The organism is Variovorax sp. W2I14 (genome assembly GCF_050435205.1).
Lineage (GTDB): Bacteria > Pseudomonadota > Gammaproteobacteria > Burkholderiales > Burkholderiaceae_C > Variovorax > Variovorax paradoxus_C.
In genome coordinates this window covers 3039729-3091074 of sequence record NZ_JBNDJX010000001.1, presented here as the reverse complement: position 1 = coordinate 3091074, position 51346 = coordinate 3039729, and the positions used below count along the sequence as shown (strand labels likewise).

General features: G+C 51.5%; 76 protein-coding genes (2 of these 76 only partly in view). 17 read left to right on the top strand and 59 right to left on the bottom strand.

Annotation, left to right across the window (positions count from 1 at the left end):
- The 3 genes from QF040_RS14645 to QF040_RS14635 all read right to left on the bottom strand — a co-directional run.
- Positions 1 to 1725, bottom strand: partial view of a DUF4116 domain-containing protein gene (locus QF040_RS14645; RefSeq protein WP_429611644.1) — the 5' portion only. The gene continues 687 nt to the left of window position 1, outside the view; 1725 of the gene's 2412 nt are visible here — the first part of the coding sequence; it begins with the start codon at positions 1723 to 1725; the stop codon falls past the left edge of the window.
- A 105-nt stretch (positions 1726 to 1830) separates the two neighbouring features.
- Positions 1831 to 2415, bottom strand: coding sequence for a hypothetical protein (locus QF040_RS14640; protein ID WP_429611643.1), 585 nt, complete (start codon positions 2413 to 2415; stop codon positions 1831 to 1833).
- A gap of 34 nt (positions 2416 to 2449) precedes the next feature.
- Positions 2450 to 2770 carry a hypothetical protein gene (locus tag QF040_RS14635; RefSeq protein ID WP_429611642.1) on the bottom strand — a complete coding sequence of 107 codons (321 nt, stop codon included), beginning with the start codon at positions 2768 to 2770 and terminating at the stop codon, positions 2450 to 2452.
- A 652-nt stretch (positions 2771 to 3422) separates the two neighbouring features.
- On the opposite strand from QF040_RS14635, the gene QF040_RS14630 reads away from it, so the two are divergent.
- On the top strand, positions 3423 to 4118 hold the full coding sequence (locus tag QF040_RS14630; protein WP_429611641.1) for a hypothetical protein: 696 nt from the start codon (positions 3423 to 3425) through the stop codon (positions 4116 to 4118).
- Positions 4119 to 4166: 48 nt separating this feature from the next.
- Here the strand turns inward: QF040_RS14630 and QF040_RS14625 are convergent, their stop codons facing one another.
- The 27 genes from QF040_RS14625 to QF040_RS14495 all read right to left on the bottom strand — a co-directional run bounded on the left by QF040_RS14625 (position 4167) and on the right by QF040_RS14495 (position 18812).
- Positions 4167 to 4958, bottom strand: a complete 792-nt coding sequence (locus QF040_RS14625) for a hypothetical protein (RefSeq protein WP_429611640.1) — start codon at positions 4956 to 4958, stop codon at positions 4167 to 4169.
- 2 nt (positions 4959 to 4960) lie between these two features.
- The gene (locus QF040_RS14620; protein ID WP_429611639.1) at positions 4961 to 5191 is read right to left on the bottom strand and encodes a hypothetical protein; all 231 of its coding nucleotides are present in this window, start codon (positions 5189 to 5191) and stop codon (positions 4961 to 4963) included.
- On the bottom strand, positions 5191 to 5361 hold the full coding sequence (locus tag QF040_RS14615) for a hypothetical protein (RefSeq protein WP_429611638.1): 171 nt from the start codon (positions 5359 to 5361) through the stop codon (positions 5191 to 5193). The genes QF040_RS14620 and QF040_RS14615 overlap by 1 nt, the downstream gene beginning before the upstream one ends.
- Positions 5362 to 5912: 551 nt before the next feature.
- Complete coding sequence (locus tag QF040_RS14610; protein ID WP_429611637.1) at positions 5913 to 6113, bottom strand: hypothetical protein; 201 nt, start codon at positions 6111 to 6113, stop codon at positions 5913 to 5915.
- Positions 6110 to 6451, bottom strand: a complete 342-nt coding sequence (locus QF040_RS14605) for a hypothetical protein (RefSeq protein ID WP_429611636.1) — start codon at positions 6449 to 6451, stop codon at positions 6110 to 6112. The genes QF040_RS14610 and QF040_RS14605 overlap by 4 nt, the downstream gene beginning before the upstream one ends.
- Positions 6452 to 6929: 478 nt before the next feature.
- Positions 6930 to 7136: a hypothetical protein gene (locus QF040_RS14600; RefSeq protein WP_429611635.1), complete on the bottom strand. Its 207-nt coding sequence runs from the start codon at positions 7134 to 7136 to the stop codon at positions 6930 to 6932.
- A 51-nt stretch (positions 7137 to 7187) separates the two neighbouring features.
- Entirely contained in the window at positions 7188 to 7640 is a 453-nt protein-coding gene (locus QF040_RS14595) for a hypothetical protein (RefSeq protein ID WP_429611634.1), read from the bottom strand.
- Between the two features lie 50 nt (positions 7641 to 7690).
- Complete coding sequence (locus tag QF040_RS14590) at positions 7691 to 8014, bottom strand: hypothetical protein (protein ID WP_429611633.1); 324 nt, start codon at positions 8012 to 8014, stop codon at positions 7691 to 7693.
- Positions 8015 to 8194: 180 nt separating this feature from the next.
- Positions 8195 to 8692 (bottom strand): hypothetical protein, encoded by a 498-nt coding sequence (locus QF040_RS14585; RefSeq protein WP_429611632.1) that lies wholly within the window; start codon positions 8690 to 8692, stop codon positions 8195 to 8197.
- 23 nt (positions 8693 to 8715) lie between these two features.
- Positions 8716 to 8922, bottom strand: a complete 207-nt coding sequence (locus QF040_RS14580; protein WP_429611631.1) for a hypothetical protein — start codon at positions 8920 to 8922, stop codon at positions 8716 to 8718.
- Positions 8919 to 9179, bottom strand: a complete 261-nt coding sequence (locus QF040_RS14575) for a hypothetical protein (RefSeq protein ID WP_429611630.1) — start codon at positions 9177 to 9179, stop codon at positions 8919 to 8921. Before QF040_RS14575 ends, QF040_RS14580 begins: the two co-directional genes overlap by 4 nt.
- On the bottom strand, positions 9169 to 9447 hold the full coding sequence (locus tag QF040_RS14570; protein WP_429611629.1) for a hypothetical protein: 279 nt from the start codon (positions 9445 to 9447) through the stop codon (positions 9169 to 9171). The genes QF040_RS14575 and QF040_RS14570 overlap by 11 nt, the downstream gene beginning before the upstream one ends.
- Positions 9448 to 9461: 14 nt before the next feature.
- A complete protein-coding gene (locus tag QF040_RS14565; protein WP_429611628.1) occupies positions 9462 to 9758 on the bottom strand; it encodes a hypothetical protein in 297 nt (98 codons plus the stop codon).
- A gap of 369 nt (positions 9759 to 10127) precedes the next feature.
- A complete protein-coding gene (locus QF040_RS14560) occupies positions 10128 to 10712 on the bottom strand; it encodes a hypothetical protein (protein WP_429611627.1) in 585 nt (194 codons plus the stop codon).
- 69 nt (positions 10713 to 10781) lie between these two features.
- Positions 10782 to 11510 carry a hypothetical protein gene (locus QF040_RS14555; protein ID WP_429611626.1) on the bottom strand — a complete coding sequence of 243 codons (729 nt, stop codon included), beginning with the start codon at positions 11508 to 11510 and terminating at the stop codon, positions 10782 to 10784.
- Between the two features lie 21 nt (positions 11511 to 11531).
- Positions 11532 to 12068: a hypothetical protein gene (locus QF040_RS14550; protein WP_429611625.1), complete on the bottom strand. Its 537-nt coding sequence runs from the start codon at positions 12066 to 12068 to the stop codon at positions 11532 to 11534.
- Positions 12069 to 12154: 86 nt separating this feature from the next.
- Entirely contained in the window at positions 12155 to 12802 is a 648-nt protein-coding gene (locus QF040_RS14545) for a hypothetical protein (RefSeq protein WP_429611624.1), read from the bottom strand.
- A complete protein-coding gene (locus tag QF040_RS14540) occupies positions 12799 to 13059 on the bottom strand; it encodes a hypothetical protein (RefSeq protein WP_429611623.1) in 261 nt (86 codons plus the stop codon). Before QF040_RS14540 ends, QF040_RS14545 begins: the two co-directional genes overlap by 4 nt.
- A gap of 171 nt (positions 13060 to 13230) precedes the next feature.
- Positions 13231 to 13899 carry a hypothetical protein gene (locus QF040_RS14535; RefSeq protein ID WP_429611622.1) on the bottom strand — a complete coding sequence of 223 codons (669 nt, stop codon included), beginning with the start codon at positions 13897 to 13899 and terminating at the stop codon, positions 13231 to 13233.
- Positions 13896 to 14726, bottom strand: a complete 831-nt coding sequence (locus tag QF040_RS14530) for a hypothetical protein (protein WP_429611621.1) — start codon at positions 14724 to 14726, stop codon at positions 13896 to 13898. Before QF040_RS14530 ends, QF040_RS14535 begins: the two co-directional genes overlap by 4 nt.
- 166 nt (positions 14727 to 14892) lie before the next feature.
- The gene (locus QF040_RS14525) at positions 14893 to 15786 is read right to left on the bottom strand and encodes a hypothetical protein (RefSeq protein ID WP_429611620.1); all 894 of its coding nucleotides are present in this window, start codon (positions 15784 to 15786) and stop codon (positions 14893 to 14895) included.
- Between the two features lie 35 nt (positions 15787 to 15821).
- Positions 15822 to 16559 carry a hypothetical protein gene (locus tag QF040_RS14520; protein ID WP_429611619.1) on the bottom strand — a complete coding sequence of 246 codons (738 nt, stop codon included), beginning with the start codon at positions 16557 to 16559 and terminating at the stop codon, positions 15822 to 15824.
- Between the two features lie 135 nt (positions 16560 to 16694).
- Positions 16695 to 16931, bottom strand: a complete 237-nt coding sequence (locus QF040_RS14515; protein WP_429611618.1) for a hypothetical protein — start codon at positions 16929 to 16931, stop codon at positions 16695 to 16697.
- Between the two features lie 19 nt (positions 16932 to 16950).
- Positions 16951 to 17151, bottom strand: a complete 201-nt coding sequence (locus QF040_RS14510) for a hypothetical protein (RefSeq protein ID WP_429611617.1) — start codon at positions 17149 to 17151, stop codon at positions 16951 to 16953.
- Positions 17148 to 17573, bottom strand: a complete 426-nt coding sequence (locus QF040_RS14505; RefSeq protein WP_429611616.1) for a hypothetical protein — start codon at positions 17571 to 17573, stop codon at positions 17148 to 17150. The genes QF040_RS14510 and QF040_RS14505 overlap by 4 nt, the downstream gene beginning before the upstream one ends.
- Before the next feature lie 178 nt (positions 17574 to 17751).
- Positions 17752 to 18297, bottom strand: coding sequence for a hypothetical protein (locus QF040_RS14500; protein WP_429611615.1), 546 nt, complete (start codon positions 18295 to 18297; stop codon positions 17752 to 17754).
- Positions 18294 to 18812, bottom strand: a complete 519-nt coding sequence (locus QF040_RS14495; protein WP_429611614.1) for a hypothetical protein — start codon at positions 18810 to 18812, stop codon at positions 18294 to 18296. The genes QF040_RS14500 and QF040_RS14495 overlap by 4 nt, the downstream gene beginning before the upstream one ends.
- A gap of 333 nt (positions 18813 to 19145) precedes the next feature.
- Between QF040_RS14495 and QF040_RS14490 the strand changes: the two genes are divergently transcribed.
- The 5 genes from QF040_RS14490 (at position 19146) to QF040_RS14470 (ending at position 21677) form a co-directional block, all read left to right on the top strand.
- On the top strand, positions 19146 to 19817 hold the full coding sequence (locus QF040_RS14490) for a hypothetical protein (protein WP_429611613.1): 672 nt from the start codon (positions 19146 to 19148) through the stop codon (positions 19815 to 19817).
- Between the two features lie 46 nt (positions 19818 to 19863).
- On the top strand, positions 19864 to 20571 hold the full coding sequence (locus QF040_RS14485; RefSeq protein WP_429611612.1) for a hypothetical protein: 708 nt from the start codon (positions 19864 to 19866) through the stop codon (positions 20569 to 20571).
- Complete coding sequence (locus tag QF040_RS14480; RefSeq protein ID WP_429611611.1) at positions 20568 to 21167, top strand: hypothetical protein; 600 nt, start codon at positions 20568 to 20570, stop codon at positions 21165 to 21167. Before QF040_RS14485 ends, QF040_RS14480 begins: the two co-directional genes overlap by 4 nt.
- A gap of 94 nt (positions 21168 to 21261) precedes the next feature.
- Positions 21262 to 21435 (top strand): hypothetical protein, encoded by a 174-nt coding sequence (locus QF040_RS14475; RefSeq protein ID WP_429611610.1) that lies wholly within the window; start codon positions 21262 to 21264, stop codon positions 21433 to 21435.
- Positions 21432 to 21677 (top strand): hypothetical protein, encoded by a 246-nt coding sequence (locus QF040_RS14470; protein ID WP_429611609.1) that lies wholly within the window; start codon positions 21432 to 21434, stop codon positions 21675 to 21677. Before QF040_RS14475 ends, QF040_RS14470 begins: the two co-directional genes overlap by 4 nt.
- 54 nt (positions 21678 to 21731) lie before the next feature.
- Here the strand turns inward: QF040_RS14470 and QF040_RS14465 are convergent, their stop codons facing one another.
- From QF040_RS14465 to QF040_RS14455, 3 genes are all read right to left on the bottom strand, one after another.
- Positions 21732 to 21980, bottom strand: a complete 249-nt coding sequence (locus tag QF040_RS14465; RefSeq protein WP_429611608.1) for a hypothetical protein — start codon at positions 21978 to 21980, stop codon at positions 21732 to 21734.
- Between the two features lie 95 nt (positions 21981 to 22075).
- Positions 22076 to 22804 (bottom strand): hypothetical protein, encoded by a 729-nt coding sequence (locus QF040_RS14460; RefSeq protein WP_429611607.1) that lies wholly within the window; start codon positions 22802 to 22804, stop codon positions 22076 to 22078.
- Between the two features lie 59 nt (positions 22805 to 22863).
- Positions 22864 to 23406 carry an ankyrin repeat domain-containing protein gene (locus QF040_RS14455; RefSeq protein ID WP_429611606.1) on the bottom strand — a complete coding sequence of 181 codons (543 nt, stop codon included), beginning with the start codon at positions 23404 to 23406 and terminating at the stop codon, positions 22864 to 22866.
- Between QF040_RS14455 and QF040_RS14450 the strand changes: the two genes are divergently transcribed.
- Entirely contained in the window at positions 23396 to 24052 is a 657-nt protein-coding gene (locus QF040_RS14450; protein ID WP_429614738.1) for a hypothetical protein, read from the top strand. The genes QF040_RS14455 and QF040_RS14450 overlap by 11 nt on opposite strands.
- A gap of 6 nt (positions 24053 to 24058) precedes the next feature.
- Here QF040_RS14450 and QF040_RS14445 read toward each other — a convergent pair whose 3' ends face one another.
- The 21 genes from QF040_RS14445 to QF040_RS14345 form a co-directional block, all read right to left on the bottom strand.
- A complete protein-coding gene (locus tag QF040_RS14445) occupies positions 24059 to 25093 on the bottom strand; it encodes a DNA helicase UvrD (protein ID WP_429611605.1) in 1035 nt (344 codons plus the stop codon).
- On the bottom strand, positions 25078 to 26646 hold the full coding sequence (locus QF040_RS14440; protein ID WP_429611604.1) for an ATP-dependent nuclease: 1569 nt from the start codon (positions 26644 to 26646) through the stop codon (positions 25078 to 25080). Before QF040_RS14440 ends, QF040_RS14445 begins: the two co-directional genes overlap by 16 nt.
- Positions 26647 to 26677: 31 nt before the next feature.
- Positions 26678 to 27535 carry a GTPase family protein gene (locus QF040_RS14435; RefSeq protein WP_429611603.1) on the bottom strand — a complete coding sequence of 286 codons (858 nt, stop codon included), beginning with the start codon at positions 27533 to 27535 and terminating at the stop codon, positions 26678 to 26680.
- Positions 27536 to 28952: 1417 nt separating this feature from the next.
- A complete protein-coding gene (locus QF040_RS14430; protein WP_429611602.1) occupies positions 28953 to 29741 on the bottom strand; it encodes an N-6 DNA methylase in 789 nt (262 codons plus the stop codon).
- A gap of 15 nt (positions 29742 to 29756) precedes the next feature.
- The gene (locus tag QF040_RS14425; protein WP_429611601.1) at positions 29757 to 30236 is read right to left on the bottom strand and encodes a hypothetical protein; all 480 of its coding nucleotides are present in this window, start codon (positions 30234 to 30236) and stop codon (positions 29757 to 29759) included.
- Positions 30237 to 30248: 12 nt separating this feature from the next.
- The gene (locus QF040_RS14420; protein WP_429611600.1) at positions 30249 to 30704 is read right to left on the bottom strand and encodes a hypothetical protein; all 456 of its coding nucleotides are present in this window, start codon (positions 30702 to 30704) and stop codon (positions 30249 to 30251) included.
- Positions 30705 to 30713: 9 nt separating this feature from the next.
- Positions 30714 to 31370, bottom strand: coding sequence for a DUF4116 domain-containing protein (locus tag QF040_RS14415; protein WP_429611599.1), 657 nt, complete (start codon positions 31368 to 31370; stop codon positions 30714 to 30716).
- 411 nt (positions 31371 to 31781) lie between these two features.
- Complete coding sequence (locus tag QF040_RS14410; protein WP_429611598.1) at positions 31782 to 33206, bottom strand: DNA primase family protein; 1425 nt, start codon at positions 33204 to 33206, stop codon at positions 31782 to 31784.
- A gap of 106 nt (positions 33207 to 33312) precedes the next feature.
- Positions 33313 to 33528 carry a hypothetical protein gene (locus tag QF040_RS14405; RefSeq protein ID WP_429611597.1) on the bottom strand — a complete coding sequence of 72 codons (216 nt, stop codon included), beginning with the start codon at positions 33526 to 33528 and terminating at the stop codon, positions 33313 to 33315.
- Between the two features lie 186 nt (positions 33529 to 33714).
- Entirely contained in the window at positions 33715 to 34242 is a 528-nt protein-coding gene (locus tag QF040_RS14400) for a hypothetical protein (protein ID WP_429611596.1), read from the bottom strand.
- 16 nt (positions 34243 to 34258) lie between these two features.
- Complete coding sequence (locus tag QF040_RS14395) at positions 34259 to 34822, bottom strand: hypothetical protein (protein ID WP_429611595.1); 564 nt, start codon at positions 34820 to 34822, stop codon at positions 34259 to 34261.
- Positions 34823 to 35155: 333 nt separating this feature from the next.
- Positions 35156 to 36061 (bottom strand): hypothetical protein, encoded by a 906-nt coding sequence (locus QF040_RS14390; RefSeq protein ID WP_429611594.1) that lies wholly within the window; start codon positions 36059 to 36061, stop codon positions 35156 to 35158.
- A 12-nt stretch (positions 36062 to 36073) separates the two neighbouring features.
- Positions 36074 to 36766 (bottom strand): SOS response-associated peptidase, encoded by a 693-nt coding sequence (locus QF040_RS14385; protein ID WP_429611593.1) that lies wholly within the window; start codon positions 36764 to 36766, stop codon positions 36074 to 36076.
- A 138-nt stretch (positions 36767 to 36904) separates the two neighbouring features.
- The gene (locus QF040_RS14380; RefSeq protein WP_429611592.1) at positions 36905 to 37366 is read right to left on the bottom strand and encodes a hypothetical protein; all 462 of its coding nucleotides are present in this window, start codon (positions 37364 to 37366) and stop codon (positions 36905 to 36907) included.
- 407 nt (positions 37367 to 37773) lie between these two features.
- The gene (locus QF040_RS14375) at positions 37774 to 38532 is read right to left on the bottom strand and encodes a hypothetical protein (RefSeq protein ID WP_429611591.1); all 759 of its coding nucleotides are present in this window, start codon (positions 38530 to 38532) and stop codon (positions 37774 to 37776) included.
- Positions 38529 to 39251, bottom strand: a complete 723-nt coding sequence (locus tag QF040_RS14370) for a VRR-NUC domain-containing protein (protein ID WP_429611590.1) — start codon at positions 39249 to 39251, stop codon at positions 38529 to 38531. Before QF040_RS14370 ends, QF040_RS14375 begins: the two co-directional genes overlap by 4 nt.
- Positions 39252 to 39260: 9 nt before the next feature.
- Positions 39261 to 39680 (bottom strand): hypothetical protein, encoded by a 420-nt coding sequence (locus QF040_RS14365; protein ID WP_429611589.1) that lies wholly within the window; start codon positions 39678 to 39680, stop codon positions 39261 to 39263.
- A 122-nt stretch (positions 39681 to 39802) separates the two neighbouring features.
- Entirely contained in the window at positions 39803 to 40474 is a 672-nt protein-coding gene (locus tag QF040_RS14360; protein WP_429611588.1) for a hypothetical protein, read from the bottom strand.
- A gap of 48 nt (positions 40475 to 40522) precedes the next feature.
- The gene (locus QF040_RS14355; protein WP_429611587.1) at positions 40523 to 41623 is read right to left on the bottom strand and encodes a hypothetical protein; all 1101 of its coding nucleotides are present in this window, start codon (positions 41621 to 41623) and stop codon (positions 40523 to 40525) included.
- Positions 41624 to 41639: 16 nt separating this feature from the next.
- Positions 41640 to 42680, bottom strand: coding sequence for a response regulator transcription factor (locus QF040_RS14350; protein ID WP_429611586.1), 1041 nt, complete (start codon positions 42678 to 42680; stop codon positions 41640 to 41642).
- Between the two features lie 123 nt (positions 42681 to 42803).
- Positions 42804 to 43229, bottom strand: a complete 426-nt coding sequence (locus QF040_RS14345; RefSeq protein WP_429611585.1) for a hypothetical protein — start codon at positions 43227 to 43229, stop codon at positions 42804 to 42806.
- A gap of 92 nt (positions 43230 to 43321) precedes the next feature.
- Here QF040_RS14345 and QF040_RS14340 point away from each other — a divergent pair, with 92 nt between their 5' ends.
- The 3 genes from QF040_RS14340 (at position 43322) to QF040_RS14330 (ending at position 44597) form a co-directional block, all read left to right on the top strand.
- Positions 43322 to 43579 carry a helix-turn-helix domain-containing protein gene (locus QF040_RS14340; RefSeq protein WP_429611584.1) on the top strand — a complete coding sequence of 86 codons (258 nt, stop codon included), beginning with the start codon at positions 43322 to 43324 and terminating at the stop codon, positions 43577 to 43579.
- Between the two features lie 593 nt (positions 43580 to 44172).
- On the top strand, positions 44173 to 44349 hold the full coding sequence (locus QF040_RS14335; protein WP_429611583.1) for a DUF3606 domain-containing protein: 177 nt from the start codon (positions 44173 to 44175) through the stop codon (positions 44347 to 44349).
- A 2-nt stretch (positions 44350 to 44351) separates the two neighbouring features.
- Positions 44352 to 44597 (top strand): hypothetical protein, encoded by a 246-nt coding sequence (locus QF040_RS14330; protein WP_429611582.1) that lies wholly within the window; start codon positions 44352 to 44354, stop codon positions 44595 to 44597.
- Positions 44598 to 44605: 8 nt separating this feature from the next.
- On the opposite strand, the gene QF040_RS14325 is transcribed toward QF040_RS14330, so the two are convergent.
- Genes QF040_RS14325 through QF040_RS14310 form a run of 4 tightly spaced genes read right to left on the bottom strand, consistent with a single transcriptional unit; the run spans position 44606 to position 46516 of the window.
- On the bottom strand, positions 44606 to 45034 hold the full coding sequence (locus QF040_RS14325; RefSeq protein WP_429611581.1) for a hypothetical protein: 429 nt from the start codon (positions 45032 to 45034) through the stop codon (positions 44606 to 44608).
- Entirely contained in the window at positions 45027 to 45737 is a 711-nt protein-coding gene (locus QF040_RS14320) for a hypothetical protein (protein ID WP_429611580.1), read from the bottom strand. Before QF040_RS14320 ends, QF040_RS14325 begins: the two co-directional genes overlap by 8 nt.
- A gap of 18 nt (positions 45738 to 45755) precedes the next feature.
- Positions 45756 to 46235 (bottom strand): hypothetical protein, encoded by a 480-nt coding sequence (locus QF040_RS14315; protein ID WP_429611579.1) that lies wholly within the window; start codon positions 46233 to 46235, stop codon positions 45756 to 45758.
- Positions 46236 to 46237: 2 nt separating this feature from the next.
- Positions 46238 to 46516, bottom strand: coding sequence for an excalibur calcium-binding domain-containing protein (locus QF040_RS14310; RefSeq protein ID WP_429611578.1), 279 nt, complete (start codon positions 46514 to 46516; stop codon positions 46238 to 46240).
- A gap of 75 nt (positions 46517 to 46591) precedes the next feature.
- On the opposite strand from QF040_RS14310, the gene QF040_RS14305 reads away from it, so the two are divergent.
- From QF040_RS14305 to QF040_RS14275, 7 genes are read left to right on the top strand one after another with little or no spacing between them, the layout of a single operon-like run.
- Positions 46592 to 47284 carry a hypothetical protein gene (locus QF040_RS14305; protein ID WP_429611577.1) on the top strand — a complete coding sequence of 231 codons (693 nt, stop codon included), beginning with the start codon at positions 46592 to 46594 and terminating at the stop codon, positions 47282 to 47284.
- Positions 47277 to 47825: a hypothetical protein gene (locus QF040_RS14300; RefSeq protein WP_429611576.1), complete on the top strand. Its 549-nt coding sequence runs from the start codon at positions 47277 to 47279 to the stop codon at positions 47823 to 47825. Before QF040_RS14305 ends, QF040_RS14300 begins: the two co-directional genes overlap by 8 nt.
- Positions 47826 to 47827: 2 nt before the next feature.
- Entirely contained in the window at positions 47828 to 48637 is an 810-nt protein-coding gene (locus tag QF040_RS14295) for a GIY-YIG nuclease family protein (protein WP_429611575.1), read from the top strand.
- Positions 48638 to 48648: 11 nt separating this feature from the next.
- Positions 48649 to 49329 (top strand): hypothetical protein, encoded by a 681-nt coding sequence (locus QF040_RS14290; RefSeq protein ID WP_429611574.1) that lies wholly within the window; start codon positions 48649 to 48651, stop codon positions 49327 to 49329.
- A gap of 55 nt (positions 49330 to 49384) precedes the next feature.
- The gene (locus QF040_RS14285; RefSeq protein WP_429611573.1) at positions 49385 to 49915 is read left to right on the top strand and encodes a hypothetical protein; all 531 of its coding nucleotides are present in this window, start codon (positions 49385 to 49387) and stop codon (positions 49913 to 49915) included.
- Positions 49916 to 49968: 53 nt separating this feature from the next.
- On the top strand, positions 49969 to 50598 hold the full coding sequence (locus QF040_RS14280; RefSeq protein WP_429611572.1) for a hypothetical protein: 630 nt from the start codon (positions 49969 to 49971) through the stop codon (positions 50596 to 50598).
- Positions 50599 to 50657: 59 nt separating this feature from the next.
- Entirely contained in the window at positions 50658 to 50990 is a 333-nt protein-coding gene (locus QF040_RS14275) for a hypothetical protein (RefSeq protein WP_429611571.1), read from the top strand.
- 4 nt (positions 50991 to 50994) lie between these two features.
- Here QF040_RS14275 and QF040_RS14270 read toward each other — a convergent pair whose 3' ends face one another.
- On the bottom strand, positions 50995 to 51346 hold the 3' end of the coding sequence (locus tag QF040_RS14270; RefSeq protein ID WP_429611570.1) for a hypothetical protein. The gene runs 503 nt beyond the window's last position; only the last 352 of its 855 coding nucleotides appear in the window; the start codon falls outside the window, past its right edge; the stop codon is at positions 50995 to 50997.

The window sequence follows — 51346 nt, the reverse complement described above, 5'->3', positions numbered from 1 at the left end:
GTGCTGCTCCTGAGCTTGAGCAAGCGCCTCCTCTTTCTGATTGCGTTCAAGCTCGACCTTGTAGCCGTTGAAGCTTTCAAGAAGAAGGTCGCCCATAACTTCATCGAACCTGGCTGGGTGTGCATCCTCATTTAAAATACGGTCCCACTCCTCTTTAGCTTCTTTCGAAAAACGGCCTGTGAGAATCTCAAACATTTCATCCGTTGTTTCTATCAACGCCCTGGGATCACCCTCTGCTGCTATTGTCAGAATTTCTATGTCTTGTCTTAATTCATCAGGCAAGCACTGTATAGCCTTGGGTTCTTGTTGAACGGCGTGAATGGCAAGGTATCGATTGTTTCTCAACTCTTCACTTGCATACTCGATTGAATATCCGTCGAATTCGCATGCCGCATAGACAAGTGATGGGTCATTCTTCAGTCGCTCTGAGCAATGTTTCAGTGCGTTCGACTTGGGTTGCGATACTGCGAGGCGTGCCAAGGCGTAATCGTCTTGATTTGCTTTGCTTGTGTACTGCAGTTGATTGCCGTTCAAGCGGATGACATTTTCTACAAATTCGCTGTTTGCTTGTAGATGCTCAGGGAGCTTGTCCAGTGTAATTGAGTTGGTCTTCGTGAGATTGAGAGCGACTTGACGGTCTTTAATCAATGTCTCACGCGAAACGTCGACTTGGTATTTCTCCGTCATGTCCAAGATAAACTTCTTGTCTTTACGGAGTTCTCGACTCGCAAAGCGCAAGGCGTTGTTATCCCACTTCAGAAGAGCTTCTATTACTTCTTTGTTGTCCCTGATGCTTTGTGGGGTGTCTTTGACGGAGAGTCCGTAGAAGCTCTCTTGCTGAGCAACGAGAAAGTTCCTTGGATTTTCTTTGATGTTCTTTTCGGCGAAAGAGTAGTTCTCTGCAAAGAGTTGCTCGGCGTCTTTGCGCCTAGGGTGCCCTATTTCTATATCCCAGTATCCCTTCAGTGATTTCTCAAAGCTCTCTTGATCAGAACGTACTGCTTTGCTTGCGACTTGGAAGAAATAGGGTGATTCCTCAAGGCAATCTTTCATAACGGCGTCGTTGTCACGAATGTGCTGAGGAAGATTGCCAAGATTGAAGCCGGACATATCTAACGCTAGAAGGAAGTCTTTATTGGTGAGAACGTCATCGCTGAGGGCTTCGACAGCTCTTGTCTGAGCACGCTCTTTGAAAATCTCGTCTAGTTTTTCCTCGGCTATGAATTGTTTTGGTAGGTCCTTGTTTATGAACTCCAGGGCTTCTTCTGGTCCCATTCTGCGAATGACCTCTATAGCGTGGCGTTTGTCTCTTTCGCTGAATTCTTGTTCATCGTCCAAGTCTGTTAAAGGCAACTGAAGGCGTTCCTGGTCATGGCGAAGCGCAGCGTTGAGGAATCCGTAGCCGTGGGCTACACCCGCTTGGTATTCGGTGCTACGTCTGACTTCCAGCGGCACTACTCGGTTAGCAACCTCATCGCCAAAGCTCATATTGAGGCGGCTAGCAAACTCAGCGTCGTTGAGCAGGTGGCTTGGCAGGTCAGTACCAAATTCTTCCCTTGAGCGTTCAATAAAAGGCTGTTTGGAGAGCCAGTTGATTGCATTTTCTCGCTGTGCCTCAATGCTAAGCTTGCGTGCACTGTAGCTGCCAGGGTCTTTGGGTACTAATGTCTGAATGCCTTCGCTGACTCGTTTCCATAATGAGCGTTTGTCTTTGGTATCTGCCATATATCCTCCTTGTAGTTATCTATTCAAATTAGCAGAACTCTCTCTGAAGTCAAGTGCAGGCGATAAAAAAGCCACCGTGGTGAATGGTGGCTGGTTTATTGAGAATTACTTCTTCGCCTCATGAATTGCTTCTGTTATGTGTATCAGAAGTGCGGGAATACTGTTGACGGCATCCTTGAGTTCTTCGAGTTCTTTCTTCAAGGTCACGTAGCTGGTGCGTATCTCTCGAAGTTCCGGATAGGCCCGGACACAAGCTTTAACCTGGGCAGATACGTTGGGTTCGCCTGTCAGGTTGAGGGGGTACTCCAGGTCTTGTGCTTCGTCCTCGGTGATACGAATGGTGAGCACTCCAGAGAGTTTTGTGGTTCGAACCTTGCGCACCTTCACCAAGTCGGAGAGGCGTTTACCTTGCTTGGCAAGCAGGAGCTCCAGCTCAGCTTTTCGTGCGGCAATCTCTTCCCTGGCAATTTCTCGCTCGTGAGCTGCTATGGCGGTTTTGAGGCTCCGCAGGCCGAACCAATAGTGCTCGCCACTGTTCCTGAGCTCCAATCTCTCTGCGGCGGTCTTGAAGGCCTCGGGGCTGACTTGGAGCTCGTGTGAGAGCTCGGCCAGGCCAACCTTCCTATCAAGTCGTCCAAGTGGTCTGACGCGCGACAGAACGGCGGTTGCTCTTTCGATCTGATTCGTCATTGCGGACTCCCAGAGGCAACGTCGAGTTCGTACTTCATAGAGCAAGACCTGTTGAATACCTAGTGAGATTGACCCGTTGGCCTTTGCGAACCTTCTTGAGCCAACTTCGGACCATCGCGCGCAGTCCTTTCATGGGATCTTCGGTGTGAGACTTTCTCACCAATAGATATGCGCCCACTAGTGCTCGCAGAACCTTGTAGGCATTCAATCCTTGTTTGGCGGCTGCTCTATGAAGGTGTGCGGAAAGCCCTTCTTCAATCGGCAAGACAACCACTCGTGAAACTTCGTTAGTAGACAGAAGTTCGTTTCTTAATTCTGCGTTGACTGTAAAAGCGATGTAGTTCGTGTTGCTCATGTTGTCCTCCAATTTAAATATCAATGTTACATAACCAACATATCAAATTAAAGTTGATTGTCAATATGTAATACAAGATTCTTTCCAAATATTTTGAAATGGATTGGTTTCCCCATTGGGAAGTTTGTGGAAATTAGTTTGAAAAGCACAATCTGGACCTCTGGTCCGTAGGGTGCTTAGGTATTTTTAGAGCCTTGAAGAGGCACCGCATGGAACGGGATATGCACTGTTCTGCACTACATCTATTCCTTTTATGTGCTGCTTCTTCTTCGAGCGATAGCTCTTATCCAGCACTTCTATATCAAATATCCACTACTTATATTGACAATCGGCAGTGGTTCTGCTAATTTCTTTGAAAGAATAATAAGGAGGTGAGATAAATGGATATTTTTAAAAGAATAGAGGGGCTGACAAGCTCTCGTATCGTTCAGGAGAAGGAAAGCTTGCGAAGTCATACTCTGACTTCATTAGTGAAACGCTTTCTACCTACTTGGGACAAGGAACTCAGCTCGTGCCTTCGTTTGCAAGGGAAGTCTCTTGACAGGGCCGTTCACGAGATACTCATTGAGGCTGGGTATCCGGCTTCTCTTGATACCGTTCGCAAGACCATTCAGCGCGTACGTGTGGGAGTCTCAAAATGATTAGCGCTGGCATGGACGCCATTGCGCAATTGACGGCCAAACGTCTACAGCAAGAGACAGAGCAACGCGATATGGGCGCCTTGAAGCTGCGCGCCATGGTGGACAGAAACTACGAGCAGTGGCAAAAGCTCTTCGATATCCTTCAAGAACGAGGCATCTACCGGTATCCATACCTGGCAGCGATGCTCAAAGAGGTGGGGGTGCAAACAAATCCAGACGCTCTCGCAAAGGCTTTCAAGTACGTGCGAGACAAGCGGGCAGAACAGGCCGGAAAAATCGTTACTCCAGCTGGTCAGACGGCAACCGAGACTGCCGATCGCCAGCGTTACTCTTTCGCCAGTAGGGCGCCCGTACAGTCGTCTGCGGAGGCTCGTCCAGAGTCTGCCAAGACAGTTTCCCCTCCACCTATCAAGGCTGCATCACGTGCCGTGCTGGGCGAGATCTCCTGGTCTAGCAACCCCTATGTGTTCTGTGGGGTCGAGCTCGATAGGAGCAAGAGCCTGGTGGCTATGGTCGAACCCGTAAGGGGGGTGTTTGACGAGGTGTTGATTCGTGGAAAGAGGCAAGACGCGCTTGCGTGCCTGGACTTCCTCCAAGCCATCCATAGCGAAGCCTTCCACAGCCAGGGGGAGGGTGAGTCGTTGGTTCCCCAGGACTGGCTTCCTTATTTCCGGCGCCTGGTTGAAGGCTTCAAGCGAAGATTGTGAGCCACGTAAAAAAAGACCCTTCGGGGTCTTTCTTGTTGGCAGAGCATTTCAGAAGATAGTCTTCAGGAAGTTCACCACTGAGGCGCTGCTCATACGCAGTCTCATGCGGCAAGCTAATTTCAGCTCGGGGTGGATATCCAAGTCTTTGGATAGTGTGCCTATGCCATATTTTTCAGATAGCTCTTTGACTTCAGGGTCAAAGTAAGGAATGGTCCATTCTGAGAACGTCTTCCCCTCAAAGATTTTGCTTCGCTGTTCCTGGTACTCATTCATAACACGGTCAAACTCACTCGTGTTCGATTTCTGAGGGTTGAACGCAACGATGTAGTGCGGCTTGCTTCCAAAGATTGCTGCGGCTTGGATGATTGAGCTGAGTGAGTCGATCTGGTGGTCCATGGGCAGAATCAGATAGTTGTCATAGCCATGCTGAGCGAATATCTCAAAGTAAACACTTGGGTCGTCAAAAACTTGCCCAATCACATTCAGCGAGTTGGCGGGAAAGTCGTTGATTAGAACGCTGGCGTCCTTGTACGTTTCAACCATATTCACCAAGTCGTCCAAACCCTGACGTGTGGTCAGGTCGATACGCGCAATGGTTTTGAACGGGTCGCCTTCGCCTCCTAGGCGTTTGACAGCGTTCCAATTTTCCGTGTCCCCAGTGAAGACCCCCACTTGCATGTCTTTGCGTTGGTCAAGCTGCTCCAAGATAACGGGGTTTCTCAGAGCTGAAGCAACAGCGATGGTTGCTTCGCTTTTTCCTAACCCCCCTTTGTTCGACACGATATTAAGGTTTTTGCGTCTGTTGATACCGTCTACCCGTTGTTGTAGTTCCTTTTTCATTGTTATCCTCCTTGGTTTAGTTGTTGTTGGTTGTTTTCCTCATTGAAGAGTGGTCTGAATACGTCGAACATTTCCCACAAAGGGAAAATTGCTTCTGTGTTCGTGAAGAGGTGTAGATACCGCTCCGGGTCATAGCTGTAGATGTAGTACTTGAGCGTCTCAAAATCGTCTGCCTCCGCACAGCGTGCCCAGAGCTCTTTCAGTTGCTGACGCTCTTTGCTGGTTGGCTGCATCAAGAGTTGCCTTCAAAAGGGTAGTCAGCGATGGAGTCGTCCACAGGCTTCTTGCTCTTCGACTTCTTGAGAACAAACTGAGCAACGAAGGGTTTGGGACTTCTCTCTTTTCCGTCATTCCCGATAATGCGGTTGTGAATGCTCTCTTTTTCTATTTGTACTGTTTTCATATGGTTGACCGTCTGAGCGGTCTTTCCTCCTTTTCTAGTTATTGTTCGATTACAACCCTGTACTTGTTTTGGTCATAGTAGTTGATGGTTCCGCCGCCGGTCGAGCGCACATTGCGTATGTCGCTGGGCTTCGACCCACGTGGGAAAACCATGACACGTTGGCAGTTGGCGTCAAACCACTCTTGCTGTTCACCCCACATAGCCGGCCTGCCCGATGCAGTTGGAATATGTGAGAAATCTGAGCTCTTCCCCATTGACAACCAATGCGTGGGATTGGCCGACTAAGCAGAACGCCGAGGCGATTGCTGCCAGTATCTTTGTTTTTATTGTTTTCATACTTTCTCCTTTTTTTAGTTATCTATCCAAAGTAGCAGAACTCTTCGTGTTGTCAAGAGAATGCTCGAAGAATTGCGCTCCAGTGGGTGTAGGCCACGACTGCGCCAAAGCTCACTACAACAAGAATGACAGCAGCGCACATAGCGATAGCCATCCCATACTGTGTTCGTGTGCTTTCCTCCAACTTCGGACCGAAGTCCAGGGTTCGTGGTTTGTTATTTTGGTTGTCCATAGTTCTCCTTTAATTGTTGTTGTGTGTTTTGACATTGCTGAAGCTGAGCGGTTGCCGTGTCAGCCTCTTTCCATTTCTCAATCCCCATGTCAGTGAGGGAGCTTATATGTGCGAATGCTCCAGCGAGGACTAAGAGCACGAGCCATAGAGGGATAGAAACTGTGGTGGTGAGGAAGGCTTTCATAGGAGGCCTTCCTTTGCCGTCCAGGAGTCCCAGAACTTCGTGTCATCGATGAAACCGTCCTCATAAGCACGCAAAGCGGACTCCGCATCGATGTCGTTCTTCAGGCCTTCTCGGTGAGCAGCTCGGCACCTGGCACAGTAGATTTCGATCTTGATTGCGTTCGCAATGGCTGTGTGTACGTCTAGTCGTTTCCAGACATACACCAAGAGCCTGCGGCCATCTGAGTAGCTCGCCTTCAGGGTGAACTTCTTCCAGGACCGTGGGTAGTGCTCGGGTCGAATCTCGTCAATGGTGAAGCCGTAGCGAGCCTCAATTTGGCGGTAGGTCGAGGGCTTCATACGCTCACCTCAACCTGGTGGCGGTGTTCGGCGTCCAGGGTGTCCACCAAGAGGCCTGGAGCGGGCAGGTAGTCAGCCAGGCTGGGCAGGCTGTGGACCGTAGGTACTGCGCACGTGTGAGCTGGAAGCTCAGAGATCTGGGTTTGGTCTTCGGCTTTCGTATCCCTGTTTGGCAGGGTATGCGCAGCCGCGCCATAGGCCGCTGCGAGAGCGAGTAGGGCGATACCGATTGTTGTTGTTCTATTTTTCATACTGTCTGACCGATTGCTTGCGGTCATTTCCTCCTTTTCTGTTTGTTATCTAAGCCAGTTCGAGCAGAAGTTGCTGCTGAGTGTTCGTTGGCAAGTTGCCTCCTTGGTCGCAGAGCTCACATCTCTGATTTCGCTGCGATAGGTGTTGTAGTCGCCATGAACCTTGTCGATTTGATTGAAGGCGGCAGTGGTAAATCCGATGACGAATGCTAAGTAGTACAGGGAGCTCATAACTTGCCCCCATTCCGGTGTGCATCTAATGCTTGGTGAAATAGGTGCCGCGTCTGTGGAGATACTGTGTTGCGCTCCTCAAGCTCCAGGGCTTTCATGAATCTCTCTCGCTGTTCTTTGCTCGGCTGTTGCTTGTCGTTGAGACTCTCCTCTGGATTTATAGAAGCTAAGAGCTTCAAAATTGTTTTAAGAAGTTGTTTCATTGTTGTCCTCCTTGTGGTTGTATAAGTGTTTCTTCTTTGTGGTGTTGTTGGTCAGTTCATTTTTGAGTAGTAGCGAGCAATCTCCATGTGCATACGCTGGCTGAGTGAGACGATTGCCTTGGAGAGCTCGGTATCCGCGCTGGAATGCTTGAGGGCTTCAGAGAGCCAGCACTCGGCGTCGATCAAGGTGTCTAGCAAGCCCTTGGCCTTGTTGTCTGCACGGAGCTGCGCGAGGGAGTCGGTGAGCTCACTGTTGCGCATGGCCCAGAGGTCGCGCTCGTAGTCATCGTCTGAGTCCCGGTACTGGTGTGCTCCGTGAAAGGTCTGAGCTGAGCTCAAGAGCTCGATGAGGTTCTGGCGCTCGTGGGTCGTATAGGCGCTCTTGCGGTGAGCGGGGAACACGTCCACCTTGCGCACGACCTCTGTAGGAATTCCGTTGGCTGTGCCGAATGCCAAAAGTTTGGCGATAAGGTTGGTTTGCTCTGTTCTGATTGTTGTTGTCATTTTGTTGCCTCCTGATTGTTGTTTTGGTTTGTTGTTGTCTTATATTGCCTTCAGATTTTCAAAGGTTTAGTTGCTACTTCCGCTGTGGACACTTGTCCTTGAAGGGCGTCTCGTTCAAGACAGGCCTTTATAGCTTCAGCAACAGTTTCAACCATTGAGAGTCTTGCCAGAGCTCTATCCAAATGGGTGTTCACTCTTTTGCTTGATAGAGCTTCGGTTAAAGTGCTTGCTGTTCTATGGCCGCTTGTGAATGTCACCCAATCACCTGTGCGTTTGCCGTTCTGGGTTAGATAAATTCTTGCCATAGCCGAGTCCTGCGATTTGATCTCAATATCAAAACCTGCTTTAAGAATTTTTGCGTAGTTGTTGTTCATCGTTGATTCCCTTTAATGTGTTGTTGTAATATTCATTAAATCAGATAAAAAGAATAAAGCAAGTTTCTGAATCAAATAATTGGAATTAAGTTTGGGTTCGGTTGAGATTTGGAATGAATGGCTTGAGGCGAACCCAATAAAAAAGCCAGCGGGTTAGGGTGGCTTGGTGTTCTAGAGAAATCAGATTTTGTGGGTTCGTCTTGGCTTTGGCTCCTGAGGTTTGGCCACAACGAAGAGTGATTGTTCAAGTGCTTTCCTTTCTTCTTGGGCTACTGCGAATGCTTTGAGCTTCGAGCCAATTTCGGCGTACAGCTCCTCATTTGATGGAAATCCAAGCGAAACAAACGCTGACTCCAAGATTGCCAAACCTCCTTCGTAAGGGGCGCTGCCGCAGTACTGCTTGATTTCCTCAGAGGCTTGCAGAAAAGTGCTGTTCTTGCGATTGAACGCCTTCAGCATAAATCGACCATTGCCCCTTAGCTCAAGGCTCAGATTGCCGGTCAACTGTGGGTAGGCCTTCACTATCAGAAGTGAAAGGTCAAAATCCTTGGAAACCTCTGGGTGCTTGGAAAGCTTTTGAAACTCCCGAAACTCCTCATATGGGTCGAACGGGTTTACGAATGGCGCCCGTCCCGCTGACAAGAATTCGCTGATTTTCAGGTATTCCTTCTCGTTCATAAAGTTCTCCTTTGTTATTGTTTTTACTTGCACTGAAGTGGTTTGCCCTGCTTGTCCACTGCCACAGTCATACCCTTCGTGTTGGAGAGGTAGAGAACGCCCTCGAAACAGAAGATGTTCACTGACTCAGGTTTGGGGAAATCGACAGCAGTGGGGGCGCTGTAGGTCTTGGCGAAGCAAGAGATCGAAGTGAGTAGGGCGAATGCCGCGACGATTGATTTTGTTTTCATTGAGTCTCCTTTGGGTTAGTTGTTGTATTTGAGAGGTGAGGATTCAAACCATTGGCCATGGCTTCCTCCAGTACGTCTGGGTAGCAGTCAGGTTGCCCGCCATCCTCTCTATCCCAGGTGTGGCAGGGGTGAGGTATGCCCTCGAAGAAGTGAGTCTTCCTGAGGTTCTTGCGACCCTCAAAGTCGATTGACACAGTGGTGGGAGTGAGGTTGCCCCGTGAGTCGCGTATCAGGAGGATGACGGTTTCAATGCTCATAGCGTTCCTCTGGTCTATCTAGGATTATTTGAAGGCCCTCTATGTCTATATATGCGTACTGGCAAAACACAATCGTCTTGGTCGCGCCAAGTAGGTTTCGCGACTTGACGAACTCACGATACTTATCGAAGGTCAGTTCATCAATTTGGAAAACTGCCTTCTTGGCCGCTGGCGTTTCCACCAGGCAGACTAGTTCGCCTTGCTGAATGGCGGTGACAGTGTTCTTCTTCGATTTTGTGTAGCGCTGAATGATTTCATGTTGGTTCATGATGTGCGCCTTATTCAAACTAAGTCCTGAGCTTGCTCAAGTAATTTGAATTCGATTGTTTCGTCTAAGCGAGCCAGCACTCGTTCGATGGCTGCGTAGATTGGCTCGTTGGCTTTCACTTGGACGTTCATCCAGCGGTTGTAGCCCGCTTGGTTGGGCTCTAAATAAATGTCGAATGACATTTTGAGGTAGTCGCCGCTGAAATTCTGAATGCTGGGGGTGTCAATCTCAATGTTGTATTTTGTGTTGAGTTGAGAGATATTTGATTTGTTCATAATTTGCTCCAATGTTTGTGTTGTTGTAATATTCATTAAAGCAGATTAAAAGCAAAAAGCAAGTTTATGACTGGGCAAAGTTAATGTTCGGTTGAGATTTGGAATGAATGGATTTATTTGACATTGATGCATTTTTTGATTAAATTGGTGCTGGATGATTTGTTCTGAGAAATTCTCATTTACTGCATTTTTCGGTGTATAGGGTTGGCAGGGTTCCCGGGTTCTGTTGTGTTAAGAGGGGGAGTCCTGTTAAAGCTCTAAGTGCGTCTTGTGCGGTCGAGTAGGTCGCATGGGAATAATTTTTGATCGTTCACGGGTGCACAGCCCAAAGAGAAAAGCCCTCGTAATGAGGGCTTCTTTCTTTGGCAAATGGATTTGCTGGTTGTTGGTGTTCTAAGAGCTTGCTCAAAGGAGCGCTGAAGGCGCGGTTGTGCGTTTGGGGCGGCCACGGGCTGCTGCTGTGCATGGGAGCTGGTGCTTGGCGACGTAGACGCAGGTAGTGGGATAGGAGAGCCCATACATCTGAGCGATTTCGCGCCTGGTTAGCGGTGAGAGGTCGTACCCGTTCTCACGCACGTCCTTGAGGAGCTGCAGCTCTTGCTCACGGCTCTTGCGTACCCGAGGGGTGGGCTTGGCCTGGCGAGGTGTACAGAACCTGGCCGCTCTCTTGATGGAGATCTGGTGGTCGTACAGAAACTTGGCGAACGACACTGGGTTGGCCCAGTTGGCGCCAAAGCGGCTGTACAGCTCCTGGAGAGTCAGGTTTGCCCCCTCAGTGCGTATGCGCTCCTCAATGAGGCTGAGCGACTCGCTGTAGAGCCTGGTGGGCATCCCTGCGTCGGTGAGTAGGTGCCAAGTGCCTGATATGGACCGGCCTATGCGCTCTGCCACGAGCTTGAGGGTTGACTTGCCCTCTCGTTGGCGAACCGTCTCAATGATTTTGTAGAGCTCTGAGCTCGTATGCGTGTTGTGGTTGTTATCTGTGTGCATCTTTCCTCCTGGTTTTTAGTTTTTGTTCTATCGGTTTTCCTCTTACGCGCCTCGTGTTTCGCCTTGGTTTTACGTAGGTAATCCTCCGAAGATTGTGGTATCTCTATTTCGTTGGATTGTTCGTGTTGGTCTTGCAATTTCAACTAACTTGTATACCTTCAAAGTGAAATCCTCCTTGCTTAACGACTCCTCGATTCTCGAATTGACTTGGGTGTATCCGGAAATAATATCGAAGGATTTAGTGGTTTCGTTGAACAATACAAATTGGTCTTCTAGTTGATTGGCAGCAGGCTCAACATTCGCTGCCGGTGCGAGTTGCTCTTTCTTAACCTCTGGCGTGGATTGAGGCCTGGGCCTGGTATCGGTTATTCCCCTGTTGAACAACCCTGGTTTATTGGGTAGCTCAAGAATCGCACCAGCGGCTTTGAGCTTGTTGATCGCTTGCTGAAATACTGAAGCTTTGAAGTTGCGAACATTGACCATCATGTCTTGTAAAGCGTCTTCAATCTCCTCAGTGTGGTGGAAGTAATGTTCGTTGATGTAGCTCGCATAGCTGTCCACGTCATTGCCCACCGTATCCTGATTTGATTGGGCCGGCTCAACGGCTATTTTCTTGCTGCGTGAGGTTGGCTTCACGAAGGCGCGAACCAGCTCGTAGTTGTACAGCGTTGGGAGGCTTATGCCTGTCAGATCGCTGATTGCTTTCACACTCAATCGCTGATCATTATCTTTGAGTGTCGCAATGGCAATTCTTACTTGCTCCAGATTTTTTGTTGTTTGTTCAATTTTTGTATTCATATCGTCTCCTTGTTGTTGTTGTTAGATTTTCTGTCTTGCTCTTATTGCTTGGGAGCTTGACCGTGAAATTATTGAATTTAGCTTTTTGCGTTCTCTTATGACACGCTCTAGATTCAAACGCTCAAAGAATGCTTGCGAATACAGTAAGCCATCCGTATAGTCGTTTATCTCTGGAGGCAAACAAAAAATTTCGTTGTCTGTTTCTGCGCACCATTCATTCAAAAAACAAAACTTCTCGATGCCCCATTGATTTAGCATGTCTTGCAGCCGTTCCTGCGTCGTTCTAGTCTGTGGTAAACGTTGCAAATCACTTGGTATCCTATGCTTACGCGAACGCACGGCATAAACCTTCAAGTCAGACATAAATCTAGAAAAATCTTCTAAACTGGAGATTGCGGTAAAATTGGCGCTGGCAGAGAAGCCTTCATAAACAAAGTCGCAAATCGCTTGATTTTCTTTTTCTGAAGCTAATCCTCTGGTCCAGCGTTCAAATTCTTTGATATCTAACCCCAGCTTCTCGAAATAAAACTTTGTTATTTCGTTCCAGTGAAAGTTCATTGCCAACTACCTGCGTTGAACTCATTCTTGGCTTCTACCAAGACTATTGATTTGTTTGTCTTCATCTCGTCTCCTTATTGTTGTTGTTAGATTTTCTGTCTAGCTCTCTTCATTGGTGCGGCTTCAGGTATCTCATTCAGCAGGCGTTTTTGTTCGTCAAGAATCATTCCCTCATCGCGCTGCCTCATGATCCGTAGCAGGCGAGGGCATTCTTTGTACTGCTCTGGGAAAACTAGAATTTCAGAGCAGGCGCACCTAACGAAGTTTCGAAAACTCTGAAAGTCTGCTGGATATCGTCTTTGCCCCTCGATTTGGAGGAATGCGATGACCGTCTGAGCTACGACTATGTCAAAGTGGAAGTAGATCGATGGAGTCGCGAGCAATTCTTCCAGTAGTTGCTCTGAGCTTAATGATTCAAATGGTGGTCTGTTTTGAACACTGGCCCTAAGGTCTGAGACATCGCTAAAGTCGTATGACAAAGGGTTTGTCACCAGTTTAGAAAACATCATTTGAATATCGCGCAACTCTTTCTCTTGGTCTGTTAGTGAAATGTTTGGGTCGAACCAATAATTCATGCGCTGACCAAGCTCGGCTGTTAGGGGGCGGGAGGCCTTTTTGAATACCAGCCTCTCAAAGACTTTGAATGGTATGTAGGTGATGAAATAACCAAGTGCTATTAACGTAATGAGCTGCCCAATAAAGGGCAAGGCCACCAAAAAGGATGTGAAGTTCATTTCTCACCCCAACTAGGTGCGGCTTTAATTTTGTTAATTTGGTCCATTGCGCATTCAAGGTTGAAAAGAATTCTTGGAGCTCTTGTGGAGTCGTGGTTAAGCGCCCTCTGAAGTTCAACAAAGGAAGAGTCGCCGATACGTTGAATTTGGGAGAGGTCTTCGTCAGATAGAGATTCGGCTCTTGATATGATTTCATCGAGCATTCCAAGGAAGACCCGTGCTTCGCTTAGAACTTTTAGTGATTGTTGTTTGTCCATTCGGTGCTCCAATGTTTGTGTTGTTGTATAAAACAGTAAAGCAGATTAAAAGCAAAAAGCAAGTTTTTGAGAGTAGAAAGTAATCGAGTGGTTGAACTAGGGAATGATTGGCAAACTAATAGACGTAAAAAAAGCACCTCAATGGGTGCTCTCTTTATGTATGAGGTTGGACTAAATCTTGAACTTGGCTTCTTCCGGCTTAACATGTTCAAAAGCGGGTAGACTCTCAGAAAGATATTTTGATTCTTGCCAGGCGGATAAATATTCAATGTCGCAGCACGATTTCAAAGCCTGCCTGAAATCTTTTGGATATACGAACAACACCTGGCCGTCAGAACTTTCTAAAGTTCCATATTTCAACCTGGTAAGCAGTGGAAGATGGTCGCCATAAGTGTTTATCTTTACAAACTCAAGCTGACCTATGGTTTCAGTGGGTTGGAAATCCGCTAAGTAATCGTTTACTAGTTTCGCTTCCGATTCAATCCACATATTCGGCGCAGTAGTGTGGGCGATAAATTCGCCTAGTGCTTCAAGTTCCGAGAATTGTTCGCTGAGCGTATACGTGCGCCATGCTAAAGATCTACCAAGTGGATAGTCTTGAGGGAGAGGTGCTTCATGGAAGTGAATACAATCGGTTCCTAAAACGTGAATTACCATATCCACAAAACTATTCTCTACAACAATGTACTTGTAGCTCCCGCATGTGCTTGTCTTGATTATCTCTCTGGCAAAGCTCAAGTGAGACAACGGAAGGTGATAGTCGGGCTGCTTACATAGTTGAGCCTGGACATCACTCAACTGTTTGTAGATTTCCATGTCGCTGAACTGGGGCGTGCTCATATCTTGAACCTCGCTTTAGCGGGTTTGACTTCTTCCACCGTCAGGCTCACCAAACTTCTCTCCAGCTCAATTAGTTGCTCATCAGTTGTGGGGAGGGATATGAGAGCGGTGCTGTAGAGCCAGTCCTCTGCGGCCTCCGGCGTCTTCACGTGGGCGCTCGCCACATGAGCTGCTGTCAGGGGGTGGGCCAGGAAGGCGAAGTTGACCTGGTGGGTCGCTATGACCTTGGCCTGTACGTCCTTCAACCACTCCAGGCTGACCACGAGACGTTGAAGAGCTTCAGCGCTCCTATCGGTGAGGGTTGAGGTCGCCATGAGACTTGCTGTGCTGAGCGTGTCGGCCAGCACCTCCACCACGGTCTTGCCGTCGAGGTTGTAGGGCGTCAGCATTGCCTTGAAAGTGGGGCGCAGCTCTGCTTGGGCGGTAGCCGCTGCCTGGCGAGTCTTGGCAACCGTTGCGCTGATTTTGTCGAGGAGCTTTCTGGCTGATTTGAGCTCCTCTTCGTAGATCCGAGTCCTCTCAATTTCTTTGAGGAAGTGGCGCTTCTCGGCGTAGAGCGCAGACACCTTGGCATTGAGCACTTTCACTTCTTCAACAGTGAATCCGGTGTCGTCTATGTCTCTCATGTACTTCAGTAGCTTCTGCACTTCGAATGACTGCTCGAAGGTGGCAAGCTTTCTTTGATTGGCCGTGGTGTTCTTCACCCAGTAGAACTTGTTTGCAAAGTCGAACTTCGCTGTCTTGAAGAAATCGCGAAATAGGTCTTTCAGTTCGTATGGGGTATGTATGTGTATTTTGTCTCCAACTATGTTTGATTTGATTTCCATGGATTGCCTCTTATTGTTGTATAAATCAGTAAAGCACATTAAAAGCAAAAAGCAAGCTTTCGAAAATAGGAAGTAATCGAGTGGTTGAGTTAGGGAACGATTGGCAAACTGATAGACGTAAAAAAAGCACCTCTGGGGTGCTTCGTATTGGATTGACCGGGAAGTCCTATGCGCTTCTCACAGTTCTCAGAAGATGTAGGAAGTCGTCATCTGACATGTCGCTCTTCCAGCGATTGATAAACCTCGCAACTATCTGGAGGTTGCCTGGCTCGTAGTGGCCGTCAGAACGCTTCCTATCGAGTGAAGGGCTGAGCTCGGGGTGGTCGCCAGTGAGGTCAAGCTGAACGTTCGACAAAGAGCACCGGCCTTGAGCCAGGTCGAGGAGGGCGTTCACCTCACTGAGGAAGTGCTCGTCATCGCGAAAGCGCCATTCCTTGTTCTTGGCAATGACGGTTGACTGCGATCCGGACTGAGCACAGGTCGCCTTCACTGTCTGAAGCATTCGATTCGCGATTACCTGCGTGGGGTTGTCAGTGGCAATGCTCTGGACCTGGGTGAGCTCAGGCGCTGCGTCGGGAGGGGTTGTGGTGGAGGCCTCTACAGGCCCGTGGGGCGGTGCAACCGTAGCTGGCTGGGGCAGTTGCCAACGGTTCTTGGAGAGGGTCAGCTCCTGGCGAAGCGCAGAGACAAACTGAAGTGCCGCGTCGTACTTGAATCCGATGCGAACAGCATTGGGTGGTTTGGTTGAATGAACACCCGATTCGAGGTGCTGTAGTCGCTCTTTCTGTGCCTCAAGCCAGCGGCGCGCTGGTCGTTGGTCGTCGTCTGGCCAGGCGAGGCGTCCAGGGTCCACCGCCATCTCAAAATCGTTGCCCTCTGTCTTCACGTTGCGGTAGACGGACAGCACCCATGTGCCTGTCTTGAGCATCTTGTGGTCGTAGTAGAGGCCGTCTACGAGCTTGGGGTCGTTGGCCGAGCCCTGAGTAAATTTCAGAAGCGCGCAGCCGTCCAGGACAGCTTTGATTTGAGAGAGGCGCGTGTCGTTGATGTCCGTGGGCATATCGAATCGTACTAGAAGCGTGTCCCTTTATGGACTCAAATTTTCTGTACTTTTGGTTTGCTAGATGTAGGACCTGGCGGAAGCGCGGCGCCCAATTCTTTAGACTCTTTCCAAGTTTTCAAGAAGTGCATGTCTAGGCAGTTCAGTAGTGCTTGACGGTGTGTGCTTGGGTAAACAAAAAGTGGATTGGAACCGATATGAGCTAGCTGGCCGAATTGAAGGAAAGGCAAGACATTGAACACCTGGAGATAGTTCGATTGTGTTTCAATTAGCTCAATCCATTCATTCCCATAATCGCCCATGTTTTCAGGCTTGTCTATGGTGCCTAGATACTCTTCTAGCAAGTCTAGCTCTTGTCGAATCCACATTCTTGGAGTAGTACTTAAAGATAGGTTGCGCTCCACAAACTGCGCTGTTTTATATTGATTCGTTAGCGTATAGGCATTCCATGCTACAGAAATCCCATACGCACATCCTTGAACTACTTCGTCGGCGTAGTCTTTGTGAACTATTTCGCAATTTGATTCTCCGAGAACGTACCGGTAATTTTGCCCTCCCCCATACGATAATTCGACATACTTGCGAGAGCGAGTCTCATCGTATTTAGTAATCTCTTCTGGAAAATCCATCCAAAGTAGTGGAATGGAAAAATCACGTGTCGCGTGTACAGAGTGATGATATTCAGTATGGATATTGAAAATTTCCTCTTCAGTGAAGTCTCGCCCAAACTCAGGGCGTAGTCCTTTGGGATTTAGCGGGTTGACTTGTGCCATCTCGAATAAATCAATCACTATAGGGTAATTTCCAACACGAGTCGGTTGCTGAGCCAAATGGAACAAAGCCTTCTTCGCCTTTGGTCTTCGAAACAGCTGGGATAACCATTTTAATATTTCCATAATCAGAGCTCCTCAATGACGTGTGCGTTTGGGTTTGCTTTCCATGGCTCTGCGGTCATACCCCTCGGTCTTGGAAGAGCTGGTGCTGAGAGAGAGGATTGCGAGCTCGGAATCTTCATACTGAGCAAAGAGCTTCTCGAAAGCTCGTGCTTCAGCCGTCTCTCTGTCCTTAGCTTCGCTCTTGTAGGTGTGAACCTCAAGGCCTCTGCCATCGGGTTGAACTCGGAATGTGGTGGTGAATGTGTGCATAGTGTTCTCCTGGTTGTTGTTATGCGGTTGTTTGTTTGCTATCTCTGGGAAGTTCGCCTTTGTAATCAAAAATGAAAATGCGTTGCGCTTGAGGTCGAAGTAATTCAGCCCTTCGCCTTGCTTTGGAGTCCTCTGCGCGTGAAGCTTCTTCGGAGTCTCGGGTGGCTTCTTCCATGAGGGCTGAAAAATCGGCCTCAAGTGCTTTGTAGTGCTCGGTCATTTTGTGCCTTCGATACGAGCTTTGTTTCTCTCGTAATCTTGCTTGTGAAGTGTTGTTGGATTGTGGTTCGTCTCGCCTGATTGAACCTGAGCTTCTTTCTTTCGTTCGCTGGCCGTAATTTTTGTGTCGTCAAGAAAGCCTTCGCGGCCATTGAGTGGAAGAACTTCTAAAGTAAGGGTTGAAACGTTTTGATTGCGTTTTCGAAAACTGGAAAGAATCTCCTTGTGTGTGTACGAAATAATCTTCTGCTTGAACTCAATTCTGAGGAAGGCCCATTCCAAATCTGATTGTTTGCAAGCCTCCTCGGCGTAGATGCTTTGCAAGTACGATTTGTCTTTGGCGCTTGAATAGCTTTTCCTTTGGACGGCTGGTAAATGCTTCTGGACCACCTTTGCAATTTCTTCTTTAATTCTTTTATGCATGTTGTTTCCTTATTGTTGTAATATTCATTAAAGCAGGTAAAAGAAGAAAAGCAAGTTTTCGAAACGGAAAGGTTAGAGTTAGGCTGAGATTTGGAATGAGTGGTAAGCGGTAAAAGGCAGTAAAAAAGCCACCGGTTTAGGGTGGCTTTCTTCTGTCTGCTGTGTTTCCTGAGCCTGCTCAAAGAAGCGGCTGGCCGCGCTGGGTTGTGGTGTTGGTCTTGTGCCCTCGGCGTTCGTGCTTGCCAGGAGAAATCTCTCGAAACGGTATGCCGTGGCGCTTGAGGGTCTGGCCTGGTGTGGGGTGGTCGATGCCGGCGAGCTCGGCAATCTGTCGGCCAGTAAGTTGACTGGTGTCGTGGAGGGTGAGAGCAAATCGCACGAGCTCTGACATAGGCCCACCTTTGCGCTGCGCCTGGTAGGGGATACCTGCCACTTGGAGCGCTTGCTCAGCCCTGTCGTAGCTGGTGTATCCCGCCATACGGGCGAGCTCAGTAGGGCGGTAGCCCCTGGTGTTCACCTGGAGAGATCTGACCGCTTCTGCGAAGGCGTTGTCGGCCTTCTGGTGCCTCACTGCCTGGATGTCCACCTCGGCCAGAGCGCAGGCCTGGCGAACCGCCTGAGGGGAGACGTTGGCGAGCCTGGCAATCTCCCTGGAGGTTGGTCTGTCCAGAGCCAGGGCCATCCGCAGGTACGTCAGCCCTTTGAGGTTTTCTGGGCGCTTCATAGCTGACCTCCTTTGCCAGGCTGCGCCTTACGCCTGAGGTAGGGCACACCGATGCGAATGAGTGTGCCGCAGGGGTTTGTATGGGCTGGGAATCCCGCCAGGTGTGCAATCTCCTTGGGGGTGTACTTGCCACTGTCCTTGAGCGTCAGAGCAAACCTGGTGAACCGACTCTTGGGCTGGAATGAGCAGTCCAGGTACGGGATACGCAACTCCTGGAGGAGCTTGAGAAACGCCTTTTCTTGGTGGAGGTATGCGTTGTCCTTCACGCCTGCCAAGCGGAAGATTTCCCGAGGCCGCAGGGTTGCCGTGTTCGTGCGCAACCTCTTCAATCTTGATTGAGCGGTGGAAAGCTGGTGGTCAGCCTGTAGCCTGGTTAGGTCAATGCTGTACCTGGTGCAAAGCTGAATCGTCCATTCTTTGGATATGCCAAGCTCTCTTCCAATCGCTGCGAAGCTGAGCCGCTCCCCTCGGCGTTGAAGATTTCTTATTGCTTCGTTTATCTTTTCTTTTTTCATGCCTCCTCCTTGTTCTTATATTTGTGTGTCGATCTACTAAGATAGCAAAACGCCGTCCTAAGTCAAGGCAGCACCTCATATTTGACTTTGGAATGAAATTTGATTATCTTGAAGTAAGTCGAACAACTATCCTCCTGTTAAAAAGTTGCTCGCCTAGGCCAATGGTTGTTTGTTGTTCAAGGCCGAGAAATACCTCAGTGTTGTAGAAGCTGGGGTTTTTCTTTTTGCGGTGAGCCACCTGAATAATCAACCGCTTGAGAGCTCCACAGGCCAGCCCTGTAGCTAAATTTCGTTACGTCTGGCTACAATGGTTCGGACAAACTTGGAGGGGAAATGTCGAAGCTCAAGCGCTATATCGGCCTACTGGTCGCAGTGTTCGTGTTGGTGCTGACCTTCGGGCCAGCCAGGAACGACTACCGGGACTACTACTACCCGAGTGCCGCTCGGCTGACCTTCCTGACCGACACCATAGTGGCCGACCTGGTGAAGCCAGAGAAGGAGTTTGAGGAAGCCTGGAAGGCGGTGAGCGACTACATGAACCGCTGTCCACCGTTCACCTCAGTGAAGCTCAACCAACGTGGGTCTGGCGGCTCCAATAGCTGCGAGGGGAATGGTTGGATTTTCTCGGCTCTGCCACAGCGCCACCTTACTGAGCTCAAGGCCTATGAGCCCGACATTGAGAAGCTGGTCGAGCAGTACACCGCTTGGAATCAGAAGTACGTCCCCAAGCCCAGGGATCTCTTCAACGCAGAGCCGGCGAGGGACCCCAAAATTCTGGCGATTGAGAAGCGCATTGGCACGGCTGAGGCGAAGTACTTGAACGACAACAAGAGCAAGCTGCTCGTGCCCCTGTACTTCCTGCACGGCTTCCTCGTCCTGATAGCCCTCTTCATTGTGGTTTTCAGGGAGGAAATTGGAGCCCTTGTGCTCTCGCCACTGACTTTGCTCTTCGGCTTGGGCAAGGTCGGCACGAAGGCGGCAAAGAGTCTTCACGACAAGGTTTGAGCTCAACCTGATTGGCGCACTTTCCTGTCTGCTCACCACAACTTCAATGACGTTCTCCAAGTACAAGCGCCTCTTTCTCGTTCTGCTTCTTCCACTGCTGTGCTGTGGATTCGTGCTGTCGCTCCTGAGCCCTTTTCGATCAGAGTACAGCGTCGTTTGTGAGACGGTTTTCAAGGCAGAGATCTGCAAGCGCACGAGGGGTGCTGAGAGCACGGAGTACAAGGTCGCGAAGGCGAACTACCGCGCCCCCTTGTTCACGGTCCAGGCGACTGAGCCCGACGCATTCATTCGTCCCTTGGTCGAGGCATCTCCTCGATTGCTGAGCAAGGTTCAAATCGTTGGCTTCACGCCGTACAACCTGAGCGGTACTCCAGAGGCGAGTAGCGCCATTCAGGCGATGACTGGGAGAACTGGCTCGCTGCAGCTGGGCGTCCCTCCTAGCAGGCAATCAACGATTGAAGCAAACGACTTCTTGATTTACTGCACGGAGCTCGATGTTCGTTCGCCTGGTGATACCTACGAATCGGTTTGCTCAGGCAAAGACTGGCAAGGGCGCCTCAAGTTCACCGCACTGGAGCAATCACAAGAGGTGCTCCAGGCGCTGCGCGCAGCAGTCAACAGGGAGCTCGACAGAAAGACGGGTGATTTCGTCGGCTACGCGGCATTGGTCTACCCGTTCTTCGTCTACCTCTTCTTGCTTGTCTCCCTCCTGGTGTACTTCGCTTCCAAGGTCAGAAGAGGCGCGAAGCCATGAACGTTGGTGAGCAACTCGTCTCGTCATACCTCCAGTACCTGAAGAGCTGCGATTTCATTCAGACCAACCTCTACACAGACGTTCAGGGTGAGATTGATGTGGTGGGTATCAATCTGAAAGAGAAGAAGGTCTACATCTGCGAGGTTGCCATTCACCTCACCACGGGCCTTCAGTACACCAAGGACAAGCGGCCCAACAACGTCAACAAGCTGGTCGAGAAGTTCAGTCGAGACATTGCGTACGCGAAGAAGTACCTGGCGGAGTACGAACACGAATTCATGCTCTGGAGCCCTATCGTGCGCGACAGCAAGGGCGACCCTCAGTACAACCAAATCGGCCACCTTGAAGAGGTCAAGCGCAAGCTCTTCGAGGCGGAAGGGGTCGAGCTCCAGTGTGTGGTGAACGAGCACTTCTACGAGGCGCTCAAGGACCTTCGCAAGTTCGCTGGTGGGCAGACTGCGGAGCTCAAGTGCCCCCTCATGAGACTCCTGCAGATCGAGGAGCTCCTTGGCCGGCACGTAAAGCGAAAGATGACCGCTGGGAAAGCTGAGGTTCTCACAGAGCTTCTAGACGGGCCGGCCATTGGTGCTGGCTGAAGCCCGCGAAACCTCTTGTCACACTTGCTGGGCTTGGGGTATTCTGTTTGTGCGCAAAAAGTGTGCGTTTACCAATGGATGGAGAGAACTCGCTATGGCTCGTTATGTTGTTTTCTATGAGATGAGAAAAGGCAATGCTTCCGCTTCGAGCAACAAGACAGTGGAGTGCGAAGACGAGCGTACTGCCGTTATGGCTGCTGAACAGCAAGGCAAAGCGCAACGTCCTGACTACACCTTCGTGTTGAAGAAGGTGGAGAAGAGAAGTTGACCGAACCAAAGTTTTTCGAAGATGGTGAGCCGCTTTTCACAAGCAAGCACTATCACGATATTCCTGAAGCTTATAAGCGAGCAAAGAGGGCCTTTGTCAAAAAAGAGCCTGCTCTCGACAAAGCTGGTTTCACTGCCCTACTGGTCGGCAAATCGGTGTCGAATGCTGCAGTGTTCTCCCTTAAATTAGGAAGTGCTTTTGCTAAGTCAATGATTGAAGAAGCCAAGAAACAGAAGAAGTAGAGTTCTTGGAGTACTAGCAATCAAGAGAACCCGCACTGGCGGGTTTTTGTTTGTTTACTTCTTGCCAGTGAGTGAGCTGACAATCCCGTTAGCAAGTCCAACGACCAAGACAAAGGTGCCCACTGCTGCGCCGACCACAAGGCCAGTTTTCGCGGCATTCGTTGCCCACCTGCCAGTTCGCGACTCAAACGCCTCTGAGGCTTTCTGACCGACTGACTCCGCCGCGCCCGAAGCAGCCTCCTTCACCCTCTCGACAGGGTTCTTCGCTTCGTCGTCGTACAGAAAGTTGAAAAATTCAGCCATTGGTCTTCGTCCTGATTGTCGAGAGGGTGAGCTTAAGCGAAGTAAGACATTTGGCGCCTTGGCTTACTTGGGCTCATGGCGACATACCTACGATGCTAAATCTTCTCGTGGCGCTGGTGGCGCCCTCCACCCGCCTTCCATAAAAGTTGGTCGAATACTCGGTGTCGAAACCACAGCTTACTCATAACCTCTTCAGGCTGCCAGACTGGTTGAGCGGTCGAAGAATGACTGATCCATTTCGCTAGATTTTCCTCTATCGCGGTTTCGATGTATTCAGCTATGTAATCATTGAAGTAGCGAAACTCAGTTTCCCAGGATTCGTAGAATTCTGCGTATGTGTGCTTAACTTTTAGACCATTAATCGAACGAAGTGCACCTACGGCTTGGGTGTCGTAAATGCGTACCTCATGGTCTCCCATGAGCCATAAAAACTTTGATGCTGCTGACCGGAGCTCGCTCGAATTGGTTTTGTTTGGCGTTGCATGTCGTCCTAGGTCTTGTGCAACAAGGTCAATCCGTTCAGTAATTTTGGCTTTTTGATTCTGGCGGCAGATTGCGATTATTCTGTTCCAGAATTGTTTAAACTTTTCTTCGTTTTCGATTGAATGTCCCTGTTCGGCCTTTGGGAAGTGCCGGGCAACACGATATTTGCATGCCGCATCGTGCATCTCCTTTGCTTTTGCGGCTTGCTTATTCAGGTTGCTGCATAATTTAGCATCTGTGTCTGACCATACAAGAAGATATCCAAGTACAGCTCGTGGAATGTCGCGTACCAAAATCTGTTTTCTTTGAAGTCGTTTTTCTTCTATTGATTTTTCGGTCATGGGTCGCAGAGCGCCGCTGTTGGCAGGGCAGAGGTTGCAAGCAATGAAGTAATAGCCTGTCAGCTAAGCATTGACTCACCGTCCATGCCGCGAGGCGGATTAAAGGTCCCATGCCAGCCAACAAGAATCCGGCTGAGTGAGTCAATGAAGTGTGGTGTACCCATGGGAATTCTGACCGTCGCGCCGCCATAGGCGACGTAGATATCAGTGCTGGCAAGTGTGGCTGTTGCCTCACGCCACCGACTGCTACTTGGAAGAACATCGGGGTCTGACGATGGCTCCCAGAGTCGATCAACTTCGGCTGCTCGAAGTAGCCGTTCGACTTCTAGGTGGCCTTGCTGCTTCGCTACGTCTGCCGGTGTCCGTGATTTCTTGTCGCGCGCTTCCAGGTTCGCGCCTTTACCAATCAGAACTTTGCAGCCAGGCTCATTCCCAAAGTGCGCTGCCTGGTGGAGGAAAGTCCATGAGGAGCTGGGCTTGGAATATCGGCTGCAACGAGCTAGCAGGATAGGGGAGGTGGCCCACACATCCAGTAGCTCGGCCCACCGTCCAGCCTTGGCGTCCTCATACGCTTGCGCTACATAGTCTTGAATGTTCTTCATGTTGGGTTTAAAGAGCGGGGAAGTCGATGCTAAGAGTCGTGAGAGACTACACGGTCGCTTCACGGCGTGGACAGATCCGGTGCCCTTCGTGCCCAACAGTTCGGTGAACGCGTTATCGAATTTACCTCTGAACTGTCTTATGCCCGCACTTTCGACTGCGCTGCTCATCGAGCGTCCTCTTATCTACTCGTCGCTTTACGACCTTGCAACTGTCGTATTTGCAAGTCAAGGACTGTCAAACCTTTCGACGGGTGATGAGAAGGACGAGTTCGACAAGCTACGACTTCGCCACGAGGTTGCTCAGGCGACGAAGCTCCTCATTGAAATTGCCGTTGTACTGAGAAATCTTTCGGACGGCGGCAATTGGCCCATGGATGTCGTGCACGAGGCGAGGGTCAGTGCTCGCCCGGAATCTACGGTCGGGATTCTTCAAGACCATGGAAGGCCAGATATCGACCTGCGGTTCAGGGAGGCCTGCAACAAGCTCATTCACGCAGATGGTTTCGAGTTCGGAATGTCTTCAGTTGAGGGCAAGATGGCGTTTCTGAATGGCTTGGTTCAGCTCCACGGGAAGAGGAGCACCCGCCCTTGGGTGGCGGAGATCCGAATCGCTGACTTTGTTCGTATGGCTGTGCGCCAGCTCTGAGCTTGACTACATTGCTTTCTTGTGTTTTTTCAGTAGAGCCTCGGGCACGAAGGTCAGGTTTCCTCGCGCGCGAGAGCAGGCTACGTACAACTTGTTCTTCGTTTCCGGGTTGATATCCTTCAAGGTGCCGCTTTTCCATGCTTTGACGTTGGGCGCACTCAGCACAACACATACATCTTGGTAGTGGTCCAGCCCTTTCGATGCGCCCCAGTTCTCCGAGTAGCAGCCGTACTTGTAGTGCTCTTGGTAGAACAGCTTGACTACTGATTGGTCTCTGTAGATTGCCTCAGCAGCATCTTTTTCCTCTTCGAAGCGAACGAGGGACTCGCGTTCGCCGCTGGATTGGATAGATATTCCAATCTGTTGTGTTATGAAGTCGCAGACGCTTGTGCTACATCTTCGACTTGCCTTGAGGGTGTCCAAGTCCACCCGCAGGCCTGCTTTTTTGAATCTGCCCTGGTACTTCGTGTAGTCGCTGTGCAAGCTCTTGTTGATGATGCCGTCTCGGCTTGTATCGTAGGTGTGCTGGTAGAAGTCCCCGACGAAGAGATACTCGACATTGGCCGGAATCAACTGCATCAGTAGGTTGAAATCGTGTCCAGCGAAGTCTTGAACCTCATCGACGTACACCGCATCGAAGTACTTCTCTAGACGAGCGATGACGTGCGGCACGGTGCCCGTCTGCTCGACAAACTTCGCAAGACGATTGGAGTACAGCCGGCGACTTGCTGTCATGAAGCGGCGGTCCTCGGTGAGTTTGAAGCCGTCCTTGGCAGGCGGCAGGGTGAACAGCAGACCTCGGGTGTTCTTCTCACTGCGAAGGAAAGGTCGATAGCAGAAGCTGTGGAGAAACTTGAAGTAGCTCAGGAGCTTTATGTTGGTCGGGAAGTGCCCGAACCGCTCGATGATTTTCCTGCGGAGATTGTCTCGGTTCGCATCGGTGTAAGTTATGAGCAGGTGCCGGCGTTGCTCATCGAGTTGCTGAACAATCTTCGTCGTCTTGCCCGACCCAGCAACTGCGAAAACTACGCTCTTATCCACTCGACAGCTTTCGCTATGTAGGATGGCACGGCGAGGTCGGCTCCGCGTTTTTCAAGCAACTGGAAGGCGGCATCCGTCTTGTTCTTCAACATGTAGTCCTCAACGGTCAACGACACTCGCCCCGCCAAGAACTCGTCGTCGCAGATCGCCGTGTTGTCCTGGTACATGCAGACCTCAAAGGTGTTTCGAGCATTGTCCTCGTCAGCAAAAATCTGAATCGAGTGCGAGACGTGTTCTTTGTAGTTGTCTACGCAATTTGCTTGGTAGTCTCGGTCGTTATCGCGTATCGCCGCCACGCGTATGCCTAGGAGGCGGGCAAGCTCCAGGTATCGCTTGAAACTCGTCCCATCGACTGATATGACGTGCACGCTGTCGCTGTCGGTGCTGAACCCGGGCGCCGCCTTCTTGTAGAGGGCGTCCATCAGAATGAACTCAGCGTCGCCTTCGACCAGTATTGCCTTGCTGCACAGGGCGAGCTCTAAAACGTTGTTGTCAGGCGCTTTCATAAAGAACTCAGCGGTTGACTTGCTCAGGTCCTTCAGTGTCGTGGGGTGCGAGGGCTCTTGCTCGCTGAGAATCAGCACATTCTTGAGGTTCAGCCGAGTTGCGATAAAGCTGCTGTGCGTTGCTATGAAGAGTTGCTTTTTGGTAGACGCATGAATGCGGTCAATCAACTTTTTCAAGTGGACATGGCTCAAGTGGTTCTCGGGCTCTTCCAGAAGAAGTACGTCTAACGCGTGTTCTCTGTCGCGCAGTGCGAACTCGGTCTTGATGAAGCACTGGCGACCCTTCCCACGAGCATCAATCGGTATGTCGTCCTCGGTGATTATTATGTCCGCCTCAAGATTCGCCTTCGGGTTGGTCCTCACGTCGAACTTGTATGTGTCGTTCAGCGCATCGTTGACCGACTTCAGGTGTTCATCTCGAAACTTCGACTTGGCACGGCGGTACTCAAACGCGTGCAGGTTGCGCTCAACCACGCTGGCGTGAGCGGCATACATCGACCGCGTGTATGAGTTTGTCGCGTATTCGTTGTTGATCTGCGCGCTGTCAATCAAGACGTGCTTCAACGGCTTCATGTGCGGGAAGAAGGGCTCTTCCGAGAATGAATGGAAAAGGATGCCGTAGTACTCGAAGGGGAAGCTGCCGTGGTCCTCGTCCAGAATTGCTTTGATGTTGGGCAAGAACTCGTCAATCGGCTTACAAACCAATTTGATACCCACAGCGTCTCTTCGGGTGCTGTTGTTGCGACCATCGAAATCAGCATCTGCCAACCCTGAAATGAACACTTCGACAATCATCTCTGGCAAGTTGACCAGCGATTTATCGCCGGCTAGGAAGTCCGTAATGCAGTCCTGATTGAACAGGCTCTCCAGGCCGACAGACTCCACCTTGCTTCGGCTGGCACTCATGACAAGGTCTAGCGCTTGCAGAACAGAGCTCTTACCTGCCTCATTTCCCCCGACAAGAATGTTGAGTTCGCCGTCGAAGTCAAGCTCAAGGCTTCGAAAGCGCTTGAAGTTCTTGAGCACAAGTTTTTTGATAGTTGCCATTTGCCTCCCTTCGAGATTTGAAGTGCTTGAATTACCTGAACAGGGATTTCAAGAAGCTGATTCCTGCGGCAATGATTTTTGGCGCAGACTTGATAACTTCTTCTACCACTTTGTCTTTCACAGAGTCCCAGGCGCTTCCCGCAAAATCTTTCACACTTTCCCAGATGCCACGCTCAGCGTTTGCTCTTGCTTCTTGGCTTACGTGTTCGTCTTTTGCCTCGCGAGTAGCTGAGAACTTTTTTTCGTTTGGGAGTGCCTCCACCACTCGGTCCATAAGACTAGTTAGGTTGTAAGACCTCCCCTTCTTGGAGACAGCGACAGAGACGATGTTCTTGCTCGATATGTCGAACCTTTTTGAAACGTCGTTCTCTTTGACAGATATGTTTGTAAGTTGGCTAGAACCTGGCCGATACTCCTGGTGGTCCCAGTCTTCCATATCGTTGGTTTTGTCCGTTTGCGTGATGGCGAAAACAACTGGGGTTTTGTTCTCGGCGTTGAAGACTGCGCTGTACGCGTCGAGGCCTGAGGCATAGTTTCTGTCGTCAGCTTTGATAGTCCAGAGAACCAAATCAAGTTTGGGCACAAGGCTCTTGTAGAGCTCTGTGTATTCTTTCTGGTGAGACGGGTCTTCCCCAATGCCAGGAACGTCAATCAGAACGATGCCGCCTTGGCCGTCAGTCCCATTGAGCAAGATTTCTTGAGGTTCACGGGTGCAAGCTTCAACGTCGCTAATCTTTGCTACTTCTTTGCCAAAGAGGGCGTTGCAAAGGCTTGACTTGCCAACACCAGAGTTCCCGAAAACTCCAACTCGTGGTGTGTATGACCGAATCTTGCTGATTTGCTCTTTGATTTGTAAGAGCAACTCTTCCTGGTTCACTGCTTCTGCCAACACTGTCTCCTAGAAATGTCCCCTTCGGGTCTGGGCTTAGTCCCGAAATGTGACATTTCGTAGCATATCAGCCGTCTGCGGTAATTGAGTGCGGATGGAGGCGGAATTTGCTTGGTGGGCAGGGGAGGGGATGACCTGCTGCGCTTCACCCCGTGGTGGCCGGCCACTACATCCGGCCTGTAGTCTTCGTTATGACCCACCAGCCTTCAGAGGAGTGCTTACGCGCCCGAGCTAAGGCGCGAGCGGAGCATTTCGTCTTGGAATGGAGGTTGCGCAAGCGCAGGGAGCGAAGGGAATAGTCCGCCCAGGGCTTGCACGAGACGCAGGAGTACGCCTCCTATAAACGAGGTATTTCTTACTCTCCCCAACGGCAGTAGAAAGCTTGGCTCGCCGTGCTATCGAGAACCGTTGAGGAGAAGTCATGAACTGCAAGTTGATTGCCCCGTTGCTGGCATTGCTCTTTGTTGTTGGGCTTGCCAATGCGCAAAGCCTCGGCTCTTCCAAAGGAACTGACGGCCAGCCGGGTCCATCGACGACTCGACCTTCACAGCCATATTCTGGAAGCTCCTCTCGAAATTCGAACTCGGGCAACACCGATAAAGGAGCGGCAATCAGGGCTCTTGGTGATGCACTAACGAAGAGCTGGCAAGAAGGAGAGCAGGCTTCGACCAGTGGTGGCGACAGTGAGCCGCAGAAGGTCAGTAGGTGCTTAACCGCCACGATGAGCGATACCGGTTATCTCAGCTTCAAAAACGTGTGTAGCTCAAAGATAACGGCAGCATTTTGCATTGAGCGAGGAAATCCTACCTTCAACTGCCAGGGCGGCAACGTCTATCGCCTTAGGTCCTTGGACCCTGGAGACAGGTCGGCAATGCTAAATGGCCACCCTACCCAGTCTGGCTATGCTCTGAGTATCGGTGAGTGTGAAGGCGACTCGATTTCCGCTGAGATGAGCAACGGCAGATTTCGATATTCTTGTGGTTCACCCACAGCCACGGCAAGTCCAGAGAACGATAGAGGACAGCAGAAAGTAGTCACGTCCCAAGAGTATGCAGGAGACGGAAATCACAATCCTGTTTCGCAATGCGTGTCGCTTGGGCGTGATGCGCGAGGAGCATTTAGAGCCACAAACATGTGTGCAGAGAATGCTGTATTTGTATTCTGCGTAAAAACCAGAAGTTCGTTGCCAAGCGAATACTCATGTGCCGAAGGAAAATACAGAATTTCTGAGTTCCCCGCGAAACGTGATGTACTTCTAGGAACTGGAGAGTCCTCGGAGCTTGCTGAACTTAGCTGGGGAATATGCGCTGCAAGATTTTTGAGCCTAAGCAGCAAGCCACGATTCTCCAAGGTGACGGCAACCGCAGCAGGCCTTCGATACGTTTGCTCTGACACGGTATCCAACTAAGTTCGACTTCTACACACCCACTGCCAAGCGCTTCCCGATGGCATCCATTGCCTTCTGCTGACCTCTTCGGTGGTGGTGTGCTCTGAGCGTCGCCACGGCTATCTCAACCATATCGGGGTCGAAGACTGCTTGGTAGCCTGCCTGCGAGCTCGGCTCAAGAAGAGCGTTGCCCCATTGAACCTGGAGGCCACCCAGCGCAACGTTGTGGAAGACGGCTGAGTGGAAGATTTGGACTGCTGTGAGCTGAACCATTGACGGGTCCATATCGCGCGCCACCACAAAGACACGCTCAAGAGCGGCAGGCCCAAAACGTTCCGAGGAGGCTTTCAGCCAAGCCAGGAGGAGGGAGCCTGCGCCACAGCCCATGTCGTCCCCCACAGTGATTGCCTCACCAGCCTTGAACTTGGACTCCAGGTTGTCGTCCGTGAAGATCAGCTGGGCCAGTAGCGCTGCCAAGTCTGGAGGGGTGAGGAACTGTCCCAGCTCGTGCCCGAGGTGCTCGTCGTAGGAGCTGCCCAGTACGTCTGTGAAAGGAGCTGAGTCCTTGATGGCAGAGAACCACATGACCACTGCTCTGCCGAGCTCGTTGAAAAGCTCAGGCTGGACTTTGTAGGGGGCCATCTCCACGAAGAGGGAGGGGTGCCATTTTGCTTGGTAGGGGTGGTACTTCATACCCTGAATCACAGAGTTGAAGCCAATTTGAATAACGTCTTTGAACACTTGCTGTTTAGAGCTAGTGTGCTTCGCCTTGCGGGCTACATTTTCAATGATTCGATAAAATTCCTTGTCTAAAGTCATAGTGGTTCCTCCTGTTTAAATTTTGTGTGTAGTGCGTTTCGCGGGCCTTGATTTTGGTATGGCGGTCTGAAGAGCCATTTTTTCAACATGTACGAGATAGTCCTTGATTAACGGAAAATCATGTAAGTTGTCGTCTTTGCTTGGATAGTCTTCATCGCAAAGCCAATCGTCTTGGTTGTAGCCTCTAAGCCATTGACCGAGACTATCCAGATGAAAGTCTGGGGGGCGATTCGCAACATACTTCATAAAACAATCTTCGCCACCGTTTAAAGTAGCAAACTCGCTCAGCTCAGTGATGCGTGGACCAAATGCCCATGTTTCTCGCTCTAGGAACCTTCTCATTTCGGAATTTGGCTCATCCGTCATAACGAACGTGCCAGTTTTCGAAAGCCCAAACTCCGTATAAAACAGGTTGTAGTCGCAAGTGGTTCTTTTTGTACCCATAGGCACATAGTCATAAAAGTGCTTGGTTAACGTCTTTATTTTGATTTCCATAATATGTCTCCCTCAAATTTTTGATGTTCGTTTGGTTTGTTGTGCCTTCGGTGCTTGAGCAATCCCAGACGAGAGAGCTTGCTTCGCTTCCCAAGCATTGAAGGTCTTGAAGAGCTGAAGTTGGTCTGCTGATGTGATTGGAGAGTCCCAATCCTCGGCTTGTAGGAAGAGCTGAGCCTCTTCGATGTCGTCGGGTCGTTGGTCCTGGATAGCTTCAATGAAAACTTGAAGCTTGGCCCAGTCCTTTACTTGAGCTTTGAAGTCCTCGAAGCGGTACTCCACTGCCCAATTGGCCTTGTAGTCGGTGATGATGCTTAGTTCTTCGTCAGTGGGGTTGTCGTCCACAATGAACGTACCGTACTGCGTCAGGCCCAATGGGGTGAATCTGAGACTCACTTCATAGTCGAAGTCTTGGCCTGAGCACTTCTCAATCGTGCTGAACGTCTCTGTGATAGTTTGATAGCTCATGGGGCCTCCTTAGTTGTTGTTCTTTGTTGGTTTGTCGATTACTCGGTGAAAGAGCTCAACAATCTGTGGCTCTTCCTGAAGGCGCTTACTCGCGTACTTCAAGAGAAAGGGCGCTTTGGCGACAACCGCAAGAACAATGTCTTTGTCGTCGCGAAGGCTGCTGGCAAGTTTTGGGAATACCTGTGGGTTTGCCTTCACCGCTGCCAAGGTCGAAATCTTCTGGCGCCTGAGAGCTGCCTCTCGTTCGACGTTGGCAACCTTGCGCTGTGCTGTCGAACTCTCTGATAACTCAGCTGGAAACACCGGAACTTCCTGAGCGGGGCGGGGGTTGTCGATACCTTGGTGAAACAGTGCGACGACTTCAGGGTCTTCCTGGAGACGCTTACTTGCGTGCTTAATCAGAAGAGGGTTTGAGGCCAGCGCAGCCAGGACAATTTCTTTGTCGTCCTGAAGGTCCTTGGAGAGTTTCTGAAAAACCTCCGGTGAACTCTTGACGGCAATCAGCGAAAGCTCTTTCTGTGTGTTTCTCAGGCGGGTAATGCTGGCTGTACGGCGTACAGGTGGATATGACAATGGTTCGTCATAGAAAATACCCCCGACACCACAGAGCAAGTTTCCGTCTCGCTGGACTTCTTCTTTTACTGACTGGTAATTTGTTTTATTCATATTCCTCCTGTTTGATTTTGATTAGAATATCAAATTAGGTATTTATTGTCAATACATGTTAATACATTTATTGATTTAAAAGTGTCCAGGGTGTCCAGGCCTGTCCAGGGTAGTAATCAAGGGGGGCGGACACCATATTTCCTTTTAAAATCAACAACTTATGATTTGCTGTCCAGGGTGTCCAGGGGGTAACCAAAGTTCCACATGAGAAATACCTCTATATAGCTATAGAACTCTAGACTTTGCAAACCACCTGGACACCCTGGACACTTGTTTGTAAGTTAATGATTTCAAATAACATTTCAGTGTCCAGGGGGTCAAAGAAGAGGGTTGGACACACCTGGACAGCCTGGACACTTTCAAGGCGAAAAAAAAGAGCCAGACGGCTCGTTTTCTTTGGATGTTGAGAGATTACTCAGTGAGGATTGATTTGAGCTCACAGAAAACCATACGTGTTCTCTCTTTCTCAACCATCACTTTCTTTTCAAGAAGGTTGGGATAAGCGCGCTTGAGGTCTGTGTAGAAGCCTTCGTTGCTCACTGGCTGATTTCCTCGGTCCACGCAGAACTTGCGATAGCGCTGGTAGAGCTCAACCTTGGGTAAGAAGGCCGTGGGGTGGAGAGCAAACTCAACCTCCTCCAAGAACTGGGCCACGGTGTTCTGAGAGGTCTTCCATTCGGCCAAGCCAGCTTCGAGCTCAGGCACGTTGGTGAAGCCGTTTTGCTTGGTCAGGCGCTGCAGGCCCGCCAATGCCCAGTCGAGAACAATCTTCGATTCCTTCGCAAGGATCTCCCGCGAGAGGTTCACATTGATTTTGTTTGCGGGAATTTTGTTGGTGAGCTTGAACAAGATTACTCGGCGCCAGAAACCATTGGTCTTGTCATTGACAATGGGGAAGTTGTTGAAGCTGAAGACGCACTTCGCTCCAATGACGGTGCTGATTTCATCCTGGTAGAGGTTGCGCAGCTTCACCTTGTCGCCAACCACAATCGACTTGAAGAACTCAAGCTGGAAGTTCTGCTTGCCAACCTCCGGGCAAATAATCAAGCTGGCTGCGGCCAAGCTGGCGGGTTTCCTGGTGTCTTTGTCGCTGACATCGATAACCTCAACCTTCTGGTGTATCCCGCTCAGAATGTCGATAAAGACTGATTTGCCCTCACCCCCCTCGCCCTGGAGCAAGAGAGCCTTCTGGCGCTTGGTGCCTGGAGTGAGCGTGTAGCCTGCGTACTCTTGGAGGAGCTTTTGGTGCTCAGGGTTTGCCATGAACACGTCGAGGTAGCCCTTGAACAAGCTGCCCTCTGGCAGTTCGCCTGGCACATACTCACCCTCTGAAGGGGGAAGGCTCACCTTGAGCGCATAGGTGATACCGATTGAGCGGTCGGGGTTCTTGTAGACGATTGAGCCGTCATCCTTCACCTCAAGCCAGGTGCCAATCAAAGGAATGATTGTCTTGTCGGTGTCTTTGGGAGACTTGGGCAGGTCGGGGAGGGAGTATCTTGCGATAGATACAGAGGAGTTCACGACTGAACTTGCCACTCTGTCTGGGGCGTGGACTGACAGGTAGCGGGTGGCTTGCTTCTTTGCCCAATCCTTGGCAATGTCTTCAGTATCCTGCCAATACCAAGAAGACCAGGAATAGATTGAGCCGTTGCCGGCGCAGTATTGGTTCTGTTGAACTAGGCTATTTGAAAAGTTCAGCTCAGCTGAGAATTCTTCGTTGTAAGTTGCGACTGGGCCAAGAGGTTTGGTTTTTGGCGAGGTAGCGGGTTTCGTTCTTGCTTTTTTTGTCGAGGCGCTCGTTGAACCCTTGACTTTAAATAAATCATCGGCTAGCATAGGTTTAATCCTTCTGGGTTGTTATATCTTTCCTTTGGCGAGTTGAGATATTTGGTTTATGGTTTGGAAGAGGTCGCTTTTGAGCGGCCTTTTTTACGTCCGTCGTTTAAGCGGATTGAGTAGTAGCTTGAGAAGCTTTGTTGGCGTTGGCAATAATCTCAATGGCGCGACGCTTTATTAAGTCCCGCCCTTCATAAGACCAATTCGTCCCGCAAAGCTTTCTTGCTTGCTTCATAAGAAATAGGATTTCTTCATCAAGTTGAAGAGTGGTCATGCTTCTTGGGTTCTTGTCATTTCTAATTCCTTTTTTGTTGTCTTGCATATCAATGCTCCTTTCATTTATATATAAAGTAGCAAAGAATTGATTTAATGTCAATAGTTGTCAATACATTTATTGACTTGCTTGATCTGTCTATCAATTTCCTTTTGTCTAGCCTGGCAACGCCAGCCCAGGCAAAAAACCACTGAGGGTTTTTGGGATAGAAGTTTTCACTTCAGGCTCTCCTGGTTAAATCTTGAATGTTGGCTTGGGCTGGGTGTTTGAACTTGCGACCTTCAGCACATCTTTGCTTTTCAGAGCTTTGCGAAGGCCGGTCGCCATCAGCCACTGATAAACTTTCTGTGCGCTTTCTTGAGAGGTTCCCCAGTTGGCGTCAGCTTTCGTCAAGACTTTTCCTGTCGCCCAGTTCGCACATTCAGGGTTGATTTCGCACAGCGTCCTCATAATCGTGATATTTCCAGTGATATGGGCAAGTGCGCTGTTGAGAAACCTCACATCTTCCTTGATGCATTTCTTAACGACCTCCATATCCAAGGTCGCCTTGAGTGAAAACATACTCCAGCACAAGTCAAAATCACCATAGGCGAGCAAATTTTTGCCCAGCTCAGCGTTTGATTTGATTTGCTCATCTGTCAAGCGTTGGAAAAATGCGAGATAAATAACGTGCTTTCCAGCATTGAGGCTGTTGAACTCTTGAATCCACTGAATCGCTTGGGCTGAGCTAATCTGGGGGAGGTAAAAGTAGTGCTTGTTCATGTAAATTCTCCTTTGGTTAAATTTTTTGGATTGACAGCTGTTGTTGTGCTTGCTTCATTGGAAGGATTCCATTGAGCTTAATTTGCTCACGAGTAATCCGCAGTTGCCGATATTGTTCCTCTGCCAACTCCTCCAAATGTTGCACCACTGGGTTGAAGGGCATCTTGTTGCCTTGGAAAATCCAAAACAAAAAAGTGCCAATGTGTGCCCCGGCGAAGTTTTGGTTAAACCCAGCAGAGTTGAAGAGGTTGTAGGCCTCTTGGTGCGCTAAGATAAAGCGAATAGTCATTTCGACACTAGCTTCATACTTATCCTGAAAACAACCTGCTGCATATGACACTAGTGCGCCAGGGTCCACAACTTCTTCATCGAAGAGCGGTTCCCAGTGAACGGCCATCAGCGGATTGGCTCTGAGCTCTTCGTAAACTTTTGCCGTATCCAGTTCACCTTTTTTATCAGCAGTCCGCTTTACAAAGGCGGAAGCAGAATTCAGGCTTTGCCTAATAAGACTGGCGGTCTTGTTTTTACTGTAAGTCTTGGTAGTTCGATATTCATTGGCGTTGATGGTGATTTGTTTCATGTTGATTCCTTTTTGTTAAGTTAAGTACCGTTGTTGCGGTGTGTGTAGTTAACAGGAAACACGTATTTTTCGTCAAATTTAATTACAAATGGTCGGGTTCATTTGCAGGTTATAAATATCGTGCTTGACCGTAATTCAGGCACCACAAACCTATTGACAGTAATTCCCACGCCACAAAAACAAAGATTTCTGATTTGTTTTTTAGATTTCACTTGACCATAAATCCCGCTCAGGTATTCGTAGGGGCTTTGGGAAGACGAAAAAAAAGCCACCTACTGGTGGCTTTGCTAACCCAAGCGAGTTGGGATTGGCCTATCAAGGAGAGAAGAAAAACTAGTGGAGGGTCGTCCCGTAGAGGGAGGCGTCGAGCACGGGCTTGAGGTCGGCCTGGTGCGTGCGGGAACCTGGTTCGAAGGTGAAGCGGTAGAACGTGCCTCGCAACGTGCCGTCCTTGTTCTGTGCCACTGAGGCTGGAGCCTCCACCACGCCGGCCCTGAAGCGCTCAATGAAGTCGGGAAGGGTCATTTGCTGGGCTACAGCTTCGAAGGGCTCCTGGAGGCTATAGAGCCGTGCGGCCGGGTCGAGCTCAGCGAATGTGGGAACCACGCGTACGCTCACCTTCAGGGGCTCTGGGTAGCGAACCATATTCACGCGGCGCAGCTCGCTCACAAGGGCATTGAAGACCGCTGAGAGGGTTTGGGTGGTCGCCCCCTCCACGGCCACGACGAAAGGCCCCAGGTCAGATTGAATGACGGCCTCGAAGATCTCGGCTTGTGGTCGCAGCTCACCTGGCACGTCGATGCCGAACGCTTCCAAGAGGATTTTGAGCCGGCCCGTTCTGATTTGACTGGGCTGCGGGTTGTCGGTGAGGTGCTCGAAGTCGAACGCGAATGAGTGAATCGACGCTCGAAGTTCATTGGCCGCGTCGTCTACCTGGTAGACGCACCAGAACTCTCCTTCATCGACGGCATCCACCACGGCCTTCATAAGGTCCTCTTGCGAGCTGAAGGTTTTCTGGTACGTGGCAACGTAGGTGAGCATCACGTCTGGCGTCGGGGCAACACTCGGGTCAACCTCAACTGCGGACACGTTCTCTGAGAATGGGAGGAGGGGGTCAACGAAGTGGCCGAGGATTTGCATAAGGCTCTCAAACGACTGCTGAACCTTGAGCCCGTCAGCCCCTTGAATCCCCAGGAGCACCACGGAGCCTTGCTGGTCCTTGAGTGGCATAACGAACATGGCCAACCCCCTTCAAATGAGTTCTGCCTGAGAAGGCTTTGGCGCTGCAGGCTCAGCTTTGAGAAGCTCGGCGGGGAGCTGGCGCATAAAGCGCTGTGTCTCTTCCCCGGTGGCGTCGAGCCAGGGCTCCCACTCTTCTTCCTGGAGGAGCACGAGCATTCGTTTCTCTTTGCCTGGTCGGTGGAAGCGATTCATGAGCGGGTGGTCGTCCGCGTTCACCGTGAGCATAGTGAAGCTGTGCGTGAGCTCCTGCGTGATTTTGCTGCGCCAGGTGTCCCACAGGCCCGCAATCATCACGGGCTCCCCATCGACTCGAGAAATCTTCGTGTCCACGCTTTTGCCAGAGGTCCAGTCCGGCTCGTTGAACCACTCTGCGGGTATCAGGCAGTGTTGCCGGTCCCAGGGGCGGGCGAAGGAGTAGCTCTTGGCGGCAGTCTCGCTGCGGGCGTTGAGGGTGTCGTACTTTTTGTAGAACTCGTCAGGGTCAGCCGCTCGATAGGGCAAGAGCCCAAACTGAGCGTTGAGGATTTCAATCGCCGGCACTGCCTCGTCGCCGCTGCTGAGCTCAGGCGGTCTGCGCAGCACCGGGGCCAGGTACTTCTTGTAGACGTGGCTCGCACGAGGGGGCTCCCAGTTGGGCGGTATGGTGAGCCGCAGCCGCTTCAGCCTGTCGAGCTCCTTGAGGTACTGGTAGTGGCTACACATAGCGCTCCTTGTGCGCCAGGCACGGTTCGCACCTGGTGAGGGTTGGAACTGTCGCTTCGTTAAAAGGAAATACTGTATGGACGTACAGATATTACCGAGAATCAACCTGAAGCGCTATGCCCTGCGGAGCCGTCCTTCCTACTTGCGCTGCGAGTTCTGAATCGCCTCCCGCAACTGAGCGTCGAGTCGGTCTTGAATCTCTTTTCTTTCGCGAGCATCTTCCTCTGGGGTTCGCTTCACAAGGGACGGCATTGGTTGGACGCCCACTATTGGGACCGTGACTTGCTTGACTCCCGCTTGAATGAGAACGGGGGCGTCCTTGCTGGCCACTCGCGCAACGGATACGACACCTCCAGGGGCGACCGAAACGCTGAAATACCCCACTTCTTTGGGCTTGAGGGTCGAGGCAGCTCTTGACGTCTCGTTTTGAATTTCAACCATCGTCCTGAGGTCTGTCACGTACCCCGCGAACTCCAGCACGGCTGAAACACCACCCACTGCCTTTGCCAAAGTGGTGTCCTTCGGAAAATCGATCCTTGGGTTCTTCGTCATGTTGTCGAGCACTGTACTTAGCGCGCCTATCAAGGCCTGGGCGTCCATGCCAGGCTGCGGCACGGGAGAAACAGCTTTCTTTTGCGCAACAGGAGCGGGAGCTGGCGCAGGAGCGGGGGCAGGTACTTTCGCTGGTGTGCCACCTTCGTTCTGAATGGGTCTTCGACTCGGCTCGACCATCTTGGGCTCCCTCCTGCGTGCTCCATCGTTCACGGCGGCATTGCCGCTAGAGTTTGAAGTATCACCGCTGGGGTGTTGCCCAATCGTTCCTCGCGCAGTGGCTTGGGCTGCGCCAAGAAGCAAGATGGCCGAGACGGTTGCCCGCAGTGTTAACGAGTGCATAGAAATTGCCCTGTGAATGCCTTGCGAAGTCGCGCGCGATTGTAGGAACGCATTTCGTTACGCACGCATCCCCAATTTAAGGGAGGGGTTCTCGTCTGCCAGGCACTACCCGCTCAAGCGGCGCTACCTGGTGGTGTAGGTGCCGTAGGTGGCGCGGCTCTGAAATGAGCAATGAGGCCCAGCTCGAAGGCTTCCATGATGTCGGCAATCGTAATCTTCACCAACACCAAGTCCTTGCCCTGATATTGAATGTGATCGTTGGAGTGGATAGAAACCGCTGGCTTGCACTCATGGGCAAACTTGCTTCTCATGTCGTACAGGAACTGAGCGAGTTTCTTTATGTTCTCCATGGGCTGTCTATGTTTCGTGAGGAGCCCGCAAAGCTTTGCCTGGTGATCGGTAGTCAGTTGCTCGAAGAACTTCACCACCTTCTTGATTGAGCCGTGCTCTACCTTGTATTTCTGGTGAAGCTCGTTCAGAGATTTCTTCGATTCAATGGGGAAGGTGCCCTGGAGCTTGAGCCAGTCGTAGAACTCAATGTGCTTGACATTGCTCAGCGACTCAATGAGGGCAAAGATTGCCATGAGCTTGTTGGAGTTCGTAAGATAGTCAATCACTCGGCTCTCGTTGTTGACTGTCGAAACCCAATCCCCTTCCTTCACCATGTACCGGTACGTGGCGCATACCAGTAAAAATTGTTCTCTCTCAGCTTGAGTGGGAATCGCCCAGTAGAAAGCCTTAAGAGCCTCTTCGGAGTCGAAGTGCTGGAGCAACACGGCACTGGCGTGGGGTGAACCGATTTCCTCCAGATTTAAGGTGGTGATCTCAAGCGTCATCGCGGCTTTGGACCAATCAGCTTTCTCTGTTGTCATTGAGAGCCTTCGAGAACGCCAGCCAGGGTGACGTGAAGCCCGAGAGGTTTGGCAAACTCAGCAACGATTTTCTTCTGACTCTCGTGGAGCCTGTCGCCTGGCCCTTTGACTTCCACGAACCTGAGCTCATGACCTCGCCACATGGTTATGTCAGGCCAACCCCTGCGATATTCATAGGGGTTCTCGGCGAACTTGCTTGCGATTGCGTGTAGCAGTGTGTTGCCGGCAACTGCGAGGAGTTCTACAAACATCCAGCGCTCAAGGCCTGGGAAGAAGTCGAGCATTGAAGTGGATTCAGAACTTCTGCTTCCTGCGTAGCGTTCGACTGTCATCTCACGATAGGCCATCACATCGAAGTTCTTCACGACCGTCGCTTGGTCGGCCTTCAAGACTTGCGCAATCAATGTCGCTGGCGCGAAGCGGTCTTCTTCGAACGCAACGTTCTGGAAGTAGAGGGCCTCGATGTAGGTGGCTCGGTTGCGATGAGGCACCTCCTTGAACGACATCGCTTTTATGAGGTTCAGAAGAAGCCCACCTTCACCGCTGTAGCCGCGCCAGCCGTCCTTTTTGTAGTGGGACAGCACTGCCTCTTCGACGCTCAGAAATCCACCACTCTGGGGGCACGTCCAACCCTTCTCCGGGCCTCGGCAAAGCGAAATCTCTTCGAACGGTATGCCAAGCTTTTCAGCAGAGCGCGCAAGCGCAGAGGGTTTGCTCATAGGGCAGGGCTACTTTGTGTAATCCATTTTGAAGTCTGCTTTCGAATCGACGTGGCGAGACATAACGTAAGTTCGATAGTTGCCGTCTTTCCCGATACAACCCACTCGAAACGCCGTGTGATTTGCGAGCGGCATAGGGGATAGAAAATCAAGGTTGTCGCAGTTCTTGTTGTTCAGAAGGGCAGAGACGGCAACAAGCTTGACCATGTTTTCCCACTCAGCCGGGAACTGGTCAGCCAGCGTGCTTGTCTTATGAAAATGGTCCGTGAGGGGTTGCCATATACCAGGCCCATCAGCAATCGGTTTAATGACCTGAACTCTTGCCGGGTAGACGAACTTGGCCTTTGGTGGCTTCGGCGGTGGCTGCTTCTCACAAGCGCTGAGGGACAGGGCGGCGAGAGCGAAGAGGAAAGGCAGCTTTGAAATCACTTTTGTACAGCTTGAAACACCTGGGCTCAGTATCCCTGAAACGGTTGCTGGGGCCTACTGCTGCGCCCATGAAAAAGCCCTCCGTAGAGGGCCTCAGACGTAGTGGGTTGGGTTGCCCCCGTCTACTTGCGCTGCCGCTCCTGGACAGCCTTTGCGAGGTCGTTCATAAGGCCGTTGGCGCCGGCTTCGGTCATGCCCTGAGCAAGAGGGTGGGCAACACCAGAGGCTTCGGCCAGCACCTGAAAGCACACCTTCGAATACTTGCCCATGCGAGCTGCGTGAGCCTGAGCCGCCATATTGGCTGCGCCTGCTAGAACGCCAGTTGTGGCCATCGACGCAGCGCCCAATGCGCCACTACCGCCAGAGAGCACAAAACCCCCCGTGGAAGCGCCCACGTACTCACCCTCCAAGCTGTTCTTCACCACGAGGCGGTGAAGGTTCTCATAGGGGATAACAACCTGGTCTGGGCCTGCGTCGCCAACCCTCAAATCGGAATCGCCCACGTGGACCTTCACCTGGCGGCGCTCCTGGGCGTTCTCGCGCTGGCGGCGCTTGAATCGGCGGTAGGGAATGAAGAACATCACGGCACACACTGCCAGGCAAATGAGCAGCAGCATCGTGCCAAAGCTCTTGTCGCTGGTCTTCCCCAACATGGCCGTACATGTCGAGAGGAGGAAGAGGCAGGCCCCGCCTTGGAGCACGAGGCCAAACCTTCCCCCCACGTCGAAAGGCTCAGGGTTCACAGTGAACGTATCAGCGTCGAAATCACGCTCGATAGAGTAGGGCGCAGCCATAGTGGGTCCTGGTTTTGCTAAGTGTTGAGGTATCTCTGTGCAGCGGCTTTAGGTAGCTTTTGTCTTGAACGAGAAGGACTTGTTGAAGTTCTTGCCGTTGGCAGTGCCCTCGAAAATGACGTTGTAGGTCGCACCTGGTTGAAGTGGCGAAGAGGGGACCATGAAGAACTCGTGCTTTCCGATGGCGCCCACGTCTGTGCGGACTGTTATTTTTTCGCCAGCACTGTCCTTCAGCACGAAGCTGTTCACCTTCAAGATTGCGTCTGCATCGGCTCTGATGTAAATCGGTGGCCCGACCTTGACGAGTGGGTCTGTAATTTCAGGGAACGGGTTCGGGTCCTCCGTTGCTGGCGCAAACGCAAAGTCAAGGTCAACACTCGTTGCACACGGGTATGTGGCTACATTGCCAGCTCCCAGGAGCTGGGTGCCTTGTTGAGAGCCAACCAGTAGACCAAAACGATAGTCCACTCGAAGGCTGGTGAATGTACCGTTCGCGGCTTCGTAGTTTTTGATATCTGAACCGAACCCCACTTCTTGGCCGGCTGACATCACGCCAGACAAATGGGCGACTGTGTTCAGGAGCCCTCGCATAGCAATGGCTCCTCGCTCGGAAGGGCTGGGAAGTTGAGCTTGTGTTTTGTCGCTGAACAGATTGGTGTAGGCGCTCAAATCTTCGGTGACGTTCTGGCCATAGCCCGCGAATGCTCCACGGTCGGCAGGAGAGTTTCCAGTGAAGAAGGGGTTGGCCGTATCAACCTCGCCGTGGCCCGTCACAGTTTTTGTTTCATCACCAGCAGCAATCAGGTAGCGGGAGTGAGAAAGGGCAGCGGCGTCCAGTTTGACGTTCTGGCGCAGAACACCAAACCCACAAGCGCTGCGTGCTGATTGAAGATATTTAAACGCGGCGAGCTCGCCAGAATCAGCAGAGTAAGTCGGAGCTGGGGCTTCAGTTTGCAGCGTGTTGGTCGCGGGAGGAGGGGTTTCCGGCTGGGTGGTCGGTTGTGCTGGAGTTTGCGTAGCCGGCAGCGCAAAAGGCAGGGCACTGCCCCCACCACCACCACCTCCTCCTCCACAAGCAGTAAGCACAATCGCTGCAATGATCGAAATCGCCGGAACCCTCATGGTCTTTTCCTTCTTTAATTTGTTCATGGTGTTAGGTTGTTCTTCAGAGCACTGCGGCCTCTAACGCCGCAAGTGTTTTTTCTACGTTGCCTTCTAGCGAGGTATGAACTAAAAATGCCAGATCAGACTTGTTCTTGATATCTAGTTTTCGATATACAGCTTCTATGTGCCGTCGAACAGTTGAACCAGAGATTTGGAGCTCGTCAGCAATCTCAGAATGAGTAAGGCCAGTGCCAAAAAACTTGGCAATTTCTTTTTCCCGTGCGGATAGCTTGCTCATGCCAGAGGTGAGTGCTGCAGATATAAAAAGAAGGTGAGAGACCTTCTTGCAAGTGAAGATGAGTCTGCCGTCCTGCCAAGTTGCCCTCCCTTCGGACAGCAGCGGTTTGGCAAGCGCCTCAGGAAGCCGATAGGTATTTCCATCACGAAAGAAAATCGTGCGAAGTCTCTCGAAAGAATGGTCTTGGAAAACAATCGTTCCTTTGTCATTGCAGACGCAAAGACCTTTCACCGGTTCCTCGCTCAAGCCCTGAATCTTGCCGGCCATAATGGTTCGGTTAATCCTGATTGCCTCCCAGATATGAGGGGCGAGGAGTTGAACTAGAGCGTCATCCTCAAGTGAGAATTTCCAATTTGTATCAGCGCGGCGAATCGAAAACGCACCAAAAAATCCGCTTGGGCCGTATTTGTTTGCGACCGCCATCAGATTGATGTGTCTAGTGCGAATCGCAAAATCTAAGATTTTTGCGTCTTCACTTCTGGAAAAAGCAGAGGGGACGTGGTAGGACTTAGCTCTACCCAGGTACGCCATCATGTTTTTCAAAACATCGTCGCCTGCGCAGATGCCCATCCACTCTTCAATCATGTTGGTTGGTTCGCGGTGAACGTGAGCCCATGAGCACTCGATTCCCGCTGCCATTCCCGTGTTTGGTCGAATCAGCCCAAAGAGGCCCATATCGAAGTCCACGAATGACTTGAGCGATTCAATGGAAAACTCTGGGAACTCAGCAACAGTTTTCTCCCGTGCTGCGCTGTAGAGCGACAGAAGAAAGTCTGCAACTGAGGCAGCGTTTGATTGATTCACTTCCCCTCCTTTTTCTGCTCCCGCTAGGCCCCATTCATTGGTCTTATGGGAGCCGGCGCGACTATGCCTTGAAGATTTGCTGTGTTGTATAGGGCAGCTGCCCTATCCCAAATCCGTGCGTGTTTACTTGGCGGTGAGGTCGTAGCCCTGGACTTCTTCGTCCGCCCAGGCCTGATTGGGCTTCTTGCCCATGAGCTGCTGCTGAACTCCACCCGTGCCGTCCTTCTTCACCACGAGGCGAATGCGCTCACAGTTGCCAAAGAGGGGCTCAGGGGTGATCGTGAGCGTGATGTCCGTCTCTTCCACCTGGGCGGTCTTGAAACTCTTGTAGCAAGGCGGAGCGGTGTTGCCGCGAACGCGGAACTCGTAGCTCCCGTCCTTTTGCTGCTCCAGCTCAGCCAGGTTCTTCCCGCTGGTGGGGCGCTGGGTGCCGCTCGCGGGGCTGGTGCTCCCACGGCCCATCTCGTAGTTCCACTGCCAGTCCTTGGCGATGGCATTGGTGGTGAGCGTGGTCATTGCCACGGTGAGGGCTACTACTGCGAGCTTCATTGGATTTTCTCCTCTTGGTTGGTCGTAAGGCACATGCTACTTGCAATTAGTCGGGGTCGGACTATTCCGATATGGACTAGACGATTGGACCCATGTCCACCTCGCTGTATGACGCTGATTACGAAGCTCTGAGAGCTTTACTGAAAATTTTGCGTGTGAACGCCAAGCTCACCCAGGTCCAGCTGGCAAGCGCCATGAGGGTGGGGCAGTCGTACGTATCCAAGATTGAGCGCGGCGAAAGCTTCGTTGACGTGCTCTTGTTCGCGAAATGGTGTGAGGCGTGTGGCATCTCGCCTGGTGTCGCCCTTGACGGCCTTCGCGACCAGAAGAGGCCTGGCCGGGCTCGCTGAACGTCGAGCGATGCCGCTCGATCTCCCCAATTTTTCTTTTCTCACTCTCGCTCCTACGGCATTGACCGGTGCTCGGTGTATTTGTGAGTGATTGTTCTGGGTCACCACTATGCAGTCAAACAAGCCTGTGGAATACCAACTATCGAAAAACGAAATAGTAGTTCACCAGCCTCTCGAAGCTGCTGTTGATATAGTCGAAATATGACTATTTCGGCGCTGAGGGCTACTGCTTTTGGGGATTGTCAAGAATGGGCAGGCGGTGGTAGCGAAGCGCACGAGCGAAATGGGCTCGGGCCGCCATGGTTAGCTCGATTTTTTTGGTGCCACCAAATGGGCGGTGAGCTTGTCCCAGGTGTCGTAGTCGAAGACCAACACGCGCCGAGAGCTCGGAGCTTTTCGCCGAGGCATTTTTATTTGCCTTCGAGCAGTCTTTTCTTTTTCGAACTCCAACGAGGCTTGCTTGGAGGTTGCCATACCGAGGTCTCCACTGAAGGTCGTAGCGCAACTGCTGACCGGGCAAAACAATGTGGTCCTACACCCCATTCACTTGTCGGTGAGAGCATAAAACCTTCATTCAATTGGAGAGCACACCCATGAGCGACAACAAGGAAAAAACTGGACAGGACCGCAAAGAAATCTCCCTGGGGGAAGACTATGAGGTTCGCGATTGGACAAAGAGCCTGGGCTGTACTGAAGCCGAGCTGCGCGCTGCCGTGAAGGCGGTGGGGAACTCCGCTGAGAAGGTCCGCGAGTACCTCAAGAAGAAGTAGCCGTGAACCACCTTCGCCACCTCACGGTGTTCGTGGACGAACCGGAGCCGGGGCATTTCCACTGGGTGCTGATTGAGAGCACGGAAGACGCCACTGTGTGGAACGATATCGAATCGTCTGAGGAGAGCTTCGATATGTGGCTAGACGCCTGGGTGGAGGGCGGCAAAGCATTGCTCAAGCACGTCGAGGACGAACGCATTGGCCCTAGGCATTCAGGTGAAGACGAAGACGCCTCACCCGTGGGTTGAGCGCAAGCTCAGTGAAGCGCCGACATGAGCCCAATCAAGGGCCTTTTCTGTTTGAGGCGCTGGGTGTCTTCATACCCTGCTGTAGCACCGGCGGCGTAGTGCGCATCTCCACTGACGGCCAGGTCTTCATACTCGGTCAGTATCAGCTCGGCATTGAACGTGTTCTTCAGCACTTTTTGGCTGGCCTGGACACACACCAACATGGCCTGTGGTCCACCTGGGTCATTCGTCATTGCCTCGCCTGCAGCTGCGATATACCCCAGCACTGTAGAGCGTGTTCTCGCTGACCATTGTGAAGGTTCGCTAAGCTCGATCATGGTGAGCTGGAGCTCAACCGCTTCAGCTATGAGGGAAACAATTCGCTCCGATTGGGCTGTGCCAAACGTAATGTTCTTGGGCGGGGCCTTACCGAAAAGCCTCTTGAGTTTCTCAAGCATCGCTTCCTCCATTGCTCTTCAACCGAGCTGTTATGTATGCGATTGAGCTCCCAGCGAATTCGAGGAAAAACTCTGCTTCGAGCTTTGTCAGTGTTGAGGGCTTTGTGCCTCCGTGGCGCACTGCATCTCTGTTGCTCGCATAACCATAGGCTTGACTGATAAGGCGCTCGATATCGCTGTCAAGGTTCGCCTCTTTCAACAGATTGCCCAGCGTCGCCTTGGGTTGCTGAAGCAAGATTCTCAGTGTCGATTCAACGCAGCTGATCGACTCCTTGACTGAGTTTTCGAAGTCGGGGGTGTTGCTCTGAAGGAAGTTGCGAGCCTTGAGCCACTGAACGCGCACAAGCGCCAGTTCGTCTTCTAGGGCGTCGTTTGCCTTCGCCCAAACCTTCGAGGGTTTCTCTTGTCTTTCTGCGCGACTGAGCTCCAGTAGCAGGTCTTCATAGAGCTTGCTGATACAGGTGCGCCGCGAGGCATACGTCTTGAGCTCTTCACTGCGCACGTAGCCGTAGAAGACCTCCAGCGACTTGTAGGGGTTGGGGTTCCCGTACTTCGCGTCTTCCAGGTCCAGCGCCACCTCGCGATAGAGCTCTTCGTACTCATGGGGCTGCTCTGGTCGTCGCCCGTCTGTGGAGTAGGCCGTCATGAGGCCCTTGAGCTGCGCAATCTTCTTCTTGAGCTCAGAGGCTTTGTCGGGGGTCATGGCGCAAGCAACAAGGGTCTACTTCGGCGTGAAGACAAACAACCGCTCGTCAATGGCCGGTCCACGGTTGTAGGTGTACTTCACATCCCAGGCGTCAGTCGAAAAAGTACCGGGAGCTTTGCCTTCGAACGCCTTGAGCATCTGAGCGGTGAGCGCTGGTGTGAAGCGTTTGCTCAGCAGGTTGATAAACCCTGTAGCTTCTTTTTTGTCCGGGTGAACGCCGTAGCCTCGGTCCTTGAACCAATCATTCCACATGATTTTGAGGTTCTCAACCTTGCCGGTTTTCTCATCCTTGTTGATGAACACCTTGGCCGTTTCAGCTTTGCCCGCGATACACATGTAGAGAGTGCCGCCGAGCTCGTCTGGTGGGGTGGTCTTCGTGTAATTGCAGGTCAGAACGTTGTTCAGGTCAGAGGCGAATTTCTGAAACGCTGGGGCGTCTGCCAAAGACAAGCTGCTCAATCCGGCGAGGGCCAGGCCGACTGTGAGTTTTTTCATTTCTATCGGCACCATTGTTGTTCGCAGGGCACGCCGTCATTGTTGCCGTCCATCTTCACACCTGGACAGTTCTTCAAGAAGTAGGTGGCTTCCTGGCAAGAGGTCATCTGTGAACAGTACGTTCGACCGTCGCAGGAGAAAGAGGCAGAGGGCTGGCTCGTGGAAGAGAGGCTGAATGGCGCTGCGGCAGGCGCGCGCTCAGCGAGTTTCTTGGCTTGGTAGTGCTCGTACCCTTTCCAAGCACCAAGGAGCAAAGCGGCTATCACCAACAACCTGAACATTTTTTCCTCCTGGCGCCCTTACGCCTGTTTACACTAGCTTACAGCCTTTTGTTTTCGTCGGGACGGGGGGAGTGCGTGAGATTTGATCGTGAACAGGTCGCCAAGGCCTATCAAACAGCTTTGCGGGTCAGCCGTGCCCAGTTCTTCGAGACGAACGCGAGCTTGCCGGTGTCGCTGACCGACTCAGCCCATACCCCCTACCTCGGGTGGGTGGGGAAGAACTACCGAGGCGGGACGGTGCTGATTGCCAAGAATCCGGGAGGTGGTGGCGACAGCCAGGTTGAAACCACTGCCTTGGACGCGAGTGTTATTGCCAGGCTCAAGGCCCTGCGCGACAGCGAAGGCGACCACGCCACCCTTTTGCTGGACGAACTGACTGACGCATACCACTCCCAGCTTCCCACCATTGGCATGGGCGTGCTGCTCAACCGCGTGTTGTCGAGAGCTGGCGAGACCCTGGACAGCGTTGCCTTCTTCAATGCTTGCCCGTACCGCACGCGCAATGACGAAAAACTCGGAGCTCGAACGCAGAAGAAGTCTCGTGAACTCGTTGCCGCACCACTGCTAGAGGCGCTATGCCCAGACACGATTATTTATCTGGGTGTGGAGGTGGGGCGCGAAGCTTCGAAGACGTTGAACGCCAGGTGGACCTATGTTCTTCCCAGGGCCATCAACGACAAGCAGATCAACAAAGACGCTGAGCCGGTATTGGCTCAGATTGAGGGCGACACGCCGGCACGCCTGGTGTATCGGGGTAGCCATGGCTGAACCAACTCTTCTGGCCGTGGTGGAGGTTGAGCAAGAGCAGCGTATTCGCTGCCAGGCTCCTGGGTGCAACCACGGGGTCTATCGCGCCATACATGTCATTCAAACTGACGAAGGCTTGAAGCTCTACGGTTCGCAGTGTTGCGCAAAACTGTTTGGCTGGACCTCGAAGCAACGTGCTGCGGCGTACACGACCACTGACAGAAGGTTGACTGCTGAGGAGCGAGCACAGCTTGAGACAAACACCGAAAGTCTTCTTCAAAAGCTGAAGGCTGAACACGAGAAGAGCAGGGAAGAAAGCCGCCAGAAGCTGCGCGCATTGAAAGCAGTTTTCGAGCAGCGCACGCAGGCCCCCGCCATTGGCAGTGGGATGTACCGCCCCGCAAAGAGAACGCTCGGCACTGTTCTTGACCCGGAGGTTGAGCGGCGTGCCAAAAAAATAGTGAGTGAGAAATATCAGGTTGACGCGGACCTTCCTGGTTGGCGTGGCCTTGTGCTCCAGGAGGCCAAGAAGATTGAAGACGAACACGAGAACAACGACTGACCATGCTTCTCTTTGACCTACTGCGCCTTCAAGAGCCACTTCTAGAGCCGACGCAATGCAAGGTTCACCTGGCAGGGTGGACGGGTATCGAAAACCCGCTGCGGGTGTACTCCGAGGGGAACTTCGACGCCTGGCAGGCAGGGCAAACACGCAAGAATTTCGAGCGCCAGTACGTGGTGTCGTTGATTCAGATGGCAGACAAACGCCGTTGGCTCTACGTGGGCGTGTACGAATCATTGGGCAGCAAACCCAACGCGAAAGGTGGCGTCACCTACAAGCTTCGCTTCCTGCCCAGCTCTGAGGACCTGGCTGGCCGTGTGGTGGCAACCTTCGAGCGCCCGAGTCGTCAGTCATACCTCAGAGGTGAGTCTGTTGCGCCGTCCTGCGAGGTCTACCAGCTCAACCCGGAAAAGCTTCACCTGGCCGAGTTCCCTGGCTTTAAGAAGGTGAACGTCTCGTTTGGCGACCTGGGTGTCATTGTTCGCCAGGCCATTCCCTCCTGGAGGGCTGCACTCGAGAACGTTGCTGGGGTGTACCTCATCTCGGACCATTTGGAGGGCAAGCTCTATGTGGGCAGTGCCACAGGTGCAGGTGGCATATGGGCTCGGTGGTGCGAATACCTCAACGGCCACGGCGAGAACGTGCGCCTTCGAAAGCTCATAAAAGAAGGTGGCGCTGCTCGTGCTGAGCACTTCCATTTTTCCGTGCTTGAGATCGCTGACACACACACGAGTGGTGCTGACGTTCTTCTGCGTGAAGGGCACTGGAAAGAAGTACTGCTTACTCGCCTTCACGGTCACAACGGCAATTAAAGGGATTAGGAATGACTAGAGAGCTGACAACTGAAGATTCTTCCATCATGAAAATGGTTCAGGCGATTGCGATGTCGCCAGACGACGCAAGAGCAGTTGTGGAGAAATATAAAAAGCAGGTAAAGAAAGCTAAGCCTGGGCTCTCCGAGGCGGAAGTTGGTGAAATCGTTTGTTCCAAGCTAATTTCACATTACTCCAAGCTGGCTGGAACTGTGGGTGGCGCAACAGCCCTGGCTGGAGTAGTGCCAGGTGTAGGAACAGCGGTGAGCTTGGTGGGTGGGACACTTGCTGACATATCCGCCTGCATCAAATTCCAAGTTGATATGTGTTTGTGTTTAGCCCTCGCGGTCAATGGTGAAATTACCAATGAAGATGCAAAAAACATGTCTTTCATTATCGCCTTGTGGGGAGCACTAGAACAATCCGGCTCCAAAGGGGCAACCGCGTTGGCTTCAAAAGCTGGCGTTAAGATGCTTAACAAGTATCTCAAAGGGCCAGCACTTGCCACTATCAAAGAGCTCTTTAAAAAGATTGGCATCGAGTTTACGAAGAAAGGAGCTGCCAAAGCAATTCCGTTCGGAGTCGGTGTAGTGATAGGTGCTGGCGCAAACTATGCTTTGACTCGCTACGTTGGCAAGAACGCTCTGGACACGCTGCGGATTCGCGATAGCGAAATGGAAACACGAACTTGAATGCAAAAAGGTAGAGGAATCAGATAGTTGTAGTAATGGAACTCTGGTGCTAAGAATGAAATACTTTTCAGTTGATAGGCGGGGCGTGTACGTTGCAGGCGAAAGCATTTCACTTGCGGCTAATACTGATAATGATGGCGATGAAATAAGAACGCATATAAATAAGAAGTATCCGTCTGGATTCTCGCGTCATGGCGCTCAGTATTTCCGAGACGCCTGGCTGGAGCGAACACCATTGGAGACCCAGAGCGGAATTCTTGAGTTGCTCTTGGAATGCACTCGCATAGCCTACTACCCAGCTAAACCCTGCAGGTATCAATCAATGTTCGCCTGCGACTCTATTGAAGCTGCTCTTAAGTTCAGAACTGAGCGCGGCAAACCGGAGGACCCCATTCATGAGTTGAGTCCCCAAGCTGAGCCCCATCGAGGAGATATGTCCATCTATACGCTGGGCGGGACTTTTGCAAGCATTGATTGTCGTCTTCATTTGTACTGGCAAGGAAAGACGCTGAATATTCCGGGCCATTTGACTCAATGGGAGTATGTGCTGCCTCTTCCAGTCGTTGTCGGAAGCAGGGTTGCTTAAGCCGTATTGCTGACGAGCCTGCTTGGTGTAGATACGAATAAAGGGATTGTGAAATGCGGCTGGAGAAAAAGATAGTGAAGGCCATAGTTGCTCTAGCGTTAAGCGTTCTTTCTGCTTCTGCCTGGTGCGATGGTTGGTCTGGAACCTATATTGCCAGCGGTCGCGATGTAATCTTCATTGTTCAGTTGGTTGAATCATCTGGAGGCGGTGTTGTCGGTCGTTTCAAGCAAGTTTCGATAAGTAAAGACTACAAGCTTGATACGGTGGACGCTCCTCTCAGCGGCGCTGCCGCGAAAGATCTCTTTGTCGGGAAGATTGAAGGGCCTTGGTACGCTGGAGGGAATATGGCAATTTCGGGCCGTCGCACTCCAGCGGGCATCGAGCTCACTGGTGCTGGTGGGCTTCGCGCATACCTTCGACCTGCCACAGATGCCGACGAGGCCAGGGCGTTAGCAGTACTTCGCCAGAGTGCTGAGCAAAACATTGCGGCTGTCGAACGTCAGAAGACGCGAGAGCAGCAAGAAGCTAAGCTGAAGAAAAGGGTTGAGGCCCTCCAAGGTGTCTTGGCTGGCGCCGCTGCCTATGCTGAGAAGGGAAGCCTCACTTACCTCAACTACGCTGCATATCCTCAGCGCGGTATGAGGCAACCACGGTCAAGCTCGAAGGCACGCTGGAAAAACTGAAGGCGACACCTGGGAGCAATGGTGAGGCCGGTGGTCGTAGAACACAGTTGAGCTCTTCAATGCTCCACGAGAAAATCGACGGCACTGAACACCCCCACATCGACGTGCGGCACGCGTATGAGAAATCCATGAGGGATTGGAAGGATTCCGAGAGCAAGCTGAGCGCTGCGGCGAAGGCGTGTGCTGAAAGCTCACCTGCTGGCCTCAATACCTCCTCATTCAAAAGCCTGTGTGAATGGGTGCCAAGGGCGAGTGAATCGATTGCGAAAGCAGGGGAGCAATCCCGCGCCGAGTTCTTCAAGATTCGCGATATCTACAAGAGCGAGCTCGCCAAGCAAGAAGCACTTGTGGCTGAAGCCAATCGAGTCAGCCGCAGGTTCGACGCTCGATGAGCAACTAGATTTTGAATTTCTTCTTGGGGGCCTGCGCTGTGGGCTCAGGCGCCTTCACCTCAGCCTTGATGAGTTTTCTCTCACCTGTGGACATGAGCCAGTTGTAGACCTTGGTGAACTTTTTTTGGTCACTGTCGCGCGTTCCGACGCCAGCATTGGTGGTGATCGGTGAGGTTGCGAAGTAGGCGCACTTTGGGGCGATAGCCACGAGCTCACGCATCTTGAGAACTCGTCCGGTGACGTCGGACCTCACGTTGTTCATGACCTTCGGGTTCACTGCCACGAGCTTCTTGAGCATCTCGAAATCTGAACAGTGGTCCAGCACATTGCGGTGGTGAGCTGCTGCGAGCTTCAAA

What these genes read in the sequence shown, in the direction of transcription:
- QF040_RS14640 (WP_429611643.1), bottom strand. Translation starts at nt 2,415, where the DNA reads ATGACGAATCAGATCGAAAGAGCAACCGCCGTTCTGTCGCGCGTCAGA.
- QF040_RS14635 (WP_429611642.1), bottom strand. Translation starts at nt 2,770, where the DNA reads ATGAGCAACACGAACTACATCGCTTTTACAGTCAACGCAGAATTAAGA.
- QF040_RS14630 (WP_429611641.1), top strand. Translation starts at nt 3,423, where the DNA reads ATGGACGCCATTGCGCAATTGACGGCCAAACGTCTACAGCAAGAGACA.
- QF040_RS14625 (WP_429611640.1), bottom strand. Translation starts at nt 4,958, where the DNA reads ATGAAAAAGGAACTACAACAACGGGTAGACGGTATCAACAGACGCAAA.
- QF040_RS14620 (WP_429611639.1), bottom strand. Translation starts at nt 5,191, where the DNA reads ATGCAGCCAACCAGCAAAGAGCGTCAGCAACTGAAAGAGCTCTGGGCA.
- QF040_RS14615 (WP_429611638.1), bottom strand. Translation starts at nt 5,361, where the DNA reads ATGAAAACAGTACAAATAGAAAAAGAGAGCATTCACAACCGCATTATC.
- QF040_RS14610 (WP_429611637.1), bottom strand. Translation starts at nt 6,113, where the DNA reads ATGAAAGCCTTCCTCACCACCACAGTTTCTATCCCTCTATGGCTCGTG.
- QF040_RS14605 (WP_429611636.1), bottom strand. Translation starts at nt 6,451, where the DNA reads ATGAAGCCCTCGACCTACCGCCAAATTGAGGCTCGCTACGGCTTCACC.
- QF040_RS14600 (WP_429611635.1), bottom strand. Translation starts at nt 7,136, where the DNA reads ATGAAACAACTTCTTAAAACAATTTTGAAGCTCTTAGCTTCTATAAAT.
- QF040_RS14595 (WP_429611634.1), bottom strand. Translation starts at nt 7,640, where the DNA reads ATGACAACAACAATCAGAACAGAGCAAACCAACCTTATCGCCAAACTT.
- QF040_RS14590 (WP_429611633.1), bottom strand. Translation starts at nt 8,014, where the DNA reads ATGAACAACAACTACGCAAAAATTCTTAAAGCAGGTTTTGATATTGAG.
- QF040_RS14585 (WP_429611632.1), bottom strand. Translation starts at nt 8,692, where the DNA reads ATGAACGAGAAGGAATACCTGAAAATCAGCGAATTCTTGTCAGCGGGA.
- QF040_RS14580 (WP_429611631.1), bottom strand. Translation starts at nt 8,922, where the DNA reads ATGAAAACAAAATCAATCGTCGCGGCATTCGCCCTACTCACTTCGATC.
- QF040_RS14575 (WP_429611630.1), bottom strand. Translation starts at nt 9,179, where the DNA reads ATGAGCATTGAAACCGTCATCCTCCTGATACGCGACTCACGGGGCAAC.
- QF040_RS14570 (WP_429611629.1), bottom strand. Translation starts at nt 9,447, where the DNA reads ATGAACCAACATGAAATCATTCAGCGCTACACAAAATCGAAGAAGAAC.
- QF040_RS14565 (WP_429611628.1), bottom strand. Translation starts at nt 9,758, where the DNA reads ATGAATATTACAACAACACAAACATTGGAGCAAATTATGAACAAATCA.
- QF040_RS14560 (WP_429611627.1), bottom strand. Translation starts at nt 10,712, where the DNA reads ATGCACACAGATAACAACCACAACACGCATACGAGCTCAGAGCTCTAC.
- QF040_RS14555 (WP_429611626.1), bottom strand. Translation starts at nt 11,510, where the DNA reads ATGAATACAAAAATTGAACAAACAACAAAAAATCTGGAGCAAGTAAGA.
- QF040_RS14550 (WP_429611625.1), bottom strand. Translation starts at nt 12,068, where the DNA reads ATGAACTTTCACTGGAACGAAATAACAAAGTTTTATTTCGAGAAGCTG.
- QF040_RS14545 (WP_429611624.1), bottom strand. Translation starts at nt 12,802, where the DNA reads ATGAACTTCACATCCTTTTTGGTGGCCTTGCCCTTTATTGGGCAGCTC.
- QF040_RS14540 (WP_429611623.1), bottom strand. Translation starts at nt 13,059, where the DNA reads ATGGACAAACAACAATCACTAAAAGTTCTAAGCGAAGCACGGGTCTTC.
- QF040_RS14535 (WP_429611622.1), bottom strand. Translation starts at nt 13,899, where the DNA reads ATGAGCACGCCCCAGTTCAGCGACATGGAAATCTACAAACAGTTGAGT.
- QF040_RS14530 (WP_429611621.1), bottom strand. Translation starts at nt 14,726, where the DNA reads ATGGAAATCAAATCAAACATAGTTGGAGACAAAATACACATACATACC.
- QF040_RS14525 (WP_429611620.1), bottom strand. Translation starts at nt 15,786, where the DNA reads ATGCCCACGGACATCAACGACACGCGCCTCTCTCAAATCAAAGCTGTC.
- QF040_RS14520 (WP_429611619.1), bottom strand. Translation starts at nt 16,559, where the DNA reads ATGGCACAAGTCAACCCGCTAAATCCCAAAGGACTACGCCCTGAGTTT.
- QF040_RS14515 (WP_429611618.1), bottom strand. Translation starts at nt 16,931, where the DNA reads ATGCACACATTCACCACCACATTCCGAGTTCAACCCGATGGCAGAGGC.
- QF040_RS14510 (WP_429611617.1), bottom strand. Translation starts at nt 17,151, where the DNA reads ATGACCGAGCACTACAAAGCACTTGAGGCCGATTTTTCAGCCCTCATG.
- QF040_RS14505 (WP_429611616.1), bottom strand. Translation starts at nt 17,573, where the DNA reads ATGCATAAAAGAATTAAAGAAGAAATTGCAAAGGTGGTCCAGAAGCAT.
- QF040_RS14500 (WP_429611615.1), bottom strand. Translation starts at nt 18,297, where the DNA reads ATGAAGCGCCCAGAAAACCTCAAAGGGCTGACGTACCTGCGGATGGCC.
- QF040_RS14495 (WP_429611614.1), bottom strand. Translation starts at nt 18,812, where the DNA reads ATGAAAAAAGAAAAGATAAACGAAGCAATAAGAAATCTTCAACGCCGA.
- QF040_RS14490 (WP_429611613.1), top strand. Translation starts at nt 19,146, where the DNA reads ATGTCGAAGCTCAAGCGCTATATCGGCCTACTGGTCGCAGTGTTCGTG.
- QF040_RS14485 (WP_429611612.1), top strand. Translation starts at nt 19,864, where the DNA reads ATGACGTTCTCCAAGTACAAGCGCCTCTTTCTCGTTCTGCTTCTTCCA.
- QF040_RS14480 (WP_429611611.1), top strand. Translation starts at nt 20,568, where the DNA reads ATGAACGTTGGTGAGCAACTCGTCTCGTCATACCTCCAGTACCTGAAG.
- QF040_RS14475 (WP_429611610.1), top strand. Translation starts at nt 21,262, where the DNA reads ATGGCTCGTTATGTTGTTTTCTATGAGATGAGAAAAGGCAATGCTTCC.
- QF040_RS14465 (WP_429611608.1), bottom strand. Translation starts at nt 21,980, where the DNA reads ATGGCTGAATTTTTCAACTTTCTGTACGACGACGAAGCGAAGAACCCT.
- QF040_RS14460 (WP_429611607.1), bottom strand. Translation starts at nt 22,804, where the DNA reads ATGACCGAAAAATCAATAGAAGAAAAACGACTTCAAAGAAAACAGATT.
- QF040_RS14450 (WP_429614738.1), top strand. Translation starts at nt 23,396, where the DNA reads ATGTTCTTCATGTTGGGTTTAAAGAGCGGGGAAGTCGATGCTAAGAGT.
- QF040_RS14455 (WP_429611606.1), bottom strand. Translation starts at nt 23,406, where the DNA reads ATGAAGAACATTCAAGACTATGTAGCGCAAGCGTATGAGGACGCCAAG.
- QF040_RS14440 (WP_429611604.1), bottom strand. Translation starts at nt 26,646, where the DNA reads ATGGCAACTATCAAAAAACTTGTGCTCAAGAACTTCAAGCGCTTTCGA.
- QF040_RS14430 (WP_429611602.1), bottom strand. Translation starts at nt 29,741, where the DNA reads ATGACTTTAGACAAGGAATTTTATCGAATCATTGAAAATGTAGCCCGC.
- QF040_RS14425 (WP_429611601.1), bottom strand. Translation starts at nt 30,236, where the DNA reads ATGGAAATCAAAATAAAGACGTTAACCAAGCACTTTTATGACTATGTG.
- QF040_RS14420 (WP_429611600.1), bottom strand. Translation starts at nt 30,704, where the DNA reads ATGAGCTATCAAACTATCACAGAGACGTTCAGCACGATTGAGAAGTGC.
- QF040_RS14415 (WP_429611599.1), bottom strand. Translation starts at nt 31,370, where the DNA reads ATGAATAAAACAAATTACCAGTCAGTAAAAGAAGAAGTCCAGCGAGAC.
- QF040_RS14410 (WP_429611598.1), bottom strand. Translation starts at nt 33,206, where the DNA reads ATGCTAGCCGATGATTTATTTAAAGTCAAGGGTTCAACGAGCGCCTCG.
- QF040_RS14405 (WP_429611597.1), bottom strand. Translation starts at nt 33,528, where the DNA reads ATGCAAGACAACAAAAAAGGAATTAGAAATGACAAGAACCCAAGAAGC.
- QF040_RS14400 (WP_429611596.1), bottom strand. Translation starts at nt 34,242, where the DNA reads ATGAACAAGCACTACTTTTACCTCCCCCAGATTAGCTCAGCCCAAGCG.
- QF040_RS14395 (WP_429611595.1), bottom strand. Translation starts at nt 34,822, where the DNA reads ATGAAACAAATCACCATCAACGCCAATGAATATCGAACTACCAAGACT.
- QF040_RS14390 (WP_429611594.1), bottom strand. Translation starts at nt 36,061, where the DNA reads ATGTTCGTTATGCCACTCAAGGACCAGCAAGGCTCCGTGGTGCTCCTG.
- QF040_RS14385 (WP_429611593.1), bottom strand. Translation starts at nt 36,766, where the DNA reads ATGTGTAGCCACTACCAGTACCTCAAGGAGCTCGACAGGCTGAAGCGG.
- QF040_RS14380 (WP_429611592.1), bottom strand. Translation starts at nt 37,366, where the DNA reads ATGGACGCCCAGGCCTTGATAGGCGCGCTAAGTACAGTGCTCGACAAC.
- QF040_RS14375 (WP_429611591.1), bottom strand. Translation starts at nt 38,532, where the DNA reads ATGACAACAGAGAAAGCTGATTGGTCCAAAGCCGCGATGACGCTTGAG.
- QF040_RS14370 (WP_429611590.1), bottom strand. Translation starts at nt 39,251, where the DNA reads ATGAGCAAACCCTCTGCGCTTGCGCGCTCTGCTGAAAAGCTTGGCATA.
- QF040_RS14360 (WP_429611588.1), bottom strand. Translation starts at nt 40,474, where the DNA reads ATGGCTGCGCCCTACTCTATCGAGCGTGATTTCGACGCTGATACGTTC.
- QF040_RS14355 (WP_429611587.1), bottom strand. Translation starts at nt 41,623, where the DNA reads ATGAACAAATTAAAGAAGGAAAAGACCATGAGGGTTCCGGCGATTTCG.
- QF040_RS14345 (WP_429611585.1), bottom strand. Translation starts at nt 43,229, where the DNA reads ATGAAGCTCGCAGTAGTAGCCCTCACCGTGGCAATGACCACGCTCACC.
- QF040_RS14340 (WP_429611584.1), top strand. Translation starts at nt 43,322, where the DNA reads ATGTCCACCTCGCTGTATGACGCTGATTACGAAGCTCTGAGAGCTTTA.
- QF040_RS14335 (WP_429611583.1), top strand. Translation starts at nt 44,173, where the DNA reads ATGAGCGACAACAAGGAAAAAACTGGACAGGACCGCAAAGAAATCTCC.
- QF040_RS14325 (WP_429611581.1), bottom strand. Translation starts at nt 45,034, where the DNA reads ATGCTTGAGAAACTCAAGAGGCTTTTCGGTAAGGCCCCGCCCAAGAAC.
- QF040_RS14320 (WP_429611580.1), bottom strand. Translation starts at nt 45,737, where the DNA reads ATGACCCCCGACAAAGCCTCTGAGCTCAAGAAGAAGATTGCGCAGCTC.
- QF040_RS14315 (WP_429611579.1), bottom strand. Translation starts at nt 46,235, where the DNA reads ATGAAAAAACTCACAGTCGGCCTGGCCCTCGCCGGATTGAGCAGCTTG.
- QF040_RS14310 (WP_429611578.1), bottom strand. Translation starts at nt 46,516, where the DNA reads ATGTTCAGGTTGTTGGTGATAGCCGCTTTGCTCCTTGGTGCTTGGAAA.
- QF040_RS14300 (WP_429611576.1), top strand. Translation starts at nt 47,277, where the DNA reads ATGGCTGAACCAACTCTTCTGGCCGTGGTGGAGGTTGAGCAAGAGCAG.
- QF040_RS14295 (WP_429611575.1), top strand. Translation starts at nt 47,828, where the DNA reads ATGCTTCTCTTTGACCTACTGCGCCTTCAAGAGCCACTTCTAGAGCCG.
- QF040_RS14290 (WP_429611574.1), top strand. Translation starts at nt 48,649, where the DNA reads ATGACTAGAGAGCTGACAACTGAAGATTCTTCCATCATGAAAATGGTT.
- QF040_RS14285 (WP_429611573.1), top strand. Translation starts at nt 49,385, where the DNA reads ATGAAATACTTTTCAGTTGATAGGCGGGGCGTGTACGTTGCAGGCGAA.
- QF040_RS14280 (WP_429611572.1), top strand. Translation starts at nt 49,969, where the DNA reads ATGCGGCTGGAGAAAAAGATAGTGAAGGCCATAGTTGCTCTAGCGTTA.
- QF040_RS14275 (WP_429611571.1), top strand. Translation starts at nt 50,658, where the DNA reads ATGCTCCACGAGAAAATCGACGGCACTGAACACCCCCACATCGACGTG.